Annotated in this window: 56 protein-coding genes and 1 tRNA gene (2 of these 57 cut by a window edge); 24 read left to right on the top strand and 33 right to left on the bottom strand. The window is 36.4% G+C overall.

Features of this window, described 5'->3' with window-relative positions:
* Both NOV28_RS05795 and NOV28_RS05800 read right to left on the bottom strand, forming a co-directional pair.
* Positions 1-2,779 carry the 5' portion of a response regulator gene (locus tag NOV28_RS05795; protein WP_255928509.1) on the bottom strand. Its footprint begins 1,136 nt before the window's first position, so only the first 2,779 of its 3,915 coding nucleotides appear in the window; the start codon lies at positions 2,777-2,779; the stop codon falls past the left edge of the window.
* Between the two features lie 363 nt (positions 2,780-3,142).
* Positions 3,143-3,298 (bottom strand): hypothetical protein, encoded by a 156-nt coding sequence (locus tag NOV28_RS05800; protein WP_255928511.1) that lies wholly within the window; start codon positions 3,296-3,298, stop codon positions 3,143-3,145.
* 348 nt (positions 3,299-3,646) lie between these two features.
* Between NOV28_RS05800 and NOV28_RS05805 the strand changes: the two genes are divergently transcribed.
* From NOV28_RS05805 to NOV28_RS05815, 3 genes are all read left to right on the top strand, one after another.
* Complete coding sequence (locus tag NOV28_RS05805) at positions 3,647-5,824, top strand: TonB-dependent siderophore receptor (protein WP_255928513.1); 2,178 nt, start codon at positions 3,647-3,649, stop codon at positions 5,822-5,824.
* Positions 5,825-5,917: 93 nt separating this feature from the next.
* A complete protein-coding gene (locus tag NOV28_RS05810) occupies positions 5,918-7,141 on the top strand; it encodes a PepSY-associated TM helix domain-containing protein (RefSeq protein WP_255928709.1) in 1,224 nt (407 codons plus the stop codon).
* A 134-nt stretch (positions 7,142-7,275) separates the two neighbouring features.
* Positions 7,276-7,722, top strand: a complete 447-nt coding sequence (locus NOV28_RS05815; RefSeq protein ID WP_255928515.1) for a hypothetical protein — start codon at positions 7,276-7,278, stop codon at positions 7,720-7,722.
* Between the two features lie 258 nt (positions 7,723-7,980).
* On the opposite strand, the gene NOV28_RS05820 is transcribed toward NOV28_RS05815, so the two are convergent.
* The 6 genes from NOV28_RS05820 to NOV28_RS05845 all read right to left on the bottom strand — a co-directional run bounded on the left by NOV28_RS05820 (position 7,981) and on the right by NOV28_RS05845 (position 11,627).
* Positions 7,981-8,054: transfer RNA gene (locus NOV28_RS05820), tRNA-Ala, on the bottom strand.
* Positions 8,055-8,168: 114 nt separating this feature from the next.
* Positions 8,169-8,972 (bottom strand): class I SAM-dependent methyltransferase, encoded by an 804-nt coding sequence (locus NOV28_RS05825; RefSeq protein ID WP_255928517.1) that lies wholly within the window; start codon positions 8,970-8,972, stop codon positions 8,169-8,171.
* Positions 8,973-8,990: 18 nt separating this feature from the next.
* Positions 8,991-9,155: a hypothetical protein gene (locus NOV28_RS05830; RefSeq protein WP_255928519.1), complete on the bottom strand. Its 165-nt coding sequence runs from the start codon at positions 9,153-9,155 to the stop codon at positions 8,991-8,993.
* An 87-nt stretch (positions 9,156-9,242) separates the two neighbouring features.
* The gene (gene hisS / locus NOV28_RS05835) at positions 9,243-10,595 is read right to left on the bottom strand and encodes a histidine--tRNA ligase (RefSeq protein WP_255928521.1); all 1,353 of its coding nucleotides are present in this window, start codon (positions 10,593-10,595) and stop codon (positions 9,243-9,245) included.
* 182 nt (positions 10,596-10,777) lie between these two features.
* On the bottom strand, positions 10,778-11,227 hold the full coding sequence (locus NOV28_RS05840; RefSeq protein ID WP_255928523.1) for an HRDC domain-containing protein: 450 nt from the start codon (positions 11,225-11,227) through the stop codon (positions 10,778-10,780).
* Between the two features lie 70 nt (positions 11,228-11,297).
* On the bottom strand, positions 11,298-11,627 hold the full coding sequence (locus NOV28_RS05845) for a single-stranded DNA-binding protein (RefSeq protein WP_255928525.1): 330 nt from the start codon (positions 11,625-11,627) through the stop codon (positions 11,298-11,300).
* 258 nt (positions 11,628-11,885) lie between these two features.
* On the opposite strand from NOV28_RS05845, the gene NOV28_RS05850 reads away from it, so the two are divergent.
* From NOV28_RS05850 to NOV28_RS05890, 9 genes are all read left to right on the top strand, one after another.
* Positions 11,886-12,941: a Gfo/Idh/MocA family oxidoreductase gene (locus NOV28_RS05850; protein ID WP_255928527.1), complete on the top strand. Its 1,056-nt coding sequence runs from the start codon at positions 11,886-11,888 to the stop codon at positions 12,939-12,941.
* Between the two features lie 114 nt (positions 12,942-13,055).
* Positions 13,056-14,201: a hybrid sensor histidine kinase/response regulator gene (locus NOV28_RS05855; protein WP_255928529.1), complete on the top strand. Its 1,146-nt coding sequence runs from the start codon at positions 13,056-13,058 to the stop codon at positions 14,199-14,201.
* Entirely contained in the window at positions 14,191-17,784 is a 3,594-nt protein-coding gene (locus tag NOV28_RS05860) for a response regulator (protein WP_255928531.1), read from the top strand. Before NOV28_RS05855 ends, NOV28_RS05860 begins: the two co-directional genes overlap by 11 nt.
* An 11-nt stretch (positions 17,785-17,795) precedes the next feature.
* Positions 17,796-18,170, top strand: a complete 375-nt coding sequence (locus tag NOV28_RS05865; RefSeq protein WP_255928533.1) for a response regulator — start codon at positions 17,796-17,798, stop codon at positions 18,168-18,170.
* 5 nt (positions 18,171-18,175) lie between these two features.
* Positions 18,176-18,994, top strand: a complete 819-nt coding sequence (locus NOV28_RS05870) for a CheR family methyltransferase (protein ID WP_255928535.1) — start codon at positions 18,176-18,178, stop codon at positions 18,992-18,994.
* Between the two features lie 2 nt (positions 18,995-18,996).
* Entirely contained in the window at positions 18,997-19,566 is a 570-nt protein-coding gene (locus tag NOV28_RS05875) for a chemotaxis protein CheB (RefSeq protein WP_255928537.1), read from the top strand.
* Entirely contained in the window at positions 19,563-19,937 is a 375-nt protein-coding gene (locus tag NOV28_RS05880) for a response regulator (protein ID WP_255928539.1), read from the top strand. The genes NOV28_RS05875 and NOV28_RS05880 overlap by 4 nt, the downstream gene beginning before the upstream one ends.
* Positions 19,938-19,970: 33 nt before the next feature.
* Complete coding sequence (gene rlmF / locus NOV28_RS05885; protein ID WP_255928541.1) at positions 19,971-20,942, top strand: 23S rRNA (adenine(1618)-N(6))-methyltransferase RlmF; 972 nt, start codon at positions 19,971-19,973, stop codon at positions 20,940-20,942.
* A 113-nt stretch (positions 20,943-21,055) separates the two neighbouring features.
* Positions 21,056-22,516: an FAD-dependent oxidoreductase gene (locus tag NOV28_RS05890; protein WP_255928543.1), complete on the top strand. Its 1,461-nt coding sequence runs from the start codon at positions 21,056-21,058 to the stop codon at positions 22,514-22,516.
* Here the strand turns inward: NOV28_RS05890 and NOV28_RS05895 are convergent.
* Positions 22,513-22,959: a KTSC domain-containing protein gene (locus tag NOV28_RS05895; RefSeq protein ID WP_255928545.1), complete on the bottom strand. Its 447-nt coding sequence runs from the start codon at positions 22,957-22,959 to the stop codon at positions 22,513-22,515. The genes NOV28_RS05890 and NOV28_RS05895 overlap by 4 nt on opposite strands.
* A 177-nt stretch (positions 22,960-23,136) precedes the next feature.
* Here NOV28_RS05895 and tyrS point away from each other — a divergent pair, with 177 nt between their 5' ends.
* From tyrS to NOV28_RS05915, 4 genes are all read left to right on the top strand, one after another.
* Positions 23,137-24,432: a tyrosine--tRNA ligase gene (tyrS, locus tag NOV28_RS05900; RefSeq protein ID WP_255928547.1), complete on the top strand. Its 1,296-nt coding sequence runs from the start codon at positions 23,137-23,139 to the stop codon at positions 24,430-24,432.
* Between the two features lie 105 nt (positions 24,433-24,537).
* Complete coding sequence (locus NOV28_RS05905) at positions 24,538-25,290, top strand: acyl-CoA desaturase (RefSeq protein ID WP_255928549.1); 753 nt, start codon at positions 24,538-24,540, stop codon at positions 25,288-25,290.
* A gap of 490 nt (positions 25,291-25,780) precedes the next feature.
* A complete protein-coding gene (locus NOV28_RS05910; protein WP_255928551.1) occupies positions 25,781-26,419 on the top strand; it encodes an alpha/beta hydrolase in 639 nt (212 codons plus the stop codon).
* Complete coding sequence (locus tag NOV28_RS05915) at positions 26,419-27,564, top strand: alpha/beta hydrolase-fold protein (RefSeq protein WP_255928553.1); 1,146 nt, start codon at positions 26,419-26,421, stop codon at positions 27,562-27,564. Before NOV28_RS05910 ends, NOV28_RS05915 begins: the two co-directional genes overlap by 1 nt.
* A 38-nt stretch (positions 27,565-27,602) precedes the next feature.
* Here the strand turns inward: NOV28_RS05915 and NOV28_RS05920 are convergent, their stop codons facing one another.
* Complete coding sequence (locus NOV28_RS05920; RefSeq protein WP_255928555.1) at positions 27,603-28,058, bottom strand: Lrp/AsnC family transcriptional regulator; 456 nt, start codon at positions 28,056-28,058, stop codon at positions 27,603-27,605.
* Between the two features lie 149 nt (positions 28,059-28,207).
* Here NOV28_RS05920 and NOV28_RS05925 point away from each other — a divergent pair, with 149 nt between their 5' ends.
* Positions 28,208-29,410, top strand: a complete 1,203-nt coding sequence (locus tag NOV28_RS05925) for an aminotransferase class I/II-fold pyridoxal phosphate-dependent enzyme (protein ID WP_255928557.1) — start codon at positions 28,208-28,210, stop codon at positions 29,408-29,410.
* A 51-nt stretch (positions 29,411-29,461) separates the two neighbouring features.
* On the opposite strand, the gene purE is transcribed toward NOV28_RS05925, so the two are convergent.
* Positions 29,462-29,962: a 5-(carboxyamino)imidazole ribonucleotide mutase gene (gene purE / locus NOV28_RS05930; protein WP_255928559.1), complete on the bottom strand. Its 501-nt coding sequence runs from the start codon at positions 29,960-29,962 to the stop codon at positions 29,462-29,464.
* 156 nt (positions 29,963-30,118) lie between these two features.
* On the opposite strand from purE, the gene NOV28_RS05935 reads away from it, so the two are divergent.
* Positions 30,119-31,345, top strand: a complete 1,227-nt coding sequence (locus NOV28_RS05935; RefSeq protein ID WP_255928561.1) for an MFS transporter — start codon at positions 30,119-30,121, stop codon at positions 31,343-31,345.
* Here the strand turns inward: NOV28_RS05935 and NOV28_RS05940 are convergent, their stop codons facing one another.
* From NOV28_RS05940 to NOV28_RS05970, 7 genes are all read right to left on the bottom strand, one after another.
* The gene (locus tag NOV28_RS05940) at positions 31,346-32,452 is read right to left on the bottom strand and encodes a 5-(carboxyamino)imidazole ribonucleotide synthase (RefSeq protein WP_255928563.1); all 1,107 of its coding nucleotides are present in this window, start codon (positions 32,450-32,452) and stop codon (positions 31,346-31,348) included. It lies immediately after the preceding gene.
* Positions 32,453-32,493: 41 nt separating this feature from the next.
* Complete coding sequence (gloA2, locus tag NOV28_RS05945; RefSeq protein ID WP_255928565.1) at positions 32,494-32,874, bottom strand: SMU1112c/YaeR family gloxylase I-like metalloprotein; 381 nt, start codon at positions 32,872-32,874, stop codon at positions 32,494-32,496.
* 4 nt (positions 32,875-32,878) lie between these two features.
* Positions 32,879-33,853 carry a chorismate-binding protein gene (locus NOV28_RS05950; RefSeq protein WP_255928567.1) on the bottom strand — a complete coding sequence of 325 codons (975 nt, stop codon included), beginning with the start codon at positions 33,851-33,853 and terminating at the stop codon, positions 32,879-32,881.
* A 2-nt stretch (positions 33,854-33,855) separates the two neighbouring features.
* The gene (locus NOV28_RS05955) at positions 33,856-34,284 is read right to left on the bottom strand and encodes a PaaI family thioesterase (protein WP_255928569.1); all 429 of its coding nucleotides are present in this window, start codon (positions 34,282-34,284) and stop codon (positions 33,856-33,858) included.
* A gap of 15 nt (positions 34,285-34,299) precedes the next feature.
* Complete coding sequence (locus NOV28_RS05960; protein WP_255928571.1) at positions 34,300-34,866, bottom strand: 1-acyl-sn-glycerol-3-phosphate acyltransferase; 567 nt, start codon at positions 34,864-34,866, stop codon at positions 34,300-34,302.
* Positions 34,867-35,186: 320 nt separating this feature from the next.
* A complete protein-coding gene (locus NOV28_RS05965; RefSeq protein ID WP_255928573.1) occupies positions 35,187-36,887 on the bottom strand; it encodes a PspC domain-containing protein in 1,701 nt (566 codons plus the stop codon).
* Positions 36,888-36,891: 4 nt separating this feature from the next.
* Complete coding sequence (locus tag NOV28_RS05970) at positions 36,892-37,263, bottom strand: PadR family transcriptional regulator (RefSeq protein ID WP_255928575.1); 372 nt, start codon at positions 37,261-37,263, stop codon at positions 36,892-36,894.
* Between the two features lie 392 nt (positions 37,264-37,655).
* On the opposite strand from NOV28_RS05970, the gene NOV28_RS05975 reads away from it, so the two are divergent.
* Positions 37,656-38,885 (top strand): dicarboxylate/amino acid:cation symporter, encoded by a 1,230-nt coding sequence (locus tag NOV28_RS05975; RefSeq protein WP_255928577.1) that lies wholly within the window; start codon positions 37,656-37,658, stop codon positions 38,883-38,885.
* 181 nt (positions 38,886-39,066) lie between these two features.
* Positions 39,067-39,768 carry a hypothetical protein gene (locus NOV28_RS05980; protein WP_255928579.1) on the top strand — a complete coding sequence of 234 codons (702 nt, stop codon included), beginning with the start codon at positions 39,067-39,069 and terminating at the stop codon, positions 39,766-39,768.
* Positions 39,769-39,835: 67 nt separating this feature from the next.
* Here NOV28_RS05980 and NOV28_RS05985 read toward each other — a convergent pair whose 3' ends face one another.
* The 12 genes from NOV28_RS05985 to NOV28_RS06040 form a co-directional block, all read right to left on the bottom strand.
* Positions 39,836-41,161: a hydroxymethylglutaryl-CoA synthase family protein gene (locus tag NOV28_RS05985; RefSeq protein ID WP_255928581.1), complete on the bottom strand. Its 1,326-nt coding sequence runs from the start codon at positions 41,159-41,161 to the stop codon at positions 39,836-39,838.
* A gap of 102 nt (positions 41,162-41,263) precedes the next feature.
* Entirely contained in the window at positions 41,264-43,777 is a 2,514-nt protein-coding gene (locus NOV28_RS05990; protein ID WP_255928583.1) for a M1 family metallopeptidase, read from the bottom strand.
* Positions 43,778-43,798: 21 nt separating this feature from the next.
* Positions 43,799-44,401, bottom strand: a complete 603-nt coding sequence (locus NOV28_RS05995) for a hypothetical protein (RefSeq protein ID WP_255928585.1) — start codon at positions 44,399-44,401, stop codon at positions 43,799-43,801.
* 4 nt (positions 44,402-44,405) lie between these two features.
* Positions 44,406-44,633: a hypothetical protein gene (locus NOV28_RS06000; RefSeq protein WP_255928587.1), complete on the bottom strand. Its 228-nt coding sequence runs from the start codon at positions 44,631-44,633 to the stop codon at positions 44,406-44,408.
* Between the two features lie 74 nt (positions 44,634-44,707).
* Complete coding sequence (locus NOV28_RS06005; RefSeq protein WP_255928589.1) at positions 44,708-45,019, bottom strand: hypothetical protein; 312 nt, start codon at positions 45,017-45,019, stop codon at positions 44,708-44,710.
* Complete coding sequence (locus NOV28_RS06010) at positions 45,016-45,258, bottom strand: hypothetical protein (protein WP_255928591.1); 243 nt, start codon at positions 45,256-45,258, stop codon at positions 45,016-45,018. Before NOV28_RS06010 ends, NOV28_RS06005 begins: the two co-directional genes overlap by 4 nt.
* 72 nt (positions 45,259-45,330) lie before the next feature.
* Positions 45,331-46,125: a thymidylate synthase gene (locus NOV28_RS06015; protein WP_255928593.1), complete on the bottom strand. Its 795-nt coding sequence runs from the start codon at positions 46,123-46,125 to the stop codon at positions 45,331-45,333.
* A 72-nt stretch (positions 46,126-46,197) separates the two neighbouring features.
* Positions 46,198-46,638: a GreA/GreB family elongation factor gene (locus tag NOV28_RS06020; RefSeq protein ID WP_255928595.1), complete on the bottom strand. Its 441-nt coding sequence runs from the start codon at positions 46,636-46,638 to the stop codon at positions 46,198-46,200.
* A 6-nt stretch (positions 46,639-46,644) separates the two neighbouring features.
* Positions 46,645-47,997, bottom strand: coding sequence for an alpha-amylase family glycosyl hydrolase (locus NOV28_RS06025; protein ID WP_255928597.1), 1,353 nt, complete (start codon positions 47,995-47,997; stop codon positions 46,645-46,647).
* Between the two features lie 159 nt (positions 47,998-48,156).
* Positions 48,157-48,744 (bottom strand): IS1096 element passenger TnpR family protein, encoded by a 588-nt coding sequence (locus NOV28_RS06030; RefSeq protein ID WP_255928599.1) that lies wholly within the window; start codon positions 48,742-48,744, stop codon positions 48,157-48,159.
* 125 nt (positions 48,745-48,869) lie between these two features.
* Positions 48,870-49,904 carry a sensor histidine kinase gene (locus tag NOV28_RS06035; protein WP_255928601.1) on the bottom strand — a complete coding sequence of 345 codons (1,035 nt, stop codon included), beginning with the start codon at positions 49,902-49,904 and terminating at the stop codon, positions 48,870-48,872.
* A 9-nt stretch (positions 49,905-49,913) separates the two neighbouring features.
* On the bottom strand, positions 49,914-50,591 hold the full coding sequence (locus tag NOV28_RS06040) for a response regulator transcription factor (RefSeq protein ID WP_255928603.1): 678 nt from the start codon (positions 50,589-50,591) through the stop codon (positions 49,914-49,916).
* A 190-nt stretch (positions 50,592-50,781) separates the two neighbouring features.
* Between NOV28_RS06040 and NOV28_RS06045 the strand changes: the two genes are divergently transcribed.
* The 3 genes from NOV28_RS06045 (at position 50,782) to NOV28_RS06055 (ending at position 55,152) form a co-directional block, all read left to right on the top strand.
* The gene (locus NOV28_RS06045; protein ID WP_255928605.1) at positions 50,782-53,325 is read left to right on the top strand and encodes a TonB-dependent receptor domain-containing protein; all 2,544 of its coding nucleotides are present in this window, start codon (positions 50,782-50,784) and stop codon (positions 53,323-53,325) included.
* Positions 53,326-53,357: 32 nt separating this feature from the next.
* Complete coding sequence (locus tag NOV28_RS06050; protein WP_255928607.1) at positions 53,358-54,521, top strand: beta-helix domain-containing protein; 1,164 nt, start codon at positions 53,358-53,360, stop codon at positions 54,519-54,521.
* Between the two features lie 247 nt (positions 54,522-54,768).
* A complete protein-coding gene (locus NOV28_RS06055) occupies positions 54,769-55,152 on the top strand; it encodes a hypothetical protein (RefSeq protein WP_255928609.1) in 384 nt (127 codons plus the stop codon).
* Positions 55,153-55,202: 50 nt separating this feature from the next.
* Here the strand turns inward: NOV28_RS06055 and NOV28_RS06060 are convergent, their stop codons facing one another.
* Genes NOV28_RS06060 through nadE form a run of 3 tightly spaced genes read right to left on the bottom strand, consistent with a single transcriptional unit; the run spans position 55,203 to position 56,877 of the window.
* Complete coding sequence (locus NOV28_RS06060) at positions 55,203-55,490, bottom strand: barstar family protein (RefSeq protein ID WP_255928611.1); 288 nt, start codon at positions 55,488-55,490, stop codon at positions 55,203-55,205.
* Positions 55,491-55,546: 56 nt separating this feature from the next.
* Positions 55,547-56,059 carry a ribonuclease domain-containing protein gene (locus NOV28_RS06065; RefSeq protein ID WP_255928613.1) on the bottom strand — a complete coding sequence of 171 codons (513 nt, stop codon included), beginning with the start codon at positions 56,057-56,059 and terminating at the stop codon, positions 55,547-55,549.
* A gap of 26 nt (positions 56,060-56,085) precedes the next feature.
* The gene (gene nadE, locus NOV28_RS06070) at positions 56,086-56,877 is read right to left on the bottom strand and encodes an NAD(+) synthase (protein ID WP_255928615.1); all 792 of its coding nucleotides are present in this window, start codon (positions 56,875-56,877) and stop codon (positions 56,086-56,088) included.
* Between the two features lie 90 nt (positions 56,878-56,967).
* On the opposite strand from nadE, the gene gldB reads away from it, so the two are divergent.
* Positions 56,968-57,671, top strand: partial view of a gliding motility lipoprotein GldB gene (gldB, locus tag NOV28_RS06075; RefSeq protein WP_255928617.1) — the 5' portion only. Its footprint extends 277 nt past the window's final position; 704 of the gene's 981 nt are visible here — the first part of the coding sequence; it begins with the start codon at positions 56,968-56,970; the stop codon falls past the right edge of the window.

Here is a 57,671-nt window from a genome sequence, read left to right on the forward strand (position 1 = left end):
TTCTGTTATTTTCATTATCATCTACCACCAATACACTTTGCAAAGGCAAACCTTCATTCTCCTCTACAGCATTTTCAAAATCGGCTTTTTCATAGGGAAGTTCTATATCAAAATAAAATACCGAACCTTTTCCCAATTCACTAATCAGGTTGAGTTTACTGCCCATATATTTTAGTAAATTGTTGGATATAGTAAGTCCCAATCCTGTACCACCAAAGCGTTTGCTCACAGAGCTGTCTTCTTGAGTAAATGCATCGAAAATTCTCTGTTGTTTATCTTCCGGGATTCCTATTCCTGTATCTCTTACTGCAAAACGAAGCGTAATATTCTGATCATCCAAGTGTAGTTTTTCAACTTTTAGCTCTATCTCTCCCTTTTCTGTAAATTTATTGGCGTTGCCCAATAAATTAATAAGCACTTGCTTAATGCGTGGCTCATCCATAAACAACATTTTCGGAAGCCCTTGCTCAACATTGAGAAGCAGTTCTATCTTTTTCTGTTGAGATTGATAGAGAATCACGTTCATCACTTGATTCAGCAACTTATAAATATTACATTTTTCAATAAACAGTTCCAATTTTCCAGATTCTATTTTTGAAAAATCGAGAATATCGGAAATAATGCTGAGTAAGGTTTCCCCAGATTCGTTTATATAATTAAGATACTGAGTTTGCATCTCATTAAGTGGCGTTTTGAGCAAAAGATCCGAGAATCCAATCACTCCATTGAGTGGAGTACGTATTTCGTGGCTCATGTTTGCCAGAAACTCAGACTTGGCCTTATTGGCAAGATCTGCTAATTCTTTGGCTTTTTTAAGTTCTTCATTGGCCTTTATCGTTGCTGTAATATTCTGTACGGTAACTATTACTCCGCCTGTAACCCCGTTAGAAATATACCAAGGGGAGGCTTCGAAATTATAATGTTGAGGTTCGGATGCCTCGTATAGTTGAAAGTAAAAATCTGCATCTTTATGGGCTTTACCTTCTAATGCTTCATAATATATTTTTTTTCTTTCCTCAGGTATATTGGGATAAAGATCGAAGATATGTTTCCCGATAATTTCCTTACCAGACATTTGAAACTCTTCGGCCCAGGTATTGCTTATCACCAAAAAGTTCAGGTCTTTATCAAACATGGCTACAGCGGTGGGAACATCATTCACAAAAGACTGAAGCATGGCTTCTTTTTTCGCAAGTTCAAAATAGGTTCTTTTGAAATTGTCTATATCCTGAATAATCCCAAACACTTTTGTACACACTCCATTTTCGAATTCGGGAATTCCTTTTACTCTTACCCATATTACATTTCCGTCTGCTTGTTTTAGCCGGAGTTCTTCATCATAAGCCATCCCTTCATTGACTACTTTATTGAACAGATAAGTAATGCGATCCTTATCTTCATCTACATAAAAGTCTATTGCTCTTTCCAAATCAGGCACATAATCCTGATCAACTTTGTGGATCTCCCTAGTATAGCGAGACCAAAAAATGGAATTTTTTTTAAGATTAATCTCCCATCCTCCTACTTGAGCAACCGCACTTGTCTGTTCCAGAATTTTCCGGGTGTAGATTAAATCTTTTTCCAGTGACATTCTATCCGTGACATTCAGCGCAGTACTCAACACATAAGGATTGCCTTTTTCATCTTCCTCCATCATATTATGATACATCCAAATGATTTCTTTACCTTCTTTTGTAAGCAGTAGCATATTGCCCTTATCTTCTTTATTCACCATCATCCGTTCCAAATACTGTTCCAAAAATGGCCAGTGCTCCTGTGGGATAAGGTCTTTTAAATTAAGTTTTTTTAATTCTTCATTGGAATAATTCAGCACTTCACAGCCCCTCTTATTCACCGCAAGAATATTGCCCTCCATATCATGGATACTCATTAGACCGATGGCATTATTGAAAAAACTCTTGAACCTCCTTTCAGAACTCTCTAGCTTTAAGTTTTCTTCTACCAATTGAGTAATATTCTTCCCAAAACAAAAAAACTCATTGTGTAGATGATTGCGTTTTAATTGCCACTCGATAATTACTTCTTCATCTTCAGCAATTTTGGTATTGGTTGTAAATAAGAATTCATCTATTTGATCCAGTTTTTTATTCGTCAGTGAAACTGCTTGCTCAACATTTAAAAGATCGATAAAACTTCGACCAATCTCTTGATTTTTCTTTAATTTAAAAGTATTTAAAAAAACTTGATTGAGATTTTTAAATTTAAAATTATTGTCCAGAACACAAATCAGATTATTGGTAATATTGAATATATTTTCGAAATATTCCGCGTGCAAATTTTGTTTCTTATTTATTAATATCCTAGTAATAGTCTTTCCTATCTTTTTAAGAAACTCCATTTGTTTTTCTGATAAAATATTGGGCTTATAATCCATAACACAAAGAGTCCCTAGCACAAAACCCTCATCGTCAACAAGCGGAAATCCCGCATAAAACCTAATTCCACTTTCAATAACAATATCCATAGACCTCGAATCCAACAAAGTGTCATTAATTATCAGTATTTCATTCGTTGCGATTACATATTGACATATTGTGTTCTTACGATCCACTGTATCAAGCTCAATTCCTACACAACTCTGTATACTCTGGGCTTGTTCTGTCATCGTAGCAATAAGGGATAGTGGACAATCCGCGACTAAACATGCGCCTTCTGCGAAAATATCCAATTCAGGATCTTTTTCTAAATTCAATAAATTTAGGAATTGCAACTTTTTTAATCTTTCTTCTTCATTATTAGGAATTTGATATTCTGGCATAATAATTAAACTTAATTACATGGGTTATTTAAAAATTAATAAGCATTGGAATTGTTGATCTAACAATAATTCAGAACTTAATCTCATAAGTTTCCAGAGTTTTTAACCACAAATGCTTTCTCTGTAAATATACAAAAAAAACAAGTCATAACTTACACTATAGTTTTTTAAATATTTATCTAACAATCTATGTCTAAGTACTCTTCATATAAAAAACATTACAAAAAAAACTAAACCCTGATTTTAAGTTCCAATGAAAAATAAAGTTTGATGAAAGCTGTTCGATAACGAATTTATCGCTAAGAAAAACGGCATGTTGCTTTAAAGAAAACACATCATTTGCCAAGAAAAAATCTAAAAGAGCTACTGATTTTGGTGTTCTTGAATGGGAATGATCTTGGATATTTTAGTCAATTCTTTTGTGAGATAGCAATTTCCGTTGTAGTGAAGTACCGGTTTTCTTTTATTCGCGCATAATTCCTGACTGATATAATCGTAGTGCATTACATAATCAATCATTAGTAGCAAAGGTTTTAGCATGAGATAAAAAACCTGCAAAAAGCTGAAGAAGTATTACATAAAACGATAAACAAAAAAAAGGATAAGATATCAATGGAAAAGAAGAGTGTAAAATTCTGGAATTGAATAATCAGCTCATTGATGAATGTCTAGGAAAGAAAATTAGTTTTTTCTCAATCATCGAAAAACATTATGAATAAAGACAATTGGGTTAATAAATGGTTCGATTTTAATACTCTTATCTCATTTTTTTGAATCATATTATGATATTTGTCTGTTTCTTTATTTAGAATAATTAAAAATAATTTTTACCTTTGCCTCATTATCAATAATAATTCTAAATAACCCATGAAGAAAATAATCATTTTTGCAGGCACGATGTCTGTTTTTTCCTTGAATGCCCAAGAACTAGATTCAGTAAACGAGAAAAATATCGATGAAATCATTTTGAACAGAATTTCAAAGAAAGATACCGAATCCAGCAACAAAATGCCAATCAAATTTATCGAGAATTCACAAGTTTATTCTTCTGTAGATAAAAGCGTTTTGGAACACCAGAACATTTTTACGGTAGACGAGGCATTCCGAAATGTCACAGGATTGCAGAAAATGTGGAACGCCACCAACCGATCCGGAGATGGCGGTGCCTATATTAATTTGAGAGGATTTATCGCATCCAACGGAATGAGAAACGGAATGGTTTCTCCTGTTTCGGGAACCATTGACGCAATAAATATTGAGAAATTAGAAGTTTTGAAAGGCCCATCCGGAACGATATTCGGGAGTAATGTTTCTTCTTACGGCGGAATTGTGAACAGGGTGACTAAGAAACCTTTTGATTATTTTAAAGGAAGCGCAACAGTTGCAGGTGGAAGCTACGATTATTATCGTGCACAAGCAGACATCAACGCACCACTGAATAAATCAAAATCGCTGTTGTTCCGTATCAATACGGCATATACTACAGAAGGAAACTTCCAGAATAAGGATGTACATAATACTTATTTTGCTTTCATTCCAAGTTTAACTTGGAAAATATCCGATAATGTAGATTTGAATGTAGAATATGAAGCTTTTGAAAACCGTAACCAAGGCGAACAAGGATTATTCTTTATTTTCTCACCATCCAAATATGGCTTCAAGGACATGCAGGATTTGGAAAATGCAGGTTTAAACTATAAAGAATCTTATGTAGGAAAAGACCTCTACAATACCGGTAGAAACAGAAACTTATTCGGACAATTGAATTATAGAATCAACGACAAAATAAAATCTACCACATTGGTAAGCAGCTCCTATAGCTACTCCAACGGTTTCAACCCTTATTTTTATTTAACCACAGCCAGCTATGCTCCAGATGGGACACCGCTTGGACTTTACCGCGGCGATCAATCTACCCGCGACAGCAAGCAAACCTACCTTCAATTACAGCAAAACTTTAATTTTGATTTCAATATCGGAACAATGAGAAACCGCCTTTTGGCTGGTGCCGATTACCTTAAAAATAAAAGCAACCAATTGTTTATTTTTGGAATACTCGATTTCGTACCCTTCACCAGAAACTATGATTACACAGGATTCAACGGGCAAACTGTAGGAGATTTCTACAATTCGGAAGCCGCTGGAAACTATCCCGACATAGGAGAGAAAAACACTTACAGTGCTTATGTTTCTGATGTTTTAACTATTGCAGACGGACTGAATGTGATGGCTTCTATACGATATGAAAGCAACGATTTTCAAGGTGGAAAAAAAGGAGCCAACGAAATTCAGCCTTATCAACAATCTGCTTTCTCACCAAAATTTGGTTTAGTGTATGAAATTGTAAAAAACAAGTTCTCAGCATTTGGAAATTACCAAAATAGCTTCAAAAGCAATGGGTATTATCTATCTGATGCTTCAGAAAATGTATCTCTTTCTGATCCTGAAACCGCTAACCAGTACGAAGTAGGTTTCAAAACTAATCTTCTTAACAGCCGCTTAAATGCTACTATTAGCTATTATGACATTAAAGTAAAAAATACACTACAAACCATTGGGTATACCACCTCATCGCTTGCTATACAAAACCAAGCTGGTGAACTGAAAAGCAAAGGTGTTGAATTGGAAGTAAACGCTTATTTAGTAAAAGGATTCTCTGTCATTGCAGGTCTTAGCTATAATGATAGCAAATACACCGAAACTTCTGACGCTTCAGTATTGAACAGAAGACCGAACACGGCTTCTTCTCCATGGTTGGCTAATTTCAATGCCAATTACCAGTTCCTTGACGGAACATTAAAAGGATTAGGATTTGGTTTCGGTGGAAACTATGCGAGTGCCAATCGAATTTTCAATACAACAACCGATGTGTTTGAATTGCCGAAATATTTCGTTTTGAACGGAAATGCATTTTATGACACTCCAAAATATAGAATTGCAGTAAATGTAGATAATTTTACCAACGAACATTACTGGATCGGCTACACTACCGCAAATGCACAGAAATTACTCAACGCAGTAGCAAGTTTCACCTACAAGTTTTAGAATTATTTTGCAATTATTCCTATTCTTAATTTTAATTTTCATTCAAAAGTTGGCAGTTTCGCACTGCCGGCTTTTTTAGCATATAAAAACATGATGAAGAAACTTCATAGCCGCCGTCAGGAAAAAGGAACCTCAAAACTCAAGAAATGGATTGGCAAGCTGCACCTATGGTTGGGCTTGGGAATTGGATTGATTGTTTTTATTGTGAGCATTACAGGTGCTTTACACGTTTTTAAAGAAGATATTCAATACGCTCTTCGCAAAGATTTTATCTATCATAACGAACCCAACATCCAAAACAAAAAAGTGCTTTCTCTAAAGGTATTGGAGGAAAAGGTAGAAGCACAAACTTCGGAGAAATACCCTATTCACTGGGTGGAAATTCCGCTGGACAAATCCAAATCCTATAAATTTTATTACTACGAACACGATCCAAAAGCATGGAACTTTTTTGATGAATATCCGGTTTATAAATCAGTTTATACCAATCCATTCACAGGAAAGGTACTGAAAATTCAGGACGAAAAAATAGAGTTCTTCACGATTGTAAAATCTATTCACTGGAGCTTTCTGCTTAAAAGCGAATGGGGAACTTATGTGGTGGGAATTCCGGTGCTGATCTTTTTGTTCATGCTTGTATCCGGAATTATCCTTTGGTGGCCTAAAAACAAATCTGCCAGAAAACAACGCATTTGGTTCCGTTGGAAAAACATCAAAAATTGGAAGCGCAAAAATTATGACCTGCACAGTATCTTGGGATTTTACAGCTCGTTTGTGGCTTTAATTGTTGCAATTACCGGATTATTTTACTCGTTTTTATGCATCCAAACCTTTATGTATTTTGTTTTTTCAGGGGGAGAAACCGCGCTGCCCGATCTGTCAAAATATGCAACTACTGCCCCCGCAACGATGCGCAACGAAAGTACTTTAGATAAAATGGCAATTCTAGTAGAACAACATTATCCCAATGCAAGCGCCTATTCTATTGATCTTGGCCATCCTCACATGGATGATCATGAACATGAGAATTTCACCATTTACATCCGTCATTTCGACGATCGCTATTGGAAATACAGCGAAATGATTTTCGATGAAAACTCTGGAAAATTATTGCTTAATCGACCTTACGACAAACGAAATTTGGGTGAGAAATATGTAGCTGCCAATTACGATATTCATGTAGGTGCAATTTTAGGTTTACCTGGGAAAATTCTTGCATTAGTTGTGAGCTTAATCTGTGCATCACTTCCTATAACCGGATTTCTGGTTTGGTGGGGTCGGCGAAGTAAGAATAAAAAAAAATTTAAAACAGTATAGAACATACAAGAATTCTTATTTAAAATCTGAGGTTCTAAAAATATTTTTCTAATTTTAAGTTACCAAAAGAGAAAAACCATAATTTTTCTCTTTTGGTACGTGCTAAAAATACCCATGAACCTAACTCTTATATTATGCAAAACAACCGTTTTCAGGATGAGAATAAAAGGCTTACCTACTATCAAAACGAGGTTTTGGTAGTATGTCCTGTATGTACAAAAAAAGCCGTTTCCAAAGCCGATACTGAAGCGAAAAAAGTACGGATGTATTGTGAAAACTGTGGCTATAATAAAGAAATTGCTGCCGAAGCTACTCTTTTTGGTATTACCGGAGATTGGATAATGGCAGCTCACCACTACTTCGGTGCCGAATTATGGCTGCAATTCCCTTTTAAAAATGAAGTATTTTGGAGTTATAATTATGAACATTTAGCTTATTTGGAGCAATATATTTCTGCCACGCTTCGCGAACATAAAGACCGCTCACATTTTACTTTGCTGGAGAAACTTCCCAAATTTTATCATGAAGCCAAAAACAGAGATGCATTACTGAAAATCATTAAAAAACTTAAAAATAAATAATGATCAGTCGCTAAAGCTTTTTTAAAGTAAACAGTGGACTCAACTATTTTATTGTAATGTAATAACAAATTAAACCTCATTTGCTCTCAAGCAAAATGTAAATCCTTTATTTCAGATAGGGGCTATTCCAAAAGATCCATGACACCATCACATAGGATAAAGTCCAATATATCAATCTCCTCCAAGTTTTGATACTGAATCTTATTTTCTTCTAGAAACATAAAAAAAGAGCTACAGAACACTGTAACCCTTTTGTTGTGGAGGATATCGGGATCGAACCGACCACCTTTAGACTGCCAGTCTAACGCTCTAGCCAGATGAGCTAATCCCCCTTTTCTTAAATTTTAGATTCTAAATTATAGATTTCAGATTCCAAAATTTAGATTGCAATAATACAAATTTTTATATTGAATTCTGAAGCTTCCTTAATATTTTTATGGGAGAAATCACGATTTATCAGTATTCTTTTTGGCTACCAAAGAGAAAATATGAGGAGCTTTGTTACCAAATTGCGGTATTCTGTACTTCCCTTTCTCGAATTCTTCGTTGTGTCGGAAACAAGCATACGGCGACCAATCATACTCCTGAAAATCCTCCAGCAAAAGGTTTTCCTTCAGCAAACTTCCGAGAACTTCTGAAGTCGGGTGATTCCACATCACATATTGCTGCACCAAATCGGCAGATTGGTCTGCATAAGTTCCTTCGTAGGTTTCTACGATTGGTTTTTCGTTGAAATAATTGTATTTTACATGGGTGAAATCATCGTTAAACATCCACACCACCGGATGAAATTCCACAAAAACCAATTTCCCGCCGGGTTTTAGAAAATGAGAAATCACTTGCGCCCATTTCTCCAAATCGGGAAGCCAACCGATGGTTCCGTAACTGGTGTACACGATGTCGAATTTTTGGTCTAAAACTTTCGGTAATTCATAGACATCAGAAACAAGAAATTGGGTATCTGTGTTACATTTCTTGGCTAAATCTCTTGCTGCTTCAATGGCTTTATCTGATAAATCGATACCTGTAACCTTCGCTCCCATCCTTGATAGCGAAATGGAATCTTGCCCAAAATGACACTGAAGATGAAGGATTTCTTTCCCAGCTACATCACCTAAAATATCTAGTTCTATGGAATTTAAAGAAGTTCTACCTTCAAGAAATTCATCCACAAAATAAAAATCCGATTTCAGATGCGGCTCCACTTTAGCGTTCCATGATTTTCGGTTGATATCGAGGTAATTTTCCATGATTGGTGTGTTGAATATTTATTTGAAAATAAACCAATACAAAATTACCCAAGCTAGGACAAAAAACAGCCCCGGATAAAGCACCGCCTTGAATGTGGCAGCATCTTTCTTCCAGAAATAGAGATAAATCAGATAAACAACAAGAACAACCGTAAGAATGGCAGGAAGCATTACAAAAGACATGGTAATAATTTTAGCAGGTGAATAATGAATAAAGGTAAGAATTTTTATTCTCTTTCAATCCTCGCTCTTTTTACTCCCTGAATCTCATTAGTTTTGCAAGAATTGTTCGATAGAAATCGTTTCCTGTTCGCTGTTCATAAGGTTTTTCACCGTAATATTTCCATCAGAAATTTCCTGTTCACCGAAGAAAACAAGATTCGGAATTCCTTTCTTTTCAGCGTACGCAAACTGTTTTTTGAGTTTGGCTGATTCTGGATAAAGCTCCGCAGAAATTCCTTTTTCTCTCAATTTAGCAATGATTTTCAAAGCTTCCACTGCTTCATTTTCACCATAATTAGCGAACAAAAACTTCACCGTATTTTCGGCATTTTCAGGGAAAAGCCCCAACTCTTCCATCACCAAATAAATTCGGTCGAGACCAAAAGAAATTCCGATACCCGGAATATTTTTCACCCCAAAAACCTCGGTAAGGTTGTTGTATCTTCCACCACCACCGATGGAACCCATTGCAACATCATTGGCTTTCACCTCAAAAATTGCTCCGGTGTAATAATCCAGTCCGCGAGCGAGAGTGATATCGAATTTTAAGTTCTCCGGAGAAATCCCCAAATCCAGACATTTAGTAAGCACAAATTCCAATTCTTCAACACCTTGAAGACCAATTTCGTTTCCTGTAAACTTCTCTTTCAATTGCAGAACATTTTCCAAAGCATCATCACTTTGGCTAAAGAGAAAATCCAGTTGATCGACGGATTTTTGGGAAATATTTTTCTCTAAAAGTTCTTTTACTACTCCTTCTTTTCCGATTTTATCGAGTTTATCTAGCGCAACGGTGAAGTCGATTAACTGTTCGGAAATTCCCGCAAATTCTGCCAATCCTGAAAGTATTTTCCTATTATTCAAATGAATGGTTACCGGGATTTTCAATTCACTAAACGATTTCAAATAAAGCTGAACCAGCTCCACTTCCTGCCACAAACTTTCGCTTCCTACCACATCGGCGTCGCATTGATAAAATTCTCTGAACCTCCCTTTTTGTGGACGATCAGCGCGCCAAACCGGCTGAATCTGATAACGCTTAAAAGGAAAAACCATTTGCCCGTGATTCATCGCTACAAACCTTGCGAAAGGTACCGTGAGATCGTATCGAAGCGCTTTTTCAGAGATTTGCGAGATCAGTTTCTGAGAGTTTTTGGCATTCCAATCTTCGTCTTTGGTTTTCGCTGCATAATCGCCAGAATTCAATATTTTAAATATAAGTCGGTCGCCTTCTTCCCCATATTTTCCAGTTAAAGTAGAAAGATTTTCAAAGCTGGGCGTTTCCAATGGCTGAAAACCAAATAGTTCGAAATTATTTTGTAATGTATTGATGATCAACCTTCTGTTGATAATTTCCTTTGCGGTAAAATCGCGAGTTCCTTTTGCTAAGCTTGGCTTCATGCTGGTTTGTAATACGTAATGATTAATAAGCAAAATCGGTTTGCTTTTGAGTCGCAAAATTAAGGAATTGGAAAGGATTTTTCATCACATAAAGCCGAAGAATGCACTCTACGGCTTTAATAAAATATATAGGAATTTGTGTTTTTGTGGTATTAAAGCGGAATTAAACAAGATTTTAGTACTCAAACCGATTCTACAATCTCAATGATTTCTTCACCATAATTTTCGATTTTATGTTTACCAAACCCTTTTATTTCAAGCAATTGTTCTTTTTTTCCAGGTTTGTATTTAGCGATGGAACGCAATTCCTGATTGGTCGCAATGAAATACACCGGAAGTTTCTGGTTTTTTGCTTTTTCGGTACGCCAAAGTTTTAGTGAATCGAGAATTTTTATTTCATCAGAGTTGAGTTCCGCGCCGTCTTCTAAAGTATATTTTTCTAGTTGGGAATCATTTAATACGATTTTAGGTTCTTCGTAATATAAAATTACCGACCAATAAGCTTCATCTTCTTGAACAAAAGCCGATTCGAATTTCACCACATTATTTTCGCGCAAAAAGCGATCCAGTGCGGCCTGATCTCTACCGATAAACTCATCGGACAATCTTACTTTTAAAACTTTTACTTTCATGATTTGTGAATTTTAAAATGAAAAAAATTGCTGCCAAAATCAATAATCCAAAAGACTTTGGCAGCATTGATTATTTACCGCCGAGAAGCACCAACTCATCTGCTCTTATTTCGGTAATGTAATGTTTGATTCCTTCTTTGTCGTCCCAACTTCTGTACACGATTTTGCCTTCTACCGCGATTTCCTTTCCTTTTTCTACATATTTTTCGACGATATCGACCAATTTTCCGTTAAAAACCAAATTGTGCCATTGGGTTTCTTCCACTTTTTCGCCGAGTGCGTTGGTGTAAAAATCGCTGGTTGCGAGACTTACTTTACCAATTCTTCCGTTTTCGAATTTTACGAATTCAACTTCTTTTCCTGTTCTACCGATCAAGGTAACTTTGTTTCTTAGTGACATGACTTTAAAATTTTTAATTAAACATTAGAAACGGGTCTCACTGATCTTCCCCGAATCTCTGTTGCAAAGTTTCACCGGTTGACAAAATTTAGTCGGTAACAAACTATTTAATATCGTTTGTAGTCGTTTGCATCAAATATGTAATTAAAAATCAGTTAATTAAAAATTCGCTCAACCTAGATTTTGTTACATCAAAACTTCCGTTTGTTCAGTATTTACCTTAAAGATTTAAATATATTTGTAAAAAAATAGCAGACAATGCAAGTAGTAAAAGTAGGTTTGTGCGCTTTTGGAATGAGTGGAAAAGTTTTTCACGCGCCATTTATAAAAGAACATTCCGGATTTATTTTATCCGCGGTGGTCGAAAGAAACAAACAAGAATCAAGAATACAATATCCCGAATCCACATTATACCGTTCTGTTGAAGAAATGTTGCAATCTGATGTCGATGTGGTGGTGGTGAATACGCCCGTTCAAACCCATTATGAATATGCAAAAATGGCTCTGAATGCCGGTAAAAATGTGATTATAGAAAAACCTTTTACCGTCAATGTTGCTGAAGCGCAAGAATTAGTGGAACTTGCCGAAGAAAAGAAACTGTTCTTAAGCGTTTTCCAAAACCGCAGATTCGATCGAGATTATCAGCAGGTTCAGAAAATTTTATCTGAAGGCTATTTAGGAAACATCAAAGAAGTAGAAATCCGGTTTGACCGCTTCCGTACTATTCCCGGCGCAAAAGCTCACAAAGAAGATCCCGCAAAACCGGGTTCCGGGAGCTTACATGATCTGGGCGCTCACCTCATCGATCAGGCGGTGCAACTTTTTGGTGTTCCTGAGAAGCTTTTTGCGGATGTATTTTCGATGAAAGGAAAAACATTTGCCAATGACTATTTCGAGATTTTACTCTATTATAAGAATGATTTACGAGTACGATTGAAATCCTCAGTTTTTAGCAAAGAAGCTCATTATGCTTACGCAATACATGGTGACAAAGGAAGTTTCTTACAAGAAAGAACCGATGAACAGGAAAGTGAATTGGCTGCAGGAGCAATTCCTGTTTTCGAGGAAGATTGGACAAAACCTTTAACAGAAAATGATGGGATTTTGAATTATTTAAATGAAAACTCAGAATCTGAAAGAATATTGACTAAAAGCGAACCTGGAAATTACATGAACTACTATCATCAAATATACGAACACATCGTTTTCCAGCAACCATTGCCCTCGCCCGGCGCCGAAATTATCATCAACATGAAACTGATCGAAGCAGCAGAAGAAAGTTCTCGAAATGAACGGGTAACACTAATTAAATAGGCCTACATAATACATAAACCACTATTTAGACAATAACCGCTAAGTTTTTTCTTAAGGACTAAATTATTACCTTTGGAAACTTAACCCATTTTTACCTTAAATTTATTTTTGAAAATGATTCTAATTGTAGATGATGCTCCTGAGAATATCATATCTTTGAAAAAGGTACTCGAGAAAAATGATTTTGAGGTTGATACCGCATCTTCAGGCGAGGAAGCATTAAAAAAAATTCTAAAAAAATCCTACGTCCTAATCATTCTGGACGTTCAAATGCCTGGAATGGATGGCTTTGAAGTAGCGGAAGCCATTTCCGGTTACAGCCGAGCCAAAGAAACTGCTATCATATTTCTTTCTGCAGCGAGCGCAAATCTAAATTTAATTACTAAAGGATACTCTTCCGGTGGTCTCGATTACATCAGCAAGCCGGTGGACATCAATATTCTTTTGCTTAAAGTGAAAACTTTTTATCGGATTTATGAGCAAAGCCGCGCACTGAACGAAATGCAAACCGCACTTCGCGAAGAGATCGAATTTCGGAAAGAAGCCGAAAGAAAAAAAGACGAATTCATCAGTATCGCAAGTCACGAACTGAAAACACCGATGACGAGTATCAAAGGATACATTCAACTTTTGGAAAGAAGCTTGGACAAAAACGACATCGAAACAGTGCGAACCCGACTTCATAAAGTCCAGAATCAAGTAGAAAAACTCCATTTATTGATCGCAGATTTGCTTGATATTTCGAAAATTGAAAGCGGAAAACTGAAATTCAACAAGAAATATTTCGAATTCGAAGGTTTGGTTTCTCACATTGCTGAAATCATGCAGCAATCGAATCCTCAGGTTAAAATCATTATAAAAAACAAAGTTGAAGCCCAAATCTATGCAGACGAAATGCGGATCGAACAAGTGATCATCAACTTCATGACCAATGCTATTAAATATGCGCCTGATTCTGAAGAAATCCACATCAGTTCAGAACTGAAAGGGAACAATCTTTGCTTCTCGGTGAAGGATTTTGGAATCGGAATGTCGCCGGAACATCAACAAAAAATATTTGATAAATTTTACCGAATCGAAGAAACATCAGCACGTTTCCAAGGTTTGGGAATCGGCTTATATATTTGCCAGGAAATTATCGAGCGACACAACGGAATCATCGGAGTCAACAGCGTTCTTGGTGAAGGTTCGGAGTTTCATTTCACAATTCCCCTAAATCCTGAAAAGGAAGAAATTAAAATTGAAAACAATGAGTTTTAAAAAAAATCTATTTTTCGGACTTGGATTATCACTTTTGCTGTTATTTATAAGTTCACTCGCGTCGTACATCAGCATCCATAACCTCATCGAAAGCTCTGAAATGGTTCGAAGCAGCAATCGGGTGATCAAAAATCTAGACAATACCCTTTCTCTGCTTAAAGACGCCGAAACTGGTCAAAGAGGATATCTTTTGACAGACAAAGAACAGTTCCTGAATCCTTATCTTGAAGCTAGAAAAAATATTGAAGTACAAATCGATAAAGTTTCTAAGCAGATTTCTACAACGCCCACTCAAAAAGGTAATTTTGAAAACCTTAAGAAATATACCTATTTGCGTTTGCAGATTCTGGACATTAATCTGAAGAGCAAAACCACGAAAAATTATATTGATCCAAAATTCTTGGATCTAGGTAAACAATATATGGATAATGTTCGGGCAACAGTGCTCAAAATGCAAGAAGAGGAACAAATCGTTCTTGCATCCCGAACCGAAACCATGAAGAAGTTTGCTTCATACACGCCAATTCTCATTGTCCTTTCCGCGCTGCTCGCGATTTCCATTACCTTGTTTTTCTTCAGAAAAGTATCTAATGACTTCAGCGAAAAAACAAGACTTACCGAGGAATTAGAACAAAAAAATGAAGAAACGCAAAACCGCCTGATTGCCATAGAAAATGTTGCAGCAAAAATTTCTGCGGGCAATTATGATATTATTTCGGATTCCTTTGCAGTACAAAACCTTGGAAACGTAGCAGTACCATTAAATAAAATGGCGCAGTCCCTTCAATCTTCATTTAATGCACTTCAGGAAAGAGAATGGCTTAGCACTTCAATTGCGCAACTTAACGAGAAAATGATGGGCGACAAAAGCATTGAAAAACTCGCCTCTGACATTCTGAATCAGCTTACCGAAAGTACAGAAAGTTCTGTAGCTGCTATTTATCTTCAAGGTGAGGATAACCGTTTGCATCTTGCAGGAAGTTACGCTTTGGCAGATCAGCACTGTAAAAAACAATTGCAAATTGGTGAAGGAATTGCCGGGGAAGCTTTCCGTTCCGAAAAACACATTGTGGTTCAAGATATTCCTGATGACAACCTCACAATAAGTTTTGCAACCGGAAATACCAAACCGAAAAACATCGTAGCAGTACCTATTACGCGCTATAATCTTCCGCTTGGTGTGATTGAATTGGGAGCGATGCACAACTATTTCCCTCATCAACTTGAGTTTTTGGATGCAGTTGCCGCCAATATCGGTCTTGCTTTTTTCAGCGCCCAAAGCAGAATTAAAATGCAGGAACTTTTGGAAGAAACTCAAGCGCAATCCGAAGAATTACAAACGCAACATTCTGAACTTGAGAATATTAACGCAGAATTAGAAGCGCAATCGCAAAAACTTCTTGCTTCCGAAGAAGAACTTCGGGTGCAACAAGAAGAATTGATGCAAAGCAACCAAGAACTCGAGGAAAGAACGAGTCTTTTGGAAGAAAAAAATATGCTTATTGAGCAGCATAATATTGAAATTCAACAAAAATCCATCGAACTGGAACAAAGCACCAAATACAAATCGGAGTTTCTCGCCAATATGTCTCACGAGTTGCGCACACCGCTCAATTCGATTTTATTGCTTTCAAAATTAATGACAGAAAGCGATGATCTCGACGAACAATATGTGGAATACGCTGAAGTGATGCAGAGCTCCGGACAAGGACTCCTAACGCTGATTGATGAAATTCTCGACCTTTCGAAAATTGAATCGGGGAAAATGACTTTGGAAATACAAGAAGTTCCTTTAGAAGAAATTGCTACCGATATGAAAATGATGTTCGGAGCGATTGCTAAAGAAAAAAATCTTGCTTTAAACATCGAAACACTGCCGGAAACTACTCCACTATTGCAAACCGACAAGCTTCGACTAGAGCAAATCCTGAAAAATTTACTTTCAAACGCCATCAAATTTACCTCCGAAGGAAGCATTAGTTTAAAAATTTCTAATGACGAATCGAAAGAAAAAATAGTTTTCAAAGTAATCGATACCGGAATCGGAATCGCCAAAGACAAACTGCGAATGGTGTTTGAAGCCTTTCAGCAAGCCGATGGATCTACACAAAGAAAATATGGAGGAACCGGACTTGGTCTATCCATCAGCCGTGAATTAGCAAGACTCCTCGGTGGTGAAATTTTACTAAAAAGTACCGAAGGAGAAGGTAGCGAATTTACTTTAGTCGTTCCAATAAAAACGGTTGAAAACCAAGAAATGACCATCGTAGAAGAACCAAAAGTTCTTCTAACACCTCCGGAAACTGAAAAAAAACAAGAAAACAATCAACCTGAAAGGTTTGTAACACAAAAAATCCCGCAGCCAATTGAGGATGATCGCGATAACATCGAGGAAGGCGATAAAGTAATTCTAATTATTGAAGACGATACCGCTTTTGCAAAAATTCTCCGTGATTTCTCCCGAACCAAAAACTACAAAGTGGTGGTAGCTGTTCAAGGTGATCTGGGTTTAGAAATGGCGCAACATTACAAGCCACTCGCTATTTTGCTCGACATTCAACTTCCAGTGATGGACGGTTGGCAAGTAATGGAAGCTCTGAAATCGAATCCGCAAACCAAACCAATTCCTGTACACATCATGTCTTCCATGAAATTCAAACAGGAAAGTCTTCTTCGCGGTGCGGTAGATTTCATCAACAAACCTTTTGCTTTAGAACAAATGCAGGAAATTTTCATTAAACTTGAAAATGCACTGAACCGTTCACCAAAAAAAGTGCTGATTGTAGAAGAAAACGAGCAACATGCGAAAGCTTTAAGTTACTTTTTGGAAGCTAATAATATTACCACCGATGTTGCTACCAATGTTTCCGACAGCATCGAATCTCTTCACAACAAAGAAATCGACTGCGTGATCCTCGACATGGGAGTTCCAGATCGTTCTGCCTACGAAACTCTCGAAACCATTAAACAAAATAAAGGTTTGGAACAATTGCCAATCATTGTATTTACCGGGAAAAACCTTTCAAAAGGCGAAGAAAACCGCATCAAAAAATACGCAGATTCTATCGTGGTGAAAACCGCCTATTCTTACCAAAGAATCCTGGATGAAGCGGGACTTTTCCTTCATTTAGTTGAAGAAAAACATAAGAAAAAACAAGATCCCAATTCCGGCTACCAAAGCGAAGGCGAATTGAGAAACATTTTAAAAGACAAAACCGTTTTGATCGCCGATGATGATGTGAGAAATATTTTCTCGCTCACCAAAGTTCTCGAAATGCACGGTATGAAAGTACTTCCCGCGATGGACGGAAAAGAAGCGCTGAAAACCTTACACGAGAATCCAAGTATCGACGTAGTTTTAATGGATATGATGATGCCAGAAATGGACGGCTACGAAAGCATCCGCGAGATTAGATCATCATACAAATTCAAAAATTTGCCTGTTTTGGCAGTCACTTCCAAAGCGATGATGGGCGACCGTGAAAAATGCATCGCAGCGGGCGCTTCCGATTATATTTCGAAACCGGTCGATGTTGATCAGCTGGTTTCTTTGCTAAGAGTTTGGCTTTATGATAAAATTTAAAAAAACTGAGAATGAATAGCAGTAAAAAAATCCTCATCATCGATGATGACAGCAAAAATATCTTCGCGCTGAACGCTGTTTTAAAGGCCCGAAAATACCAATGCATTTCCGCACTCAGTGCCAAAGAAGGTTTGCAACTCCTCGCCGGAAACGATTCAATCGGAGTGGTTTTGATGGATATGATGATGCCAGAAATGGACGGTTATGAAGCCATTATGAAAATGAAAACCGATGAAGATTTGAAGAAAATCCCCGTAATCGCCGTCACAGCACAAGCGATGACCGGTGATCGAGAAAAATGCATGAACGCAGGAGCCGATGGATATTTATCGAAACCTGTGAATGTGGACGAATTGGTGAAAATGCTCAATCATTTAATTAATTAAAAAAAGTGAACTCCGAACGCAGCGACGAATATCTAGAAACCCTCCTCGGCGATATCCTGGAAGTCTATGGCTATGATTTCACGGGCTATTCTCGTGCATCGCTCAAGCGGCGAATTGTGCGGCTTTATCAGTTGGATCATTTTGTGAGTTTCGCTGAATTTCGCTACAAAATAAGAACAGAACCTGGGTATTTTAAAAGATTTCTGGAAGAAGTAACGATCAATGTAACGGAAATGTTCCGAGATCCTTCTTTTTATAAGACATTACGGACCGAAATTCTTCCAAAACTTGGCACTTATCCGTTCATCAGAATTTGGGTGGCCGGTTGCAGTACAGGCGAAGAAGCTTATTCCATTGCGATTTTCTTGCAAGAACTTAACTTGTTGCACAAATCTTTGATTTATGCCACCGACATCAACAGTGCAGTGCTAGAAAATGCTGCTCAAGCGATGATTCCTTTAAGTAAAATAAAATTGTACACCGAAAATTATATCGCGGCAGGTGGTAGCGAACAATTCTCCGATTATTATACCGCTAATTATTCCCTCGGAAAATTGAAAGATGAATTGAAATCAAAAATTATTTTTTCTACCCACAATTTGGTGACGGATAATTCTTTTAATGAATTTCAATTAATTCTTTGTCGCAATGTGATTATCTATTTCGACAGGCCATTGCAAAATACGGTTTTTGAACTTTTCGATAATAGTTTGGAGAAGCGTGGTTATTTGGCACTGGGAACAAAAGAAACTTTGGATTTTTCATCAATTTCTAGAAATTATGAAAGATTAAATGGAGAAAAAATTTGGCGTAAAATACATTAAAAATGGAAAATTGCAGCGCTTTAATCATTGGCGGATCAGCAGGAAGCATCGAGGTTTTACTGAAGGTATTGCCCGGACTTGATTCTTTTCTGGATTTCCCAATTGTCATTGTATTGCATAGAAAATCCGGGAAAGACAATATCCTGACCGATATTTTATCCACCAAAACACAACTGCGGGTAAAAGAACTTGAAGAAAAAGAAAAAATAAAACCTGCCACTATTTATCTTGCACCTCCGAATTATCACGCATTAATCGAGGCTGATCAAACTTTTTCACTCGATGCTTCCGAGAAAGTGAATTTCTCACGACCTTCCATCGATGTTACTTTTGAAAGTGCTGCGGAAGTTTTTAAAAACAATCTTGTCAGTTTATTGCTTTCCGGAGCCAATAACGATGGCACAGAAGGACTAAAAAAAGTAAAAAATAAAGGTGGAAAAGTGATCATTCAAAACCCCAATTCGGCCATTGTAAGGTATATGCCCGAATTCGCAATAGAACACGTAAACCCCGATGCAGTCTTGAACGATTCAGAAATGGCTGCATATATAAATAAGCTCTCAAAAAAATGAATCCTACCACAGCAAAAAAAATATTTATTTTCGATGATAATCTGGAAATTCTGGAACTGTGCACCGAAATTCTGGAAGATTTGGGCTGCGAAGTGAAAACATCACCCACAACGACCAACGTAGAACAACAAGTGTTGGATTATATGCCGGACCTTATTTTCATGGATAATTGGCTCCCCGATATCAGCGGAATTGAAGCTACAAAACTGCTAAAATCGAATGAAACTTTAAAAAAAATACCGGTACTTTATTTCTCTGCAAACAGCAATATCGATGCTTTGGCTCGAGAAGCCGGCGCTGATGATTATCTCGCAAAACCATTCGATATCGACCAATTCGAAGAGGTCATAAAAAAATATGTCAGTGCATAATGCCCTTCAAAATTATCACTAATAACCACCACGATGACCATTAAAAATAATACTCCCGAAAAAACAAGACTGCACCTTCGCAACAAAAACCGCGAACCTTATGATTTGGAAGCTTTAATAAAAGCAGTTCCTGAACTTGGGCAACATATTAAACCCAATAAATACGGTACCGAATCGGTAGATTTTGCCAAACCCGAAGCTGTAAAATTGCTCAATCAAGCGTTGCTTAACCACTATTACGGGATCAAAAACTGGGATTTCCCTGATGAAAATCTCTGTCCGCCAATTCCAGGAAGAGCAGATTACATTCATTATATCGCCGACCTTTTGGCACAAACCAACTTCGGAAATTTACCCGAAGGAAATAAAATTAAAGCATTAGACATCGGCGTTGGAGCCAATTGCATTTACCCAATCATCGGTGTGACCGAATATGGCTGGAATTTTATCGGTTCTGACATCGACCCGAAATCCGTAGAAACTGCTAAAAGAATTGTAGAAGCCAATGAAAATTTAACCGGCAAAATCGAGATTAAATTACAAGAAAATCCCGATGCTTTTTTTGATGGAATTATCGCTGAAAACGAACGTGTAGACCTCACTTTCTGTAATCCTCCGTTTCATTCCTCAACCGAAGAAGCCGAAAAAGGAACTCAAAGAAAAATAAAAAACCTTACCGGAAAAAAATCCCAAAAACCCACGCTCAATTTCGCCGGAATCAGTAATGAATTGATTTATGAAGGTGGTGAAGCCGCTTTTATCCATAAATTGATTCGCGAAAGCAAAAATTTTGGAGAAAATGTATTTTGGTTTTCCACTTTGGTTTCCAAACAAAGCAATTTGAAAGGCATTTACAAACTATTGAACGATATGGAAATTGTTCAAATAAAAACCATTCCGATGGGAACCGGCAACAAAAGCACCCGAATTATCGCTTGGAGTTACCTTCCGAAAGCCAAACAACAAGAATGGCGCGAACAAAGGTGGATTAGTAAAAACAAATAACTTCAATTGGTTTTTGTAGAATTCATCGGTTAAAACGTCATTAAATTTATTTAATCTTTTAACTTTTTAAAATTAAATTTTAAGGATTAAAAATTATCGGAGTCAAGCAAAAAATGGAGGAAAACGAGCGCAAAAAATGGAAAATATGTCCGGAATGTTTAGGACTTGGCAAAAAAAAGCGAAGAGTTCGAAAAAGTGTGCGACTTCGTTATATTTCTGCTTTAGAAACCTATGAAAAGTCCGGAAAACAAGGAAAACCACCAGTTTTGCCGATTCCGCATGTGTATTCTTGCCCGGAATGTTCAGGTTCCGGTTTGATTTCTTCTGAAGAATTTCCCATTCCCGATTTCGAAAAATTTCCGCATGTATCGATTATTGGTGGCGGAATTGGCGGCGTTGCACTTGCTGTAGCTTGTTTGCATCGTGGAATTCCTTTTACCCTTTTTGAGCGGGATTTAAGCTTTGATTCTCGTTCGCAAGGTTACGGACTTACTTTACAGCAAGCGAGTAAAGCGATTGAAGGATTTGGAGTTTTTACTTTAAAAAAATCTGTGGTTTCGACTCGACATTTGGTTCATCAACCCGACGGAAAAGTGGTTGGCGAATGGGGAATGCGAAAATGGCTCGAAAACGGAACTCAAAAATCAACCAGAAAAACCAATGTTCATATTGCCCGACAAGCTTTGCGCGCAGCACTTTTGGAACAACTCGATGATGAAAATAATATCGTTTGGAATCACCGACTTTTAAACATTAAAAAAAATGAAGATGGAAAATTGGAATTGCAGTTTCAAAATGGTGAAATACTAAAAACCATTCACACCGATTTGGTTGTAGGAGCAGATGGAATCCGCAGTACGGTGAGAAATTTAGTGGCTAATGAAGAAAAATTTCCTTTAAGATATTTGAATTGTTTGGTCATTCTCGGGATTTGTCCGCTGAATTCGTTGAAAAATCGAGAAAGTGATTTACTGGATTCCGCAACGGTTTTTCAAACAGCAAATGGCCACGAAAGAATTTACATGATGCCCTACGATTCGGAAACGGTGATGTGGCAACTCAGTTTTCCGATGGAGGAAGAAGAAGCGAAAATTTTGAGTGCAAAAGGCTCAGTCGCTTTGAAGGAAGAAGCCATTCGCAGAACTCCGTGGCATTCTCCAATTCCGGAAATTTTATCGGCAACTCCGGAAGTTTTTGTTTCAGGTTATCCGGTTTATGACCGCGAATTATTAACCTCAGAATTTTTAGAAAACGCCGGAAACATCACCTTAATCGGCGACGCGGCGCATCCGATGAGTCCATTTAAAGGTCAAGGCGCGAATCAGGCGTTATTGGATGCATTATCATTGGCTCGGGAAATTTTCAAAAATTGTAATTCCACTTCCGATTGGCGAAAAAGCGGAATTCGGGAAACGGTTTTAACAAAATTTGAATCTGAAATGTTGGAACGCAGCTCAATAAAAGTCGCAGATTCCGCAGCGGCAGCAGAATTCCTACATTCTGAAATTGCTTTGTACGAAGGCAATGAACCGAGAGGAAGAGTTTTGAAAAGAAAAAAAGATCACGGAAATTAATCCGCCATCACTTCGCCCGACTTTCTATAAATAAAATTTCCGTAGATGTGTCTTCTCGCAAAACGGCTCGGCGAATCGGAATTCACCATTTTGATGTAGGTATTTCTTGGAACGCCGATGTATTCATACATTTTCCCGTTAAAATGCTGAACTTTCAAAATAGATTTCTCCAAATAAAAATCCTGAATAATCGATTGTGTAATGGTTTCCGTGTATTCTTCTTTATATTTTTCCTGAGTTTCCGAGTTGATGCTCACCAAAAAATGATAGGCTTCAATCACCGATTTGCTTTTTTCTTCGGCATCTAATTTTCCGGCTTCGTCGTTCACAAATTTATCGGGATGTGCGTCCTTCATGGTGTTTCTGTACACTGTTTTGAGTTCTTTCAATGTTGCAGATTTATCAACTCCTAACAATTTTCGGTACTCGCCAATTTTTTTCATACTTGTATTTCTATTTTCGGGGTGCAAAATTAGGCATTTAAATTTTAATAAAAACAATAAAGTATTCTGATAATGAGAAAATTAATCTATTCTTCATGAATTCACGCATCTCTGCCCAAACCACACCCAACTTCCACACAAAAATCTTATCTTTGCTACTCAAAAATTTTTAAGAAAATGAATTCCTTTATTGAAGAACTGAAATGGCGCGGCCTTTTTTCCGACATGATGCCCGGAACCGAAGAACAACTGAACAAAGAGATCACCACCGCATATATCGGTTTTGATCCAACTGCAGATTCTTTGCACATCGGAAGTCTTATTCAGATCAAAATTCTGGCTCATTTTCAACAACACGGACACAAACCTATCGCATTGGTAGGCGGCGCAACCGGAATGATTGGCGATCCTTCGGGAAAATCCAATGAGAGAAATCTTTTGGATGAAGCGACTTTAAACCACTATGTAGATTGCCTAAAAAACCAACTTTCGAAATTCTTGAAATTCGACGGCAATGAAGCCAACAAAGCCGAATTGGTGAACAATTACGATTGGATGAAGGAATTTTCTTTCCTAGAATTCATTCGTGATATCGGGAAAAACATCACCGTAAATTACATGATGGCGAAAGAATCGGTAAAAAAGAGAATTACCGGCGAAGGAGGTGCGGAAGGAATGAGTTTCACCGAATTTACTTACCAACTTTTGCAAGGTTACGATTTCCTGCATTTGTACCGTGAAAAAAACGTGAAATTGCAAATGGGCGGTTCTGATCAATGGGGAAATATCACCACCGGAACAGAATTGATCCGAAGAAAAGCGCAAGGAGAGGCGTTTGCTTTAACAGTTCCATTAATCACCAAATCCGACGGTTCCAAATTCGGAAAATCGGAAAGTGGCGAGAATTATTGGCTCGATCCAAAGAAAACTTCACCTTACAAATTTTACCAATTTTGGGTAAATGCAACCGACGAAGATGCGGAAAGATTCATTAAATTTTATACTTTTTTAAGCAAAGAAGAAATCGAAAACTTAATTGCTGAACACAAAACCGCTCCACACGAACGAAAACTTCAGAAAAAACTCGCTGAGGAAGTGACAGTTTGGGTTCACAATCGTGAAGAATTTGAGAAAGCAGTGAAAGCTTCAGAAATTCTTTTCGGAAAATCGACCGCGGAAGATTTAGTAAATCTGGATGAAGCAACTTTCTTGGAAGTTTTTGAAGGCGTTCCACAAAAAGAAATTGCGAAAAATGAAGTTTTAGGAAGCAACGTAATCGATTTGATTTCGGAGCAAACAGGTTTCTTAAAATCAAAAGGAGAAGCGAGAAGAGAGCTACAAAGCAACGCAATTTCCATCAACAAAGAAAAAGTAAACGATAGTTTTTCAGTTTCAGAAAAAGACCTCATCGACGGAAAATTCCTCTTGCTGCAGAAAGGCAAGAAAAATTATTTCATCGTAAAAACAATATAACCAGAAAGAAAATCCGGAATATAAATCCGGATTTTTTTTCTTAACAATTTCAACTTCGGGTTAATCCCCACAATTTTTATATTTTAATTTTTTATTCCTTTTTTAATGGTTATTCTTATTTTTATCGCAGTTCTATGGTATTCAGGGCTGTTTTTCCAGACTTTTTTCCTTCACCGGTACGCAGCGCATCAAACCTACAAGATGTCGCGATTCGGCGAAAAATTATGTTATGTACTGACTTGGATTACCCAAGGTTCCAACTACCTTTCCGCTTACGGTTATGGAGTAATGCACCGCATGCATCATGCTTATGCCGACACCGAAAAAGATCCTCATTCACCAAAATATGATCACAATCTTTTCACGATGATGTGGCGCACCAAATCGATTTACCAACAAATCAACCAGCAAAAGGTAAAAATCGAGGAAAAATTCACCAAAAACGTTCCTCAATGGGAAGGTTTCGACAAGTTTGCAAGTTCGTGGGGTTCAAGAATTGGTTGGGCAATTGGTTACACTGCATTTTTCTATTTTTTCGCGACCGCTTGGTGGCAATGGATTTTGCTTCCGGTTGCGTACATGATGGCTCCAATTCATGGCGTGATTATCAATTGGTTCGGACATATTTACGGATATGTAAATTTTAAAGTTTCAGATACTTCCAAAAACCTCTTTCATTTCGATTGGTTGATGATGGGTGAAGGTTACCATAACAATCACCACAAACATGGCGGAAGAGCCAATTTCGGTGGCGTAAGATGGCACGAAATCGATGTCACCTATTACATCATGATTCTTTTGGATAAAATGAAACTCATCCAACTGAAACCAGTAGCAAAAGTTACGAGAGAATTATAAATTGATCGGGTTGCAAAAACCCCAGTTTCCTAAAAATCTAAATCCTGAATTTCTTGTTCAGGATTTTTTTTGGCTTTAATTTCAATCCAGAAATTCAAACTAAAAATTCCATTAAGTCTTTTTTCAAAACTTAAAATTTAGAATAAATCTGGAGCTCATTTGGAAGCAAAAATTAATGACGAGAACAATCAGATTTTTGGAAAAATAATTCAGTCTTTTCTAATCATTGAATGATTATGGGTATAAATTAGACTAAATTTTTATTTGTAATAACTTAAAGTAAAATTTAAATTTTAATCATATCTAATTAATTTTCAAATGTTAAAATTAAATTTATCTAAAGTTAAACTTGAAATAAAAAATTTAAAGGTAAAAATCGTAAAATTTTCATGAATTTTCAGAGCAAGAAAAAATCACAATGAAAAAATGATGAAAAATTTCATCAATAATTCTTCTTTGCAACTCCTAAAAAATAGAATATCTTTGTTCAATGGATTTACATTATTTGGTTCGCGAACCACAAAACTTGAATTCGAAAACTCCACTTTTAATTTTACTTCACGGCTACGGAAGCAACGAAGAAGATCTATTTTCTTTTGTTCCTACTCTACCCGAAGATTGGTTGGTGGTAAGTTTTCGTGCGCCAATGAATTCGCAATATGAAGGCTATTCTTGGTACGACATCGATTTGATGAACACGGAAAACCGAATCGATATTCCGCAAGCCAAAGAATCTTTGAACGGGATTTTAGAAAATATTTTAAAAATCGGCAATCATTACGGTTTAACCGATAACGAAACTCATTTGTGCGGATTTTCGCAAGGAGGAATCTTATCATATGCTTTAGCCCTAGAAAACCCTCAATTGTTCTCTAAAGTGGCTTGTATGAGCTGTTATCCGGAAGAAAAACTCATGGAAAACATGGTGAAGGACAAAAAGAAACTAGAAAGGTTGAGATTTTTCATCTCTCACGGAACCGAAGATGCCGTAATTCCGTTGGAATGGGGTCGAAAAGCAGCTGATTTGTTGTACGATTTAAGCTGTTATTTCTCTTTCCGAGAATACATGAGTGGACACGGCGTGAACCAGAAAAACTACATGGATTTAATGGATTTCTTTAAAAAATAATGAAAAGCTGGCTGTTTCTGATTTGCGTTTCGGTACAATTTTCAGCTCAAATTACTTTAAAAGTTACCGAAATTCCTGAAAACACTCCGAAAAATGCAACCATTTACGTTGCTGGAAATTTTAATGGCTGGAACCCTAATTCTACTCCATTAATTTCCGATGGAAAAGGAAATCAAACAGTTACAATTCCCGAAGGAAATGGCTTAATTGAATACAAATTCACCCGCGGAAACTGGAATACCGCCGAAGGAAATGCTTCCGGAAATCCAATTTCTAACCGAAATTCTGTATTCACGGGAAAACCACAAACCATCGAAACGCAGATTCTTTCTTGGGAAAAAGCCACCGAAAAAGTGAGTACTGCAGCCAAAAACGTTCACTTGATCAGTAATTCATTTCTCATTCCAGAACTCGGAAGAACCCGAAAAATCTGGATTTATCTTCCTCCGGATTACGAAACCAGCAAGAAAAAATATCCTGTAATTTACATGCAAGACGGGCAAAATCTTTTCGACAATGCTACTTCGTTTTCAGGAGAATGGGAAATCGACGAAACCCTGAACCAGCTTTTCGCAGAAGGCGATTACGGCGCTATCGTTGTTGGAATTGACAACGGTGATAGTCATCGAATTGACGAATACACTCCATGGAAAAACCCAGAATACGGAGGCGGCGAAGGAGATTTGTACGCAGATTTTTTAGCAAAAACTTTGAAACCGTTTATCGACAGTCATTACAGAACCAAAACCGGAAAAAAGCACAACGCATTGATCGGAAGTTCTTTAGGAGCATTAATTTCCAATTATGCTGGAATAAAATATCATAATGTTTTTTCCAAAATCGGTTCTTTCAGTCCTGCTTATTGGATTGTAAATCAGGAATTTAACAATTACGTCAAGGATTCTAATATGAATTTATCTGCAACGCGAATCTATTTCGTTACCGGTTCCCGAGAAAGCAAGACCATGACAAAAGATCTGGAAACTGTGAAAAATAATCTGCAGAAGAAAGGTCTGAAACCCGGAAATACCTTTGTAAAAGTAGATTCCTACGGTCAACATAATGAAAATTACTGGAAAGGAGAATTTAGAGAGGCTTACAGATGGCTTTTTAAAACATCAAAACTAAAAAGCAAAAAAAAATAGAAACATCCAACAAAAAACTCAGTAATCTCCGCTTATTTCTATGGTTCAATCACTGTAGAATTTTTCACTTCTTTGATCATAAAAGAACTTTGAGTACTCGCAATATGCTGTAAATTCGTAAGTTTTCCTACCATAAATTCACGATATTCCTGAATGTCTCGAACACAAATTTTGAGGATATAATCGTAGTCTCCAGATACGTGAAAACATTCTAAAACTTCCGGAAACTGTGTGATTTCTTTTTCAAATTGGGAAATGTACTCCTTTTTGTGCTGAATAAGTTTTACATGACACAACACCACGAAGCTTTTCAGTATTTTTTCGTTGTTGAGCAATGCAACATATCGCGCAATGATTTTCTGTTTCTCTAATTTTTTAATCCGTTCGAAAACCGCAGTAACCGATAAATCTAGTTCCAGAGCGAGCTGTTTGGTTGTTTTTTTCGCATCAGTTTGGAGCAGAATCAGCAATTTTTTATCTTTAGAATCCAACATTAATAGAATTATTTTCGGTGAGTCTTATTATTATTCATCAAATATAAATTTAAATTCTATGATTTACCATTAAAATAAATTTATTTTCTAAATTTCATCTTATTCATTGTTTTTAAATCAGATAATAAAGATTTTTAAACAAAAAAATCATGGAAAAATTTAATGCAGCAAACAATATTCAGGATTTGCAATATTTCGGAGAATTTGGAGGAGTAAACCCTTCGATTTCCGACAGTTCCACCTACACTTTTCTCTCAGCGAAAACCATGTTCGACACCTTCGAAGGCAATACCGAAGGTTGCTATCTTTATTCGAGACATTCCTCACCAAGCAACCTTTATCTTGGTCAAGCTTTAGCACAAATGGAAGGAACGGAAAGCGCAAACGTAACCGCATCGGGAATGGGTGCGATTACCTCTACCCTGCTTCAGCTTTGTAAAAGCGGCGACCATATCATTTCGAGCCGTACGATCTATGGCGGAACTTATGCATTTATGAAAAACTTTCTGCCGGGCTTTCAAATAAACACTTCTTTTGTAGACATCACGGATTTAGATAAAGTTGAAAGCGCCATTACCAAAAATACAAAAGTGCTATTCTGCGAAACCGTAAGCAATCCGCTTCTGGAAATTGCCGACCTTCAAGCGTTGGCAAAATTGGCAAAAAAATACCAACTGAAACTCGTAGTTGACAATACCTTTTCGCCGCTCTCAATAGCTCCTATTCAGCTTGGCGCCGATATCGTCATCCATAGTTTAACTAAATTTATCAACGGAAGCAGCGATGCAGTTGCCGGTGTAGTTTGCGCCACTTCTTCATTCATCAATGATTTGAAAGATGTAAATTCCGGAGCGTGTATGTTATTAGGACCGACTTTAGACAGTTTGCGAGCATCCAGTATTCTGAAAAATCTTCGAACACTACACATTCGAATTAAAAAACATAGTGAAAATGCTCAATATTTGGCAGAAAGATTCGAGAAAGACGGCTTAATTGTGAAATATCCAGGTCTAGAAAGTCATAAACAACACGAACTTTTCAAAAAAATGATGAATGAAGAGTATGGTTTCGGTGGTTTGCTCACTTTAGACGTAAAAACAGTAGAAAAAGCCAACGAATTAATGGAATTGATGCAACAGGAAAATCTGGGCTACCTCGCAGTAAGTCTTGGGTTTTATAAAACGTTGTTCTCCGCCTCTGGAAGCTCTACCTCCTCAGAAATCCCCGAAGCAGAGCAAAAAGAAATGGGACTTTCACCAGGTTTGATTAGAATGTCAGTTGGTTTAGATCATGACATTCAGAGAACCTATGAAAAAATGAAAAAATGCATGCAGCAAATAGGCATTTTGTAATTGAGTTTTCTAAAAAAATCCGCCTCACAACTGAGGCGGATTTTTTATTATTTAATCAAATGAATTCGGATGCAATTCTTTGATTTCATCAACTGTATCAAGGACTTTATTTTTCAAATAATGCTGATATTTTTGCAATTTTATGGCGATTGTTTCATCAGCGGTTCCAATAATTTTTGCAGCTAAAATTCCAGCATTTGCAGCTCCGTTCAAGGCAACTGTAGCCACAGGAATCCCCGATGGCATCTGCAAAATTGATAAAACAGAATCCCAACCATCAATAGAATTTGACGACAAAATTGGCACTCCAATTACCGGCAAAGTGGTACAACTCGCAACCATTCCGGGCAAATGCGCCGCTCCTCCTGCTCCAGCAATAATTACTTTCAAACCACGATCTTTGGCAGATTTTGCATATTCGAACATTCTCTCGGGCGTTCTGTGAGCCGAAACCACCGTTAATTCATAAGGAATTTCAAGAGATTTCAAAAAATCTGCTGCTTGTTGCATCACCGGCAAATCGCTTTTGCTGCCCATTATAATTCCTACCATTTTTCTCGATTTTTATTGGAATTCCAAAGATAAAGATTTAATCCGAAAAAATTAACATAAGAATGCTCTAAAACTTACGCTGAGAACTTATTCTAGAAGCTTTCCAACCGCAAATTTTTCTATTTTTGTAGTGGATTTTTTCAAACCATTTCGTTCATGTTCACCAAAATCATTAAAACTTATCAAGCGGCATTCAGCGGTTTAAGCAAAGAAAGTTGGATTCTTTCTTTCGTCATGCTCATCAACAGAATGGGCACGATGGCTGCGGTTTTTATGAGCGTTTATGTTACCAGAATTTTAGGAAAAAGCTTGGCCGATGCCGGTTTAGTAATTACGTTATTTGGTGTAGGAGCGGTTTTCGGAGCTTTATCCGGCGGATTTTTCATTAAAAAAATCGGTTTTCGGGCAGTACAAATTTTGACGAGCATCATCAGTGGCGCGTTGTTCATTTTCTTTGCTAAAATCTCCGATTTCCAATTGTTGTGTTTAGTTTCGATACTCATCGGGTTTTTCAGCGAAGCTTTTCGTCCGGCAAATTTCACGGCGATTGCCTATTATTCTAAACCAGAAATGATGACCAAATCCTATTCACTGAACCGTTTTGCGGTGAATTTAGGAATGGGATTAGGAACTGCTGTTGGCGGAATTTTAGCGTCTATCGATTATCATTTGCTATTTTATGTGGAAGGTTCCACGTATATTTTGGTCGGAATTTTAATTATGATTCTTCTCCCAAAAATCTCGAAAACAATTAAAAAGAAAGAGAAAAACAAAGAAATCAAGTCAAAATCGCCTTGGAAAGACACTTTGTATCTGAAATTTCTTTTCCTAATTCTCATTTATATTTCGAGTTTTCTAGTGGTTTTCAAATTGGTTCCCGTTTATTGGAAAGACATTCAGCATATCGACGAATCTTTAATTGGAAGTATTTTGGGCCTTAACGGAATCATTATTGCGATTTTTGAGATGGTTTTGGTGCAACATCTTCAAACCAGAAACAAAGACATTAAGTACATTTATGTCGGCATTTTCATTGCTGCGATTAGTTTTGCATTAATCCTTTTTCCCGTTTTTTCGGTTTTGATTTCAGCTATTCTTGCCATTATTTTCCTTACGATCAGTGAAATGTTGGCTTTACCTTTCATCAATGCTTTTGTGGTGAACCGTGCCGGTGAAGAATCGCGCGCGAGCTACGCTTCGGCTTATACTTTCGTGTGGTCGCTTTCCGGAATTATTGCTCCTGCAGGTGGCGCTTATATTGCCGATCTTTTCAGCTATAATGCTTTGTGGATCGTATTAATTCTGCTTTGTTTGATTTCAGCTTTAGGTATAAAAACCCTTTCCAAAAAAGAAAAATCCTCATTTAAAAATGAGGAAATTTAGTTATGCAATCACTCTTACCAAGGATTTGATGTGAGTGAGTTTTTCTAAAAGTTCTTCTCTAGAATTGGCCAAAACATTGATGTGACCCATTTTTCGGCCGGGTTTTGTTTCGTTTTTTCCGTAAAGATGAATGTAAGTTTGTGGCAATTTCAACACTTCATCTAAGCCTTCATATTGCACTTTTCCGGTGAAATTTTCCTCCCCAACCAAATTAAGCATTCCCGAAAAACCAAAATTCGTAGTATCAGCTAAAGGTAAATTTTTCACCACTCGATAAAACTGTTCAAACTGAGAATTTGCGTTTCCTTCCTGACTTTGATGGCCGGAATTATGCAGTCTCGGTGCGGTTTCATTCACCCAAACTTTTCCATTTTTATCTAAAAAAAGTTCGATGGCAAACAATCCGGGTGAAGCAATTGCTTTCGTAAATCGGTTTGCAATTTCGATAATTTGAGCTTCAACTTCAGCAGAAATCGCAGCGGGACAAATGTTGAAATCCAAAAGATTGAGTTTCGGATCGGCCACCATTTCGGTCACCGGAAAAGTTTGGCTTTCCCCCGATTCGTTGATTCCGATGATCACCGACAATTCTTTATCAATGTCCACCAAATGCTCCAAAACCGACGGAACATCCCACATTTTTGCCAAATCTTCTTCTGTTTTAATGATTTGCACGCCTTTTCCATCGTAACCGCCAGTATTCATTTTTTGAACAAACGGAAGCGGAAAATTTCTTTCCGAAGCATTTTGAATCACCTGAAATTCCGGACTTGGAATTTCATTTTCGAGATAAAACGATTTCTGAAGTATTTTTTGTTGAATAATTTTGATACTTTCAGAATTCGGAACCACTTTGACACCTTGTTTTTCAAGAGTTTGCAAAGCTTCCACATTAACATGTTCAATTTCGATGGTTACAACATCTTTGTCTTTTCCGAAAGCCAAAACCTTATCAAAATCATTAAAATCTCCTTTTGTAAAATGTGAAATTGTAGCACAAGAACATTCAGGATTTGGATCCAAAACATAGAATTCATCGTCGTATTTCAACGCTTCCTGAATAAACATTCGGCCCAATTGACCGCCTCCTAAAATTCCGATTTTCATTTTTATAGATTCAATTTTATTTAAAAATAATTTATTTCGATTTAATTCATTTCATAAAATTCCAGCGGCAAATCGTCGGGATCTTGGGTAAAAAAGAATTTTTTATCGGTAAATTCATCCACCCGAATTTCCTCGCAAATCAATCCTTTTGAAACCAATTCGTCTCGTTTTTCTTCTACATTTCCAACTGCGAAAGCCAAATGTCTCAAACCGCAACTTTCCGGCCGCGAAGGTCTTTTTGGCGGATTTGGGAAAGAAAACAATTCAATAACGTATTGATTTTCAATTCCAAGATCTAGTTTATATGAATCCCGCTCGGAACGATAAACTTCTCGTAAAATTTGAAGTCCTAAAATTTCAGTGTAGAATTTTTTGGAAATTTCGTAATTCGAACAAATAATCGCGATGTGATGAATGTGCATTTTTTTACTTTTTTATTTCCAAATTTTTCAAAATTGCTTGCGATTTTAGTTCGGTTTCGCGCCACTCTTTTTCAGGCGAACTATCCGCAGTAATTCCACCGCCAACATAGATTAAAGCAGCGTTTTTGAAAAATTCTGCACAACGTAAATTCACAAAATATTCAATATTTTCTAAAGTTTCAACTTGGATATAACCAGCGTACAATTTTCGCGGATGTGACTCAAAATTTCCAATTGCATCTTGGCACAAATCCTTCGGAATTCCGCACACAGCCGGCGTTGGATGAAGTTCTGCGATGAGATTTTCCAATTCGACTTTTTCAATTTTAGCTTTAAAATCGGTTCTTAAATGCTTGATATTTCCGGAAATATGATCGTAAGTTTCCGATTCTTCAACTTCTGATGCGAAGTTTTTAAGAATATTTTTAATAAAAAGGGTGACCGGTTTTTGCTCTTCCAACTCTTTTGAAGTCCAAGATTCTTCGACACGAAGCGTTCCGGCGAGACTCATGGTTTCAAATTCGGAAGTTTTTTTGTTGAATTTTCCGAGAACTTCCGAAAAAGCGCCGATCCAACATTGCTCATCTTTAATGAAAAAATAAACGAATGCGTTTGGATAAGATTTGCATAAATTCAGAAAAGTTTGTTTCAAATCAACCGAAAAATGATCAAAACTCACTAGTTTTCTTCTGGAAATTACCAGTTTAGAAAGCTGATTTTCTTTAATAAAATCAATTATATTTTCGAGTTTTTGCTGATATTCAGTTTGATTCTCTTCCTGAAAATCAATTAATTCGCCTGATAAATTTGAATTAAAAAAATTCAAATTTTGAAAATCAGCCAACGAAATTTCCTTTATATCTCCATCAAAATCAATTCTTTCCGATTGATCAAAAGAATGAAAAGAAACATTTTGTGACGCAGAATTTTGCTCAGTAGTCCACAAAGTTTCGGAGAAAGGAAATCTAAAAAAAACCATATCTACTGCGGTCTTGGGATGATATTGTTGGTCATGGTGGTATGATTAATCAACACCCCTTTTTCGTCGCGAATTTCGATTTCAGAAACTTGCATTGTATTTCCTTTTCTGATGAATCGCGCTGTTCCAGTTACGGTTCCTTCTTTTTTACTTCTCAAATGATTCGAATTGATGTTGGTTCCCACAGGAACTACTTTTTCGGTATCGACGTGTAAAACTGAAAGGCAAGATCCCAAAGTTTCGGCCAAAACGCAACTCGCACCGCCATGTAAAATTCCGAAAGGTTGATGAACTTTTGGCGTAACCGGCATCGTCGCAGTGAGGGTTTCATCGGTAACATCGGTGAAAATAATCCCCAAAGTTTTCCCTAAATTTTCGCCACCCCAGTTATTTAATCGATGTAATATTTCGTTTTTTTTGCTGTCTTCCATATTTAATTTTTCAAATTAATAGATTTTCGGATTCCATTTTTCAGGATATTTCGGCGTGATATTTTTGTAATAATCTTCCATTTCCTGCATGATGTCTTCAAAAGTTCGGGTTTCCAAATCTTCTACAGAAATTTTGTAGCCAAGATGAATTTCTTTGTGCTTGAAATCGCCTGCAGCAACCACAATTGGAACTTTCGCAGCAATCGCCATGTGATAAAAACCTTTGCGCCATTTCGGCACCCAACTTCTAGTTCCTTCCGGAGTAATCACAAGGCTGAAATCTTCTTTTTTGAACTCATTTGCAACGAAATTCACCAAATCATTTTTCTGTGAACGATCGATTCCAATTCCGCCCAAAGCTTTTACAATAAAGCCATACCAAGCTTTAGTATGTGCATCTTTGATGATGATTTTCAATGGTTTGTCGAGTGCCCAATAAGCCAAATTTCCCAAAAGATATTCGGCGTTGGAAGTATGCGGAGCCACTACGAGAATACAGCGGTTGAGATTATCGACATCGCCTTCCAGAACGATTTTCCAGCCGATGAGTTTCAGGATCAGTTTTCCGAGGAATTTTTTCATTTTGTAGTATTTAAACAAAAAAGTATAACCAGATGTATTGGTTATACTTTACAAATATATTGAATTAATATTCTTAACTAAAATAAACTGCTGACGAAATCGATGATTTTGATTGCGATTTCAATAACGAACTGTACCATGATTTGCTGTTGTTTAAATGTTAATAGTGATTGATGAAAATTAACTGCACGAAATTAAGATTTATTTTAATAAAATCACAAATATCGATGTTAAATTTTATTAAATTTACTAATTAGAGGAACAAGCGAAAAGCAGATTTTTTTGTGATAAAAGCCTCCGCTTTTGCTTATCCACTCTCATTATTTGGTTTTAATGGAAATTTCTTTTTTTCCGTCTTTGATGGAAATGTTCACATCCTGAAGTTTATCGAAATTTACTTTCATAGAATCGATCACCTTGTCAGCTTCTACTTTTGGCATTTTCTTTCCGTTGATGATTACGCTGTCTTCATCATTAGAATTATACTGGATCGTAGAACCGTTGATTTTGATTTTATCTTTTTCGATCACCACACCATTGTCGTCGTCTTCGTTATCATTTCCGTCGCCATCAAGGTCGCCATCGAGGTTTACGCCGTCTTCTTTTAGTTTGAAAACTTTTGTCGACATCGGAACTACCAATTCATAATTCACATTATAATCGCGGAAACGGTGTGCGTAAGGATATTTCACAAAATTTGGTAAAAGGATTTTGTTGTTTTCAATTTCCACCGGAACATTCATTTGAATCGGAACATTGTAGCCTTTTCCTTCTTTTTTAATGATTAAATATGGCGCTTTCACATCCGCTTTTCGGGTTACATTCACGTAAGGATAATCTTCTTCAAACACTTCTTTTTTGTCGGAATAAATATCGTCGTCATATCCGATGAAGTTTTGCGGAATCACCACCTGTTTTACATCGACATATAAGCTGTCGGAAGTCGTATTGATTGCTACGTTTTCAGTATCTTCTTTATGACCTTTATAAATCATATCTTTTTTCGCCATGTTGATTCCGAAATAAGTTCCGAATGCCAAAAGGATCAAAAATAAAGCTCCGACTACATATCCTACGTTTCTTAATTGGGTTTTTGGTGAAATTAATTTAATCGAAAGCAAGCTGAACAATAATGCAGGAATCAGGGTTCCAATCAGCATCATTCCGTATAAAACATTGCTCATTCCATCGTCTTCAAAGAGGAAATTGAATTCTCTCATCGGCGAAAAATCTGTGGCCCCACCGAATAATCCGAAGATGAAAAACGCGCCAATGATACAAGCAACTGCCATGAAAGCGAAAATACTTCCTAAAATATAACGGAACACGTTCCATAAACCGCTTCCTGCATTGTTGATATAAGGTTTATTTTCGTTGTAAATCTCGCCTACTCTTTGGGTAGATTCGTTTGCAAACTGCACCAATTTGTTGGATTCATTTTTTAAATTATCAAAGTTCATCGGCTTTCCCTTCATTTTCAAAAAATCCGTTGCAGTTTCCGCTTTTGGCAAAACGATCCAAAGGATTACATAAATTAAAATGATTAATGAAGTAGAAATTGCTGCAGTGAAGACTCCTAAAATTGCGATTCCAAGCCAAATTGCGCGCATCGCACTGATATCCATTCCAACATAATGAGCCAAACCTGCACAAACTCCAGCGATTTTTTGTTTCTCCGGGTCACGGAAAAGTTGTTTTTGCCCGTTAGTTCCGGTAGATTTATTTTCATTTCTGGAAGTTTTTTCAGAAAAGTAAGCTTCTTCTTGCTCTTCGATTTGCTCAGGTTTTCCGATTTGCGAGATTACTTTTTCCACATCAGCATCGTTAATCACTTCGCGTTTTCCTAAAGTATCTTTGAAGATTTCCACCATTCTGATTTCGATATCGTGCATTACCTCATCTGCTTCGTTGGCATCCAAAGAGCTGCGAAGTGCTGATAAATAATCGCTTAATTTAATATATGCGTGTTCCTCAATGGTGAAAGAGAAACCGGCGAGTCCTATTGAGAGTGTCTTGTTCATGGTATTAAGTATTTGGTTGGAACGCGCTTTCAGGTGCGCCCGTCGGATTATTGTTTTTAGTAATTTGGTTTACAGATTCGGTCAGTTCATTCCAAGTATTGAGTAGTTCCGCGAGAAAAAGTTTGCCTTTTTCGGTAATCTGATAGTATTTTCTTGGTGGTCCGCCGGTAGATTCTTCCCATCGGTACGAGAGGAATTCGCCGTTTTTCAATCTTGTTAGCAGAGGGTAAAGGGTACCTTCCACCACATCCAGTTTTCCTTTTTTGAGTTCATCAATCAAGTCGGAAACGTACATTTCTTTTCGATCGATGAGGCTCAAAATACAGAATTCCAGAATTCCTTTTCGCATTTGCGCTTTGGTGTTTTCTGTGTTCATATTATTTGAGGTTATTAATTGGTTTTTTTTGTAAAAATCATTCAGAACTTCTATTCAGAATCTCATTCTTACAATGCAAAGATATAAAATAAGTTTAGTAATATGCAATACAAAGTAGTGAAATTTTTAAAAATATTTTCTGTAAAAATTTAATAAACTTCAAAAATCACTTTAATGATGGGCTTTCTCATGATATTATTAATTGAAAATAAATTAAAAAAATCCGCTTCATTGCTGAAACGGATTGGATTTTACTAGAGAAATACAAATAATATAATGTCAAAACTGTTTAAATACTCATTTCATTAAAAAAAAATAACGACTAAATAAAGAATCTCTACAAATTGATGTCATTCTAAACAATTACATTTGCAACGATAAATTTTGTACTTATGAAACAATTAATAAAAAATTATTCGGGAATTATTCTTCTAATCATCGGAATTACTGCCGGAAGTTTTATCGGAATTTTCTTTCCAAAAGCTGTTGATTACCTTAAACCACTTGGCGATATTTTCCTTAATTTATTGTTTGTAAGTGTAGTTCCGCTGGTTTTTTTCGCGGTTTCCAATTCCATCGCATCGCTCGAGGAGCAATCGAAATTTGGAAAAATTATTTTCTCAATGATTTTTACATTTCTACTGTTCATCATTATTGCAGCGCTTTTTACAATTTGCGCGGTTTATTTTTTCCCAACTGAAGCATTGCCTTCTACTTCCAAAGAAATCCTGGAAACCGGCAACGATTCAACTTGGGGCGACCGAATTGTGAGTTTCTTCACGGTTGGCGAATTCAACGAACTTTTTTCAAGAAAAAACATGCTTGCTTTATTGATTTTTGCATTTCTCACAGGAACTGCAGCCCGAAAAACCGGCGAAGCAGGAAAACATTTCACCTTTTTTCTCGCTTCCGGTTACGAAGTGATGAAAGAACTTTTATTATTAGTAATGAAGGCTGCTCCGATTGGTTTAGGCGCATATTTCGCTTATCAGGTTGCGACGGTCGGACCTCAACTTTTCGGATTTTATGCTAAACCGCTTGGTTTGTATTACGCAGCCGGTGTGGTTTATTTTCTTGTATTTTTCTCGATTTATGCGTTCGCAGCAAAAGGAAAAGATGGCGTAAAAATATTCTGGAAAAACAATATTTACCCGAGTTTAACAGCAATTTCCACTTGCAGTAGTTTTGCTACAATGCCCGCAAATCTTCAGGCAGCCGCAAGAATTGGCGTTCCCGATGCCATCGCCAATATTGTAATTCCGATTGGAAGTACTTTGCACAAAAACGGTTCGTCGATGTCTTCCATTATTAAAATTTATGTGGCATTTCTCATCATCGGGCGTGATTTTTTCGATCCGATGAATTTGCTTTTGGCTTTAGGAATCACGATTTTCGTGAGCATTGTTGCAGGCGGAATCCCGAATGGTGGCTACATCGGCGAAATGCTGATGATTTCGGTGTACCAACTTCCCGTGGAAGCCATTCCGGCGGTGATGATTATCGGAACTTTGGTTGATCCGTTGGCTACCGTTCTCAATTCTACCGGAGACACTGTTGCCGCAATGTTTGTCACCAAAATTTCCGGAGAAAAATTTCAAGAACCAAAGGAATTTGCGGTTTAAATTAAAAATTCAATAAGAAAATAGATATTCTCATTTTAAAAATCTAAAAAAAAATACGCATATTTGAAATACAATAAATATTCAAAAATTTACCAATAACCATTTCTTTATGAAAAAAAATTATTTTTTGTGTGCGCTATTCATTCTTTCTTTAATAAGTTGTGATTTCATCAATGATTCAATGACTTATAAAGATAAAACCAAAAATTTTGTTGAAGCATTGATGAGCAAAGATTACGATAATTGTATTAACATGATGGCGATGAATCATGAATCAGCAAAAAACACAAATATTGATTCTTTAAAACTCGGTTTAGAACAATTTAGAGCTTTGATAGGAAGTAATTTTGGAGATAAAAATTTTGAATATTCATTAATGAAATCTGAAAAAAAACGTTCTACCATAAAAAGTGAAAATACTCCTCCTAATACAACTCTTGCTCTTGTTGAATTTTCAAATGAAAAAGACCTTGGTGTATTTCAAGTTTTATTTGATGATAAATCAAAAAAAATACTCAATATCAACACGCTTGAAATAAAAAAGCCCAAACCTAATATGACACTCTTTTGGTTATTTGGTATTTTCCCTATAATTGTTTTGGCTTTTAATATTTATGTCATCACCCAAATCAAAAAAAGTAATTTGACGAAAAAGTGGTTAAAATATATCGCTGTAATTGTTCTGAATGTTCCCGCAATCTCTTATGCCGCAGTAGATGGCATTTCATTTAAACTACTGAATTTTCAAATATTATTTGGAGTCGGATTTTCAATGATGGGATATTTAGATTCTGTTTGGACATTTGGAATTCCTTTAGGTGGAATTTATTGGCTATATAAACTTAAACAAAATAAATTATCGCCTACCGATGCAACTGTTTAATAACTAATAACATCAAATTAAAAAGCCGCTTCAACTGAAACGGCTTTTGTCTTTTTCAAACTAAAAATTATTGAAAATCATAAAATCTTGCTCCCAAAGAAAGCGGATTTTCGGTTTCGATACTTTTTAGTCCAAATCCTTTATAATTCGGATTTACCGATGATTTCAATTGTTTTCGGTGGAGTTTTTCGTAGGTTTCAAAATCAATGGCTTTTCTGTTTTTTAAACTTTCAAAAATGTTCCATTTCTGCACCGCTTCTTTCCAAGATTCCCCTACTTTTCCGGTAAAAACTTTCGCTTTCGAACCGCTTCCGTAGGCTAAAAATCCGATTTTTTGATCTTCTAAATTTTCATTTTCATCGTAGCTCACTTGCATCGCAGAAAGCAAAGCCATGAAAATTGAAGCCGTGTACATATTTCCAACTTCCGAGGAAGCGCGCTGCGAAGGTTCTATTTTTTCATTAATAAATTTCAAATAATCTTCGGATTTCGCAACCGCTTTTTGCTCTTCAGGACTTTGGTAAGAAAGTCCGTTTTCCGAGCTGTAAATTTCGGTAAAAACCCTTTTTCCATGAAACGCATACGGCAAATGAAAAATTAGGTAACGCCAGTTTTCATAAGGTTTTTCGATTCCTGTTTGTTCTTTGTAATGTTCGTAAGCTTCGCGAATTCTGTCCTGATAACATTGGTTGGAATATTGTCCATCGAAAACCGGTTCATCGGTAAAAATCTCGATTTTATCGGGCATAAATTCTGTTGCTGAACTTAAATCGGATTTTAAAGCATTTCTTCTTGGTTTAAAAAAGTCGAAAACGCTTTCTGTAGCAACTCCGTAAGTATTTTCAATCTCTAAAAGTCGAGGATTATCGGACAAAAGAAGCGCCACCGCACCACCGCCTTGAGTATATTCTCCGGAACTTGCCAATTCGTATTTTGCATAATCGGAAGCGATAACAACTGCTTTTTTTCCGGGATTTGCTCTGCAAAAATCAATGCAATTTTGCAACGCATCCACCGCGCCTACACAAGCGAAAGTCATATCAACCACATCACAATTTTTGAAACAACGTTTTCCGAAATCTTTTTCCAAAACAGTTTCTACCATTTGCATCGCGAAGGTTGCGGTTGGTTTTGCTGCATCGATCGCACTTTCAGTTCCAAGGTAAATTCGGGAAATATCTTTCGGGTTGAGTTGATTATCTTTAATGAGTTTTAGCAAAGCTTCAGCTGCGAAAGTTGCAGCATCTTCGTGGACATCCGGAAAAGCCATTTTATGTAAACCGAGTCCTTTCTCGAGTTTTGCGGGTTCAATATTTCTTTTTTCTGCTAAATCCTTGATTTCCAAATAAAGGGAAGGAACGTGGAAGCTTGCCGCCTCAATACCATAAATCATACTGCTTAATTTTTAAACAAATTTCTGAAAAATATCTTCCACTGAAAAATAAAAAAGCCAGAACTATAAGCTCCGGCAAAAAAATTATGGGTAAAATAGGAATTATTTGTATGCTTCAATCGTTTTATTGAGCGCATCAACTTGTTGATTGATGGTTGGGCTTGAAGGATTTGCTTTTAAAACATTCATTTTTTTGGCAAGACCATCTTTCAAGATTTGCACAATCATCATTTTCGCTTGAGGATTCTGACCGATTTGGCTTTTCACTTGAGTTAAAACCTTAGTCAAATTCTGAGTTGCTTTTAAATTATCGGAACTCATAATCCAGTTAAATCCATCTTCGGCTGCTGCTCCCAATTCCGGATTCTGAAATTTAAGGAACGGGTAGAAAGCAGCTGTAGAAGCAATTGCAGGCATTTGTTTCTCGATTTTGTTTTTCACGATCACCGGTAAAAGTTCAGCAATTAAATCATCACTTGCACCTTCCAAATCGATTTTTTCAGCTAAAGAAGCCACTTTCGCAGGATCGATTACTGAAATTCCGCTGAGCGAACTTCCTTTTACAGAATTGGAAACTGCATTCATTCCTTTTTCGAAAAGTGGAAGATATTTTTTGTCTTTTGTTTTTGCTAAAGCTGAAATCGCAGCACTTTGAACCAAAGTTTTCGGGTTGTTGGAAGCCATTTTTTCCACTTCCGAAAGCGCAGCTTTTGCTTGGTCAGGTTTTGAAAGATCTAATCCGCTCAATGCTTTCATTCTAATTCTGAAGTTGGAATCTTTCAACGCAGCCACCAAAGTTTTTAGCGAAGCCGGGTTTACTCCTTTATTTTCCACGGCATTTTCTACTGCTTTATATCTGCTCAAAAATTCTTTAGAGTTGGAATATTGCGTAAAATATTGTTCCGGGGTTTTGGTTTCGGTAAATTCTGCCAACAAAATTCCATCTGCATTAATGTTTACAAAATCAGGATTTTTGGAAACTTGGAAAGTGAAATCGTTCTTTTCTTTCGCCGAAACCCAAACATTTTTTCGGGTTGGTTTTCCGTTTTCATACACATCAATCGCCAATGGAAACTGAAAATTTTCACCCAATTGATTTTGGTTAATCGTAATCGTCACCATTTTTTTCACTGGTTCAAACGATGTAGTGTAAGAAATTTTCGGATGGTTACTTCCGTAATACCACTGATTGAAGAACCAATTGAGATCTTTCCCGGAAACTTTTTCCAATGAAAGTCGAAGTTGTTGCGCTTCTCCGGTTCCGTATTCATTGGTTTTTAAATAATCATTTAATCCCGCAAAAAACGCATCATCACCCAAATAATTTCTGAGCATGTGAAGAATTGAGCCTCCTTTGTTGTAAGAAACTCCGTCGAACATATCTTCTCGCGAATGATAATCGAATCTCACCAAATCTTTGGAAACATTAGATGGATCGCGGAAATAGCCTTCAGCAGCTTTCATCAAAGTATAATCGGCGAAATCTTTTCCGTATTTGTATTCATTCCAAAGATATTCGGAATAATTGGCGAAAGATTCATTAACAGTAAGATTGCTCCAGCTTTCGGCAGTGACCAAATCGCCAAACCAATGGTGGAAAAGCTCGTGAGAAATCACATCTTCCCATTTATTTTCATCGATTAAATCGCCAGGTTTTTGTTGTGCAGATTCTTGATGAAGCACCGCTGTAGTGTTTTCCATCGCTCCGGAAACATAATCTCGGGCGGTAATTTGCGAATATTTAGACCAAGGATAATCGTAATTCAGTTTTTTCGAAAAGAATTCGATCATTTCCGGCGTATTTCCAAAAATTTGTTTTGCGTACGGTTCGTATTCTTTTTCTACGTAATAATCAACCGGAATATTTCTCCATTTATCCTTTACCACAGCGTAATCGCCAACTCCCATGAAGAATAAATACGGGGCGTGTTTTTTGTCCATCACCCAATGATCGGTGCGCAATCCGTTGCTTTCTTTAGTGGAAGATTTCATCAACCCGTTGGATAAAGTCACGTATTTATCGGGAACGGTCATGTAGATTTCCTGAGTGGTTTTTTGGTTCGGTTTATCGATGGTTGGGAACCAAGCTGAGCTGGCTTCCGTTTCGCCTTGAGTCCAGATTTGTGTAGGTTTGTCGGCATCTTTTCCTTGCGCATTCACGAAGTAAAGTCCTTTTGCATCGCTAATTGCGGCGCTTCCTTTTTGGGTAACTTCGTTCGGACGAGCCGTATATTTGATGTAAACGGTGTAATCCTGATTTCGGTTATAGGTTTTGTCTAAATTAATTTTTAGAATATCGTTTTGATAATCGTATTTCAAAGGCGTTTTCGAACCGTTTTTATCCAAAGCTACTTCGTGAATCAACATTGCTTTCGCATCCAAAACTAAAGAATCAGACGGGTAAAAATATGGACTTGCGGTCAACCATTCTTCGCCGTTCATTTGCTCTTTTGCATAATCGAAATTCACTTTCAATTTCGTATGTTTCAGTTCGGTCGATTTGGTGTGGGTTTGTTGATAGACTTTTGCTCTTCCGGAAGTTTCGGTTTGCGCTATAGCAAAATTTGAATTAAATACCGCAGCCAAAAGCAACACGGAAATGATTACTTTCTTCATATTATTTTTATACTTTTTGATTTATTTTTTAATTTGATGATGATTTCTATTTAAAATACTGTCTAATTTTTCAAAATCATCCCCTTGTCCAAAATTTTCTGTGTTTACAATGGATCCCACAATATGATATTGATGGCAATCGAAACAAATCTTAGCGAAACCAATATTCTTATTATCTTTTTTAAAAACCAAAATATCTCTGAAAATAGGAATACAAGCGAAATCTATTCTTTCCTGTTCAGTTTTTTCAACAAAAATTTTATTTAAATCTTCGAAATTTGCAGGAGCTATCTGATATTTTTTGAAGCCGAACTTATTAAAATCTTTTATAAAATCTATATCAGCAATGGTTTTGGGAAATTCATCATTAAGAATTATATCAGATTTTTGCTGAGAAAGTCTAGTAGAATTTTCATCCATTAATTTCATTGCATCTTCTTCGCTAATTTCTATGGAATAATAATCTACTTCGTCAAAATCAAAAAACTTTTGGCCATATTCAACTTTTTTATTTTGCATAGTTAAACTTTGCAGATTTTGATTTGAATCTGTATTTGAAATATTTTCCTTGCAACCAATGATGGTAAAAAAAAATGATAATAAAATAGAATTGAATTTATTCATAAAATTACTTCTTTTTTGGACTCAAAAAAATATCGAAAACATCATTCACGATACTTTCATATTCTCCTTTTTTCAGTTGTTCTTTGCTTTTGGCAAAAGCTTTTTTCAGGTCGCTTTCTGCATTTTCATCATCGATGATTTCTACAGATTTAATGCCTTTAATTTGAAGCAAAAGTTCCGTCAATTTTTCGAAACTGGCGTTTTCATCAAGATGTACTTTTAATGATTTCATTGCGTAATAAGTCTTATAATTTCAGGAAAAGTTACAAAATAAGTGAAGCAGGAAACTTCACTTGATATTATGTTTTAATTATCTTTTAAAATATTTTTGATAATTCTTGGATCTTGTTTGCAATGAAAGAAAAGTTTAATGGCAACTACTTCTTCACTTTTAATTTCATAAAACAATTTCACTTGCTTTTTCCCAATCAATGCGACCTTTATTTGAGGAAAATTTTCTACCGATTGATGTTTAATTATTCCATCGCGGATAGTTTGTTTGAATTTCTTAATATCATTTTTAAGTATTGCTATTTCCCTTTTTGTCCAACGTCTTTTTAGAAAATCATAGATTTCGTTTAATGAAAATATTGCCGTTGAAGTTATCAAAAATTTCATTTCTTATCAAAAATTTGATCTAGCAAATCATCTGTTAATTCTTGATAATTCCCGTTCTTATAATCCCCTTCACTCTGCTCCATCACTTTCCCGAAATATTCGGAATTTTCGATTTCTTCCCAGGAATAGGTTTTATCTTCTTCTGAAACTTGCACGCTTTTGATGCCTTTAATTTGTGTCAAAAGTTTTTTGATGAAAGCCAAATCCGCGTGATCTTCTAATTGAATAGTCAGTTCCATGTTGTTTAAATTTTAATTCAAAGTTAGAAAATTATTTTTTTAAATCACTGAAAAAGAACGAAATAAGAAAATCTAAACCGCAACCGGCGCCTTAATTCCCGGATAAGGTTCGTAATCTTCCAATTTAAAATCTTCAAAATCGAAATCGAAAATATCTTTGATTTCCGGGTTCAATTTCATGTTTGGTAAAGCTTTTGGCGTGCGGGAAAGTTGCTTATGAACTTGCTCAAAATGGTTGTTGTAAATATGCACATCGCCGAAAGTATGCACATAATCGCCCACTTCCAGATCGCAAACTTGTGCAACCATCATCAACAAAAGCGCGTAACTCGCAATATTAAACGGAACTCCGAGGAAAACATCGGCACTTCTTTGGTACAACTGAAGCGACAATTTCCCGTTCGCCACATAAAACTGAAACATCGCGTGACAAGGCGCTAAAGCCATATTTGGGATTTCGGCAACGTTCCAAGCGGAAACGATCAACCTTCTGGAATCGGGATTTTTTTTAATTTGGTCAATCACTTCCGTAATTTGATCAATCACTTTCCCGTTTGCGCCGGTCCAGCTTCGCCATTGCGCACCATAAACCGGACCTAAATTTCCGTTTTCATCGGCCCATTCATCCCAAATGGAAACGCCGTTATCGGTTAAATATTTAATATTGGTATCACCTTTTAGAAACCACAACAATTCATAAATAATCGATTTCAAATGCACTTTTTTTGTCGTTACCAACGGAAAACCTTCGGATAAATCGTAACGCAATTGGTAGCCGAAAACGCTTCTGGTTCCGGTTCCGGTTCGGTCGGTTTTATCGGTTCCTTTGTCTAAAATATGCTGAAGAAGATCTAAATAATTTTGCATTGAAATTAATTTGAGAAGGTGATAATTTGCTAACTTGGAAATTGAATTTCAAAAGAAAAACAATTCTCAAATTTACCAAATTTTTACAATTTTTTGTTGAGTTCCATTCATTGAAAACACTTCATTTTCGGTTTTTCCGTTCATTGCTTTTGCTAATGGACTTTCCGGGGAAATTAAAAATATTTTCTTTTGTTCAAAATTCATCATTCCGAGAGAAACGGCGATGTAAAAAAATCCTTTATCCGTTTCCACCAAACTTCCCAAACCGACGTTCTGATACGGATTTGTGTTGATTGATTTTAAAGAATTTTTCACCCGAATATTTTCATTCAACTGAATTTGCAGATTGTTGATTTCTTGCTGAACCATCTCGCGAGAAGTTTCGTATTTGTCGCCCATCGAACTTTTGGTCTCGTTGTTGGCAGCGCGGGTTTCAGCAATTAAATGTTCTAAATGATCAATTTTTTCTGATAATTTTTGATGAATGATTTTCAGGATTTCAGATTTATTCATCGAAATTTATTTTTCCATTACAGCGTAACCTCCGACTGGCAAATAAAAACTTTTATCCAAAGAAAAATCCTTCACCGGACCTGTAAAAACATTATGAAAAACGCCTGTAGCATTAGGATCATCGATGGTAAAAGAAACATTATCTTTAGAAAAATTCAACACCACCAAAACCTCATCTTTTCCATTTTTTCTTAGGTAAGCCAAAACTTTATCGTCGGCAGAAGTTTTCAGAATTTGCGTTGTTGCTGCATCATCACCGCCTCGAAGTGCAGGATTTTTCGACTTCAGCTCAAGCAACGTTTTATAGAAATTGTGCAATTCATTATTTCCATTCCACGGAATTGGATCTTTCTGGAAAAATTCTAATCTTTTTGTTTTTAAAGGAAGTTCTTGCCCATTATAAATCAACGGAACACCGTTCCAAGTGATGGAAAACACAGCTAAAGGTTGAGCAAAAACGCCATATTTTTCGTATTCGGTTCCGTTCCAAGTATTTTCGTCGTGGTTAGAAGTGAACCAAGCTCTCATCGAACCGTTTCCAATCGCCGAATATTTCCCGAGAAGATCTTTCAAATCGGTAAAAGATGCTTTTCCTTCGTTGAAATCTTTGGTTTTGTGCATCCAGCTCCAAATATAACTAGCGTCGAACACTTTTCCGTAATCAGGGTTGTCCAATTCATCGAATTCGCCGAGCCAGAAAAGTGGTTTCAATTTTTCAACTTCCGGTCTTGCTTGTTGCCAGAAATCCACTTCAACCCAAGATGCTAAATCGCAACGGAACCCATCAATATTGGCTTCACGAACCCAAAATTTCATCGCATCAATCATGGCAAGACGCATTTTTGGATTTTTATAATCGAGTTCGATGATATCGTCCATTCCGGAAGCGATTTGGAAATCGTTTGTTTTTGGATCTTTTAAGTAAAAATCTGGATTGGTTTTCGTCCAAACATGATCCCAACCGGTGTGATTTGCCACCCAATCGATGATAACTTTGAAACCCATTTTGTGCGCTTCATCCACTATGTGTTTGAAATCTTCCATCGTTCCAAATTCCGGATTGATGGCGGTATAATCTTGCGCTGCATACTGACTTCCGAGTGGTCCTTTTTTATTTTTCTGGGCAATCGGAGTAATCGGCATAAACCAAAGCGTTTTCACGCCCATTTCCTTCAATCGCGGCATTTCTTTTTCGAACGCACGGAAAGTTCCTTCCTCAGTATATTGTCTGATATTAACTTCGTAAATATTGGTCGTATGCTTCCATTCGCTTGGCAAATCGTTCATTTTTGTAGATTTTTGGGTAGTACAGGAGATAATTCCTAAACCGATGATGGCTAAAAGGATCAGTTTTTTCATTCTAATGATTTGTAGCAAATGTATTATTTTTAAATGGGAATTCCGAACGAGATTTTGTTAAAAAATAGCATTCAATAACAAAATTTATAATCTCCATTTTGCATCATGAAATTTCACAACTGGGCATAAAAAAACCCCGAAATTTCGGGGTTGTGTATTTTAAATTTCTTCGGAATCATCTTCTTCGAAGAAATCATCGTTGAAATCATCGTCTTCATCATCATCAAAACTTTCGTCTTCATCGGCAAAGTTTCCGGTTGTGAAGTTATCGTCAAAATTTTCAAAATCATCGTCCAACAAAGGAATTGCATTGTTTTTCGTTCCTTTTTTTCCTCCGGATTTGCTTGGAGCTTTTAGTGGCATATTTCCGAAACGGAAAACAGTAATTGGATAGTTTACAGCAGGTTTTTCATCGATAATTTCAACCAATTCGCAGAAAAATTCCCACAAATCCATGAAACCATACTGAAAATGAATTTTGTCGCCCACTTTCTCGAAAGCTTCGTTGATATAAACATCAGACATGATTTCTCCGTCGCCATCATCGCTCATATCTTCCAGTGGAACAGATTTTATGATAGTTCCGTCTTCATCAAGAATATTGAAAAGCGATAAATCTTCGCCCAAAAGAGAGAATGCACTTTTAATTCCCAAATGGAGATTCCAAAGATTCTGCTTATCTTTAATTTCGACGTCTCTGAAAATATCGTCTTTGGTATCTAAAATAATGCGGATTTTATAAACCATTTTTGTTTGAAAGTTTAGGATGAGTTTTTGTTTGAATTAGGGTGCAAATATAAAACAATTGAAATTTGACAAAAAAAAAATTGTCCGTTTTTATTTAAAAAGTTTTGCTTACATTTTGCCGTTTTCTAATTGCTCTTTTCTAGCATAAAACTGAATTTCGTACCTTCCAAATATACACTTTCTACGGAAATATTCTCACCGTGAGCTTCCAAAATATGCTTCACAATAGCCAACCCAAGTCCGGATCCGCCTTCGTTACGATTTCTGCTGGTTTCTACTCGGTAGAATCTTTCGAAAATTCTGGAAAGAAGTTCTGGTTTTATTCCCATTCCGTTGTCTTCTACATTTACCAAAACTTTGTTTTTCAACACATTAGTTCGAATAACGATCTGTGCTTTTTCGCGGTTGGCGTAATGTATTGCATTGGAAATTAAATTGATGAGAACTTGCGAAATTTTCTGTTTATCAGCATTTACGAAAATCTGTGGCATAGAGCTTTGCAGTTGTACGTTGGAAGTTTTTCTTTGTGCTTCTAAATCGAGGAGATCGATGATTTCGCGGATTAAAGAATTGAGTTCGAATCTGCTGATATTTAAAGTAATTTCGCCTGATTCGTATTGGTTAATCATATCGAGATCTTTAACGATATTTAGGAGTCTTTCGACAGATTTGTCGATACGCTCCAAGTATTTATCGCGAATAGCGAGATTTTCTACTCCACCGTCAATTAAAGTTTCCACATAACCTTGGATGGAAAAAAGTGGAGTTTTAAGTTCATGGGAAACGTTTCCGATGTATTCTTTCCGATAGGTTTCCATTTCCTTCATGGTATCCATTTCGGTGGCATTTTTCTGGCTGAACTCGGAAACTCTTTCTCCCAATTCCTTAAAATTCATATTATTTTCGTCTTGTGGTAAAAAATCGCCGGGCAAAATGGTAGAGATTTTTTTGATTTGTTTTTTGCCGTAATAATTAAATAGATATTCTAAAATCAAATAATTAAGGACAAAAATAAAAATCACGCAAAGAAACAGGGTGAGATAGAAATTGTTTTTCTCATTGAAAACCACATCATTGGAATAATCAAAGATCATCGCAACGATTGACATTACGATCGTTAAAAAAATAGATGCGATTAAAGTAAGCTTGTGAAACCTCATTTCACAAATTTACACAACTAATTTGTAACCAATTCCTTTGAGCGTCTGTATGGTTCGCAAACCAAGTTTTTCGCGAAGTCTTCGAATGTGTACATCGATGGTTCTCTCGCCTACGATCACGTCATTTCCCCAAACTTTTTCGAGGATTTCTTCTCTCTTGAAAACTTTGTCGGTATTGGAAGCGAGCAAATACAATAAGTCGAATTCTTTTTTAGGAAGTAAAAATTGCTGACCAGCTTTGGAAACGCGGAAGTTATTTTTATCGATAATTAAATCGCCAATTTCTATATTTTTGGAAGAATCTGAAACGCGTGAAGTAAGCTGCAAAAGGGCATTTACTTTAGAAATAAGAATTTTTGGTTTAATAATTTTCACTACATAATCGTTGGCACCAGCTTGAAAACCTGCTAGCTGAGAAAATTCTTCGCTTCTGGCAGAAAGAAAAACGATGAGTGTTTGTTGTAATTCTTTAATTTTTCTTAAATCTTGGCAAGTTTCGATGCCGTCTTTTTCGGGCATCATCACATCTAGAAGGATGAGATCCGGAATGATTTCTTTGGCTTTTTCGATTCCCTCGATTCCGTTCGTAGCGGTAGAAACATCGTAGCCTTCTTTTTCTAAATTATAGGAAAGAATTTCCAAAATATCCTGTTCATCATCAATTAAAAGAATCTTTTTCTGTTTCATTTTTAGGTTTTAGCCTTTCAAAATTAATGAAAAATAAGGTTGCAAAAGCAATGTTGGCTAATATTTACAAATAATTAATATTCGTTTGTTTTTGTTCAAGAATCTTTAATGCAAAATTAAAACTGAGGCAACACCGAAACGGGGTATAATTTCGTCCTTTGCACTGAAAAAAATAATAGTTACAATAAAAATGAGCAAATTAAGTATTGCAGTATTTTTTCTAACCTGTTCAGTAGCAGTATTTGCACAGGAAACTAAAAATGACTCAGTAAAGACAGAGAAAAAGATTGAAGGAGTTACTATAAAAGGAAGCGTGAAAAAAAGCTCGGAGAGTAACATCATCAGTATCCAAAGAAAATCCGTCGAAGTAATCGAACGTGTTGGTACGGACCAATTAGAAAAACAAGGTGTAGGCGACGTTTCTGTGGCGGTAACCAAAGCCACTGGAGCCCAAAAACAAGAAGGTAGCGGCCAAGTTTTTATTCGTGGATTAGGCGATAGAAACAATGCAACTACGATGAATGGGTTGCCAATCCCTTCTAATGATCCTATTTATAAAAACATCGACCTCAGTATCATTAAAACCGATATGATTGATTATGTAGGCCTTGAAAAGGTTTACAACCCAAAAATGTGGGGCGATATGTCGGGGGCAAATGTGGATATTGTTTCTAAAGTATACACCGGAAAGCCTTACTTTAAGGTGAATCTTGGTTCTTCGGTTAATTCTAATGCAATTAATCAAAAGAATTTCTATTTGCAAAACGGTCCCGATTATTTCGGATTCAAACAAATAAACAAACCAAGCAATGCATCTTTGGTTAGCAACGGATATGTTTTCAAAACTTCATGGTCGAACAAAGAGGTTTTCACACCAATCAATTCTTCATTGGGTATTGATTTCGGAAGAACTTTCAACATCGGTGAAGAAGGAAAGCTGAGTGTTTTCGGATTTGGATCATTTGATAATAATTATGGTTACAAAGAAGGCGTTACAAGATCTGTTGACAATGTAGGAATTCCTACAAAAGACCTTTTCGGAACTGAATATTCTTACAGTACAAATTCTACAGGTTTAATTAACCTTAATTACAAACTCAATAGCAATCATAATTTGAAGTTTGTTTCTAATTACATCCACACCACGGAGCAAAAATTGGAAAACTACTCAGGTTACATAAGAGATACGAACGAAAACAGAGCAGAGGAAACGGCTTTACTTCGTCGTGCAAATTATAAAACCAATGATTTGTTCATCAACCAATTATCCGGTGAACATAAGATTTCTTCTCCATTGAAATTATATTGGAATCTTGGATTCAACAGATTAGATAGCCGCAGACCAGATAGAATGCAGAATATCTCGATCTATAACCAAACAACCGATTCTAATTATTTCGGAGCGAGTAATCCGGGTGCGAACCACAGATATTTTGACAAACTGATCGAGAACGATTATGTTGGAGATATCCATGCTGATTATCAGTTGAGCGAAAATGCAAAACTAACTTTTGGTTACAACGGAAGATATAAGAAAAGTGATTTCCGGGCTACGCAGTTCAACTTTAGAGTAAATGCTGCTCAAGGCAATTATTTCCTAAATCCAGCTGATTACGGAAGCTTCTTCAATACGACTAATTACAATTCAGGATTTTTTGATATTGTAACTTTCCGTGGAGACATCAAATGGAATCCAGAAACTGCACTAATTCCACAATTCTACAACTCTGAAGTCTTAAATAACGCTGGTTACGCCAATTTAGATTATAAATTCAGTGATCGTTTGACAGCGCAAGTTGGTTTGAGATATGATAATCTTGATCAAAAAATCGAGTACAGCACATCAATTAAAGAAGGTAAGGTTGAGAAAAATTATTCCAAAATATTACCTGCATTAAACTTAAAATACAGCGTAAACGATACGAATAATTTAAGATTCTCAGCTTCTAAAACTTATACTACTCCACTTCTTTTGGAAGTTGCTCCTTATGAATATGAAGAAGTTGATGAACTAAGTTTCGGTAACCCGGCATTGTATCCTTCAGATAACTATAATGCTGACCTTAAATGGGAATGGTTCCCAAAAAGAGGCGAGGTAATTTCAGTTACAGCATTTGGGAAATACATTCAAAATCCAATTTCCAGAGTTACGGTAAACTCTTCATCTAATTCAGTTTCATTTGTAAATATCGGTGACAAAGGACACGTTTTCGGAGTAGAAATGGAATTCAGAAAAGATCTTTACCAAAACAACAATACCAGAATCTACACTTTCTTGAACGGTACTTACCTCAACACCAACCAAGATCTTGACAAAGAAAAAGTTGTTGCTGAAACTACAACTTCTTACAGCAATACGATTTCTATCGACCCATCAAAATCAAACGACAAAATGCAAGGTGCATCTGATTTCCTTGCCAATGTGAATCTAGGTTTAGAACAAAAATGGGGCAGCAAAAACTCATTGGATTTAGTAGTTTCTTATTCTCATATTTCGGATAACATCTATGCAATCGGATATGCGAACAAAGGAAACCTTGTAGATAAAGCCATCAACGTACTTGATGCTGTTGCAAAAGTAAAATTCGGTAACGGAATCGGATTTTCTGTAAGTGGTAAAAACCTTTTGAATCCTAATTTCAAAAGAGTACAAGAAAATACAAACGGTGATGTATCTGTAAGAGATTATAAAAAAGGAACCAACATAGGAGTAGGAGTTTCCTACGAATTTTAAAAAAAAATAAAATAAATCTAAAAGTAAAAATTATGAAAAAGAAACATTTAAAAGTATTAGCATTATCGCTTTTATTACCAGCTACGTTTGCTGTACAATCTTGCAACAGTGGAGACGACGATCCAATCACTCCAGTAACACCAGTTGGGATTGCTGCTAATCCAAACGATTTCAAAGGAGATGTAAAATCTGGCGAGGTGGTAACTTTAGATGCAACTAAAGTATATAAATTAACCGGCGGTGTACACGTGAAAGATGGTGGACAATTGGTAATTCCTGCAGGAACAAGAATCGAATCAACTGGCGGAACATCAGCTTACCTAACCGTAGAACAAGGTGGTAAAATCTTCGCAAACGGAACTGCATCTGCACCAGTAGTATTCACTTCTCCATCTGCTACACCAGGAAGCTGGGGTGGAATCGTAATCGCTGGAAAAGCACCAATCAACAAAGGAACTTCTGCTTCTGCTGAAGTTGGAAACGCTACTTATGGTGGTACTGTTGCTAATGACAATTCAGGATCTTTAACTTATGTAAGAATTGAATATTCAGGAGCAATCTTTACAGGAGAAAAAGAATTCAACGGACTTTCTCTTTTCGGAGTTGGAAATGGAACTACAATCAGCAATGTATCTGTATTAAATGGTTCTGATGACGGAATCGAATTTTTCGGTGGTACTGTAAATGTTTCTAATCTTATTTCCGTAGGAAACGAAGATGATGCATTAGATTGGACAGAAGGATGGAACGGAACCGCAACCAACGTTTATACCAAAAGAAGAAGCGGAGGAATGGGGAACAGAGGAATCGAAGCTGATAACAACTCTAACGATAACAATGCTAATCCAAGATCTAACCCAACCATCAAAAACGCAACATTCATTGGAGCTGCAGGTGGTGAATCTGACGGTATGAAATTAAGAGTTGGTACTTACGCTACAATCGACAACGTAGTACTTTCAGGTTGGGCTACAGGTATTAACCTAGAGCACGATGCAACTGTAACTTATTTTAACGGAGGTGGAAAAATCACTAACGTGAAATTTGATAACGTTACCAAAGAAGCTTCTGCTAAATCTTCTGCTGGAATTAGCGTACCTGTATTACCAAATACTTATACTGTAAACGCAACTGCAACTGGAGCTGGAAGCGGAACTACTACTCCAACTTGGGCTGCAACTTGGGCAGGATTATAATATTCTTCACTTTTTATTCATATCAAACAAATGCCATCGATTTTCGGTGGCATTTTTATTTGTTAATATTTCGTTCACATTATAACTATTTGAATTAAAGTATTTTAATCAATTTTAATGCTCCAATATTAAATTTTACGATTCTTATGTGAATTTAATATGAATTATTTGTTAATTTTAAATTAATTTCATTGCTTTGTATCAATAAATGATCAAACAATACAATTAACACAAACAAATAAGCATTATGAAAAATATAATTAAGCTCTTCGGCGTTTTAGCAATAGTAGTTACAGCAGGTTTTACTTCAACCATTAAAGCACAACAAAACAACATCATTAAAGAAGTAAACATCAACTCCAATGACGGTTTTGGCGAACTAAGAAATCTCGTTGTACAGAATTTCGATTTTACCAATCCGAATCTTTCGGAAGGCAAAATCAATAGCGAAGTAAAATTTGAAGTTTCTGAAAACGGAAAAATCGATCACGTTACCGTAAACGGAGATTGCAAATATGTAAGCAAAGAATTACAAGATCTAATGACACATTTGCTTTATAGATTCGATGACAGTTCCAAAATGAACAAAATTTATGTTCTTCCGATTACTGTATTTATCGCTTCTAGATAAGATTTTCAGATTGACTCATAAAAAAAACCTGACGCGCTGTCAGGTTTTTTTTATTCTTCATCTTCATATTGTTCCAGATAATATGAAAAAGTGAAATCATCCAGTTCATCATCGGCATCTTCTAAGGTTACGAGCAAATCTTCAAACATTTCGAGTTGTTCCACACTCATGTTTACAAACTCAATATGAAGTGGCAACTTTACAAACCCTGTGATCGAATCGTAAAGTGCATCCAAATTATCCCCGAAAAATTCCGGAAGCTGCAATTTTTCTTTTAACTGCGCATAAAAATCATCATAATCGCCAAGTTCCGTGAAGTCGATATATACTGTATTCATTGTTTTTTCAGTGTTAATGGTTAATTGTTTTATTTCAGTAAATTAAGTTCTTGAAATTACTGTTTGTCAAAACTTTTGTAATGATTTTTGGTCAAATAAACGTCGCCATCTTTCGTGAAAACGATGCGATCGGCATTTCGGTTTCCGCAATTGTAATTGACATCGGCTTCGAAATATTGTTTTCCGGAAGGTAAAGTTTTTTCGCGGTTGCTGAATTTGTCACCACCAATTGCTTTTCCTGGCAAAACATCGCAAAGATTCCCTTCAGAAGCTACCCAACCTTGCTTTCTCGCTTCAATTTTGGTGATGTAATAATCGGGCAATTCGTGATTGGCTTTTACATAATTAATGACCTTAACTTCATTGGTTAAATCTTGAATAGAATTTTCATTAAAGGAATTTTTCTCATCGCTATTCGATTTTTCAGATTTAATGATGGAATTTTCAACAACTTCCGAATTTTGATTTTTCTTTTCGATTCTGTAATTGTTGATCAGATACATCACCAAAAACGCACTCAGCATTCCGATGATGAAAAAAAGAACCAGTTTTACGTTATTTTTATTCATTTTAATGGTTTAAAATATTACGAAACTTAGTTTCTCCATTCTTCCGGAATATCGCAAACCGGAATCGGCTGCATTTTGTGTTGCGCCGCTTTATTCATTCTGCTGAAAATTTTAAAAACCTCCAAATCTCTTCCCGAATAATCCACTTCCGTCTTGGTTCCCCACTCTTTCTGAATTTTTTCAAGCTCCGGATACGTTGCACCAATTTGTTGCTCATCAGTTCGGTCCACATCCCATAAACCATCGGTTGGAATTGCATTTTGAATAGATTCTATCAGGTTTAAATGCTTCGCGAGTTCATAAACTTCGGTTTTATAAAGATCGGCAATCGGCGAAACATCTACTCCACCATCGCCATATTTGGTGTAAAAACCAATCCCGAAATCTTCGACTTTGTTCCCGGTTCCACAAACCAAAAGTCCATTCAGCTGCCCGAAATGATACAAAGTAAGCATTCGCAAACGCGCTCTGGTATTAGCAAAAGCAAGTTTTTCGGCAGGAAAATCCTCATCATTTACATTAAAAACTTTAAACAACTCATCAAAACTTGGAGTTAAATTCAACGAAATCGCTTCCACATTCGGAAATCTCGATTTCAAATCAGCGATATGATCCAACGCACGACTTACCTGATCTTCTTTTTGGTGAATCGGCATCTCCAACAAGAGCGTTTTCAGGCCCGTCATCGCACAAAGTGTAGAAACCACTCCGGAATCCACACCTCCGGAAACTCCGACTACATAACCTTTCACATGAGCATTTTCGGCATAATCTTTCAGCCAGGTTACGATTTTTTCTGTTATTTTTTCTTTTTGCATGTATTTTCTTTAAAAAAACTATGATGATTAAGATGAAATAAACCCTAAAATTTTCCTTAATTTTACAGCTTAAATTTTGATGTAAAAATAATGAAGTTTTTTAGATATTTATTGTTTTCAGGTATTTTCGTTTTTGGAGCAGTTGCCTGCAAAAAAAATCCTGAAAACCTCTGGGAAATCGAGATTAAAGATCCCACCAAAAAAACAGAAATCATCGATATTTCCAAAGAATTTTATGATACCAATCTTCCTTTAGAAGTTTTTAAAAATAAATTTCCATGGTTTCAGGGAACGGTTTCTGATGAAGATTACGCGATCAGAAGAGCCGATGCCAACGAAGCCAAAATTTACAAAGAAGCCATTGCAAAAATTGATGTAGCAAAACTCAACAACGAATTATCGAATTTGTTTTCACATATTCATTATTATTTCCCGGAATTCGTGGCACCCAAAGTTTATCTTTATTCATCGGCATTACAAGGAATTATGGAACCTATTTTCTATAAACCTGAAGAAAACATGTTGTTCATCGACATCTCGGCATTTATGGGAGAAAACAATCCTAATTATCAAGGTTTAGAACTTTATTTCCAGAAATCGATGAATCCGCAAAACATAGTTCCGAAAGTTTCAGAAGCTTATGCACAGTTTTTTGTTCCGCATAATGCAAGTCATCAAAAATTTATTGATGAATTAATTTATAACGGGAAAATTCTAACACTTCAAGATGCTTTTCTACCTAATTTTCCAGATTATTTAAAAATGAATTACACCCAAAAACAATACGAATGGGC

The sequence above is a fragment of the Kaistella montana genome (genome assembly GCF_024436175.1).
Taxonomy (GTDB): domain Bacteria; phylum Bacteroidota; class Bacteroidia; order Flavobacteriales; family Weeksellaceae; genus Kaistella; species Kaistella montana.

What these genes read in the sequence shown, in the direction of transcription:
- NOV28_RS06060 (WP_255928611.1), bottom strand. Translation starts at nt 55,490, where the DNA reads ATGAATACAGTATATATCGACTTCACGGAACTTGGCGATTATGATGAT.
- NOV28_RS05940 (WP_255928563.1), bottom strand. Translation starts at nt 32,452, where the DNA reads ATGAAAATCGGAATTTTAGGAGGCGGTCAATTGGGCCGAATGTTTATT.
- gloA2 (WP_255928565.1), bottom strand. Translation starts at nt 32,874, where the DNA reads ATGCACATTCATCACATCGCGATTATTTGTTCGAATTACGAAATTTCC.
- purE (WP_255928559.1), bottom strand. Translation starts at nt 29,962, where the DNA reads ATGGTAGGAATTATAATGGGCAGCAAAAGCGATTTGCCGGTGATGCAA.
- NOV28_RS05980 (WP_255928579.1), top strand. Translation starts at nt 39,067, where the DNA reads ATGACTTATAAAGATAAAACCAAAAATTTTGTTGAAGCATTGATGAGC.
- nadE (WP_255928615.1), bottom strand. Translation starts at nt 56,877, where the DNA reads ATGCAAAAAGAAAAAATAACAGAAAAAATCGTAACCTGGCTGAAAGAT.
- hisS (WP_255928521.1), bottom strand. Translation starts at nt 10,595, where the DNA reads ATGAAGCCAAGCTTAGCAAAAGGAACTCGCGATTTTACCGCAAAGGAA.
- NOV28_RS05805 (WP_255928513.1), top strand. Translation starts at nt 3,647, where the DNA reads ATGAAGAAAATAATCATTTTTGCAGGCACGATGTCTGTTTTTTCCTTG.
- NOV28_RS05975 (WP_255928577.1), top strand. Translation starts at nt 37,656, where the DNA reads ATGAAACAATTAATAAAAAATTATTCGGGAATTATTCTTCTAATCATC.
- NOV28_RS06065 (WP_255928613.1), bottom strand. Translation starts at nt 56,059, where the DNA reads ATGAATAAAAATAACGTAAAACTGGTTCTTTTTTTCATCATCGGAATG.
- NOV28_RS06020 (WP_255928595.1), bottom strand. Translation starts at nt 46,638, where the DNA reads ATGAATAAATCTGAAATCCTGAAAATCATTCATCAAAAATTATCAGAA.
- NOV28_RS05915 (WP_255928553.1), top strand. Translation starts at nt 26,419, where the DNA reads ATGAAAAGCTGGCTGTTTCTGATTTGCGTTTCGGTACAATTTTCAGCT.
- NOV28_RS06005 (WP_255928589.1), bottom strand. Translation starts at nt 45,019, where the DNA reads ATGAAATTTTTGATAACTTCAACGGCAATATTTTCATTAAACGAAATC.
- NOV28_RS05880 (WP_255928539.1), top strand. Translation starts at nt 19,563, where the DNA reads ATGAATCCTACCACAGCAAAAAAAATATTTATTTTCGATGATAATCTG.
- NOV28_RS06040 (WP_255928603.1), bottom strand. Translation starts at nt 50,591, where the DNA reads ATGAAACAGAAAAAGATTCTTTTAATTGATGATGAACAGGATATTTTG.
- NOV28_RS06050 (WP_255928607.1), top strand. Translation starts at nt 53,358, where the DNA reads ATGAAAAAGAAACATTTAAAAGTATTAGCATTATCGCTTTTATTACCA.
- NOV28_RS05850 (WP_255928527.1), top strand. Translation starts at nt 11,886, where the DNA reads ATGCAAGTAGTAAAAGTAGGTTTGTGCGCTTTTGGAATGAGTGGAAAA.
- NOV28_RS05905 (WP_255928549.1), top strand. Translation starts at nt 24,538, where the DNA reads ATGGTTATTCTTATTTTTATCGCAGTTCTATGGTATTCAGGGCTGTTT.
- NOV28_RS05970 (WP_255928575.1), bottom strand. Translation starts at nt 37,263, where the DNA reads ATGAACACAGAAAACACCAAAGCGCAAATGCGAAAAGGAATTCTGGAA.
- NOV28_RS06000 (WP_255928587.1), bottom strand. Translation starts at nt 44,633, where the DNA reads ATGAAATCATTAAAAGTACATCTTGATGAAAACGCCAGTTTCGAAAAA.
- NOV28_RS05950 (WP_255928567.1), bottom strand. Translation starts at nt 33,853, where the DNA reads ATGGTTTTTTTTAGATTTCCTTTCTCCGAAACTTTGTGGACTACTGAG.
- NOV28_RS06035 (WP_255928601.1), bottom strand. Translation starts at nt 49,904, where the DNA reads ATGAGGTTTCACAAGCTTACTTTAATCGCATCTATTTTTTTAACGATC.
- NOV28_RS05840 (WP_255928523.1), bottom strand. Translation starts at nt 11,227, where the DNA reads ATGAAAGTAAAAGTTTTAAAAGTAAGATTGTCCGATGAGTTTATCGGT.
- NOV28_RS05935 (WP_255928561.1), top strand. Translation starts at nt 30,119, where the DNA reads ATGTTCACCAAAATCATTAAAACTTATCAAGCGGCATTCAGCGGTTTA.
- NOV28_RS05845 (WP_255928525.1), bottom strand. Translation starts at nt 11,627, where the DNA reads ATGTCACTAAGAAACAAAGTTACCTTGATCGGTAGAACAGGAAAAGAA.
- NOV28_RS05855 (WP_255928529.1), top strand. Translation starts at nt 13,056, where the DNA reads ATGATTCTAATTGTAGATGATGCTCCTGAGAATATCATATCTTTGAAA.
- NOV28_RS05815 (WP_255928515.1), top strand. Translation starts at nt 7,276, where the DNA reads ATGCAAAACAACCGTTTTCAGGATGAGAATAAAAGGCTTACCTACTAT.
- NOV28_RS05830 (WP_255928519.1), bottom strand. Translation starts at nt 9,155, where the DNA reads ATGTCTTTTGTAATGCTTCCTGCCATTCTTACGGTTGTTCTTGTTGTT.
- NOV28_RS05910 (WP_255928551.1), top strand. Translation starts at nt 25,781, where the DNA reads ATGGATTTACATTATTTGGTTCGCGAACCACAAAACTTGAATTCGAAA.
- NOV28_RS06045 (WP_255928605.1), top strand. Translation starts at nt 50,782, where the DNA reads ATGAGCAAATTAAGTATTGCAGTATTTTTTCTAACCTGTTCAGTAGCA.
- NOV28_RS06025 (WP_255928597.1), bottom strand. Translation starts at nt 47,997, where the DNA reads ATGAAAAAACTGATCCTTTTAGCCATCATCGGTTTAGGAATTATCTCC.
- NOV28_RS05800 (WP_255928511.1), bottom strand. Translation starts at nt 3,298, where the DNA reads ATGATTGATTATGTAATGCACTACGATTATATCAGTCAGGAATTATGC.
- NOV28_RS05990 (WP_255928583.1), bottom strand. Translation starts at nt 43,777, where the DNA reads ATGAAGAAAGTAATCATTTCCGTGTTGCTTTTGGCTGCGGTATTTAAT.
- NOV28_RS05955 (WP_255928569.1), bottom strand. Translation starts at nt 34,284, where the DNA reads ATGGAAGACAGCAAAAAAAACGAAATATTACATCGATTAAATAACTGG.
- NOV28_RS05860 (WP_255928531.1), top strand. Translation starts at nt 14,191, where the DNA reads ATGAGTTTTAAAAAAAATCTATTTTTCGGACTTGGATTATCACTTTTG.
- NOV28_RS06030 (WP_255928599.1), bottom strand. Translation starts at nt 48,744, where the DNA reads ATGGTTTATAAAATCCGCATTATTTTAGATACCAAAGACGATATTTTC.
- NOV28_RS06015 (WP_255928593.1), bottom strand. Translation starts at nt 46,125, where the DNA reads ATGCAAAATTATTTAGATCTTCTTCAGCATATTTTAGACAAAGGAACC.
- NOV28_RS06055 (WP_255928609.1), top strand. Translation starts at nt 54,769, where the DNA reads ATGAAAAATATAATTAAGCTCTTCGGCGTTTTAGCAATAGTAGTTACA.
- NOV28_RS05810 (WP_255928709.1), top strand. Translation starts at nt 5,918, where the DNA reads ATGAAGAAACTTCATAGCCGCCGTCAGGAAAAAGGAACCTCAAAACTC.
- NOV28_RS05995 (WP_255928585.1), bottom strand. Translation starts at nt 44,401, where the DNA reads ATGAATAAATTCAATTCTATTTTATTATCATTTTTTTTTACCATCATT.
- NOV28_RS05865 (WP_255928533.1), top strand. Translation starts at nt 17,796, where the DNA reads ATGAATAGCAGTAAAAAAATCCTCATCATCGATGATGACAGCAAAAAT.
- NOV28_RS05920 (WP_255928555.1), bottom strand. Translation starts at nt 28,058, where the DNA reads ATGTTGGATTCTAAAGATAAAAAATTGCTGATTCTGCTCCAAACTGAT.
- NOV28_RS05985 (WP_255928581.1), bottom strand. Translation starts at nt 41,161, where the DNA reads ATGATTTATGGTATTGAGGCGGCAAGCTTCCACGTTCCTTCCCTTTAT.
- NOV28_RS05825 (WP_255928517.1), bottom strand. Translation starts at nt 8,972, where the DNA reads ATGGAAAATTACCTCGATATCAACCGAAAATCATGGAACGCTAAAGTG.
- NOV28_RS05895 (WP_255928545.1), bottom strand. Translation starts at nt 22,959, where the DNA reads ATGAAAAAAATTGGCGAGTACCGAAAATTGTTAGGAGTTGATAAATCT.
- tyrS (WP_255928547.1), top strand. Translation starts at nt 23,137, where the DNA reads ATGAATTCCTTTATTGAAGAACTGAAATGGCGCGGCCTTTTTTCCGAC.
- NOV28_RS05960 (WP_255928571.1), bottom strand. Translation starts at nt 34,866, where the DNA reads ATGAAAAAATTCCTCGGAAAACTGATCCTGAAACTCATCGGCTGGAAA.
- NOV28_RS06010 (WP_255928591.1), bottom strand. Translation starts at nt 45,258, where the DNA reads ATGGAACTGACTATTCAATTAGAAGATCACGCGGATTTGGCTTTCATC.
- rlmF (WP_255928541.1), top strand. Translation starts at nt 19,971, where the DNA reads ATGACCATTAAAAATAATACTCCCGAAAAAACAAGACTGCACCTTCGC.
- NOV28_RS05890 (WP_255928543.1), top strand. Translation starts at nt 21,056, where the DNA reads ATGGAGGAAAACGAGCGCAAAAAATGGAAAATATGTCCGGAATGTTTA.
- NOV28_RS05875 (WP_255928537.1), top strand. Translation starts at nt 18,997, where the DNA reads ATGGAAAATTGCAGCGCTTTAATCATTGGCGGATCAGCAGGAAGCATC.
- NOV28_RS05965 (WP_255928573.1), bottom strand. Translation starts at nt 36,887, where the DNA reads ATGAACAAGACACTCTCAATAGGACTCGCCGGTTTCTCTTTCACCATT.
- NOV28_RS05925 (WP_255928557.1), top strand. Translation starts at nt 28,208, where the DNA reads ATGGAAAAATTTAATGCAGCAAACAATATTCAGGATTTGCAATATTTC.